This is a genomic window from Paenibacillus sp. MZ03-122A (assembly GCF_024213325.1).
Taxonomy (GTDB): Bacteria; Bacillota; Bacilli; order Paenibacillales; family Paenibacillaceae; genus Paenibacillus; species Paenibacillus polymyxa_B.
In genome coordinates, this window is sequence record NZ_JANAVI010000003.1 from 57,672 (window position 1) to 115,342 (window position 57,671).

At 44.4% G+C, this 57,671-nt stretch carries 49 protein-coding genes and 4 pseudogenes (2 of these 53 cut by a window edge); 38 read left to right on the plus strand and 15 right to left on the minus strand.

Going from position 1 to position 57,671, the window contains the following annotated elements:
- From NLX74_RS07365 to NLX74_RS07380, 4 genes are all read left to right on the plus strand, one after another.
- Nucleotides 1–1,005, plus strand: the 3' portion of a protein-coding gene (locus NLX74_RS07365) for a DAK2 domain-containing protein (RefSeq protein WP_254328365.1). Its footprint begins 780 nt before the window's first position; the window shows 1,005 of its 1,785 coding nt (coding positions 781–1,785); the start codon falls outside the window, past its left edge; it ends in the stop codon at nucleotides 1,003–1,005.
- 49 nt (nucleotides 1,006–1,054) lie between these two features.
- Nucleotides 1,055–1,924: a DegV family protein gene (locus tag NLX74_RS07370; protein WP_235309509.1), complete on the plus strand. Its 870-nt coding sequence runs from the start codon at nucleotides 1,055–1,057 to the stop codon at nucleotides 1,922–1,924.
- A gap of 1 nt (nucleotide 1,925) precedes the next feature.
- Entirely contained in the window at nucleotides 1,926–3,974 is a 2,049-nt protein-coding gene (recG, locus tag NLX74_RS07375; protein ID WP_235309510.1) for an ATP-dependent DNA helicase RecG, read from the plus strand.
- Nucleotides 3,975–4,085: 111 nt separating this feature from the next.
- Nucleotides 4,086–4,373 carry a stage VI sporulation protein F gene (locus NLX74_RS07380; RefSeq protein WP_061829033.1) on the plus strand — a complete coding sequence of 96 codons (288 nt, stop codon included), beginning with the start codon at nucleotides 4,086–4,088 and terminating at the stop codon, nucleotides 4,371–4,373.
- Between the two features lie 154 nt (nucleotides 4,374–4,527).
- On the opposite strand, the gene NLX74_RS07385 is transcribed toward NLX74_RS07380, so the two are convergent.
- The gene (locus tag NLX74_RS07385) at nucleotides 4,528–5,796 is read right to left on the minus strand and encodes a DNA polymerase IV (protein WP_235309511.1); all 1,269 of its coding nucleotides are present in this window, start codon (nucleotides 5,794–5,796) and stop codon (nucleotides 4,528–4,530) included.
- A gap of 216 nt (nucleotides 5,797–6,012) precedes the next feature.
- Here NLX74_RS07385 and NLX74_RS07390 point away from each other — a divergent pair, with 216 nt between their 5' ends.
- Entirely contained in the window at nucleotides 6,013–8,538 is a 2,526-nt protein-coding gene (locus NLX74_RS07390; RefSeq protein WP_254328366.1) for a transglycosylase domain-containing protein, read from the plus strand.
- 14 nt (nucleotides 8,539–8,552) lie between these two features.
- Here the strand turns inward: NLX74_RS07390 and NLX74_RS07395 are convergent, their stop codons facing one another.
- From NLX74_RS07395 to NLX74_RS07425, 5 genes and pseudogenes are all read right to left on the minus strand, one after another.
- Nucleotides 8,553–9,674 carry a Ger(x)C family spore germination protein gene (locus NLX74_RS07395; RefSeq protein WP_254328367.1) on the minus strand — a complete coding sequence of 374 codons (1,122 nt, stop codon included), beginning with the start codon at nucleotides 9,672–9,674 and terminating at the stop codon, nucleotides 8,553–8,555.
- Nucleotides 9,671–10,299 (minus strand): annotated as a pseudogene (locus tag NLX74_RS07400) (GerAB/ArcD/ProY family transporter). Before NLX74_RS07400 ends, NLX74_RS07395 begins: the two are co-directional and overlap by 4 nt.
- Nucleotides 10,300–10,319: 20 nt before the next feature.
- A pseudogene (locus NLX74_RS07410) lies at nucleotides 10,320–10,708 on the minus strand (spore germination protein).
- Between the two features lie 11 nt (nucleotides 10,709–10,719).
- Nucleotides 10,720–11,361: a spore germination protein gene (locus NLX74_RS07420; RefSeq protein WP_367997023.1), complete on the minus strand. Its 642-nt coding sequence runs from the start codon at nucleotides 11,359–11,361 to the stop codon at nucleotides 10,720–10,722.
- A gap of 106 nt (nucleotides 11,362–11,467) precedes the next feature.
- Nucleotides 11,468–11,860 (minus strand): YhjD family protein, encoded by a 393-nt coding sequence (locus NLX74_RS07425; RefSeq protein WP_235309514.1) that lies wholly within the window; start codon nucleotides 11,858–11,860, stop codon nucleotides 11,468–11,470.
- 302 nt (nucleotides 11,861–12,162) lie between these two features.
- On the opposite strand from NLX74_RS07425, the gene NLX74_RS07430 reads away from it, so the two are divergent.
- Nucleotides 12,163–13,053, plus strand: a complete 891-nt coding sequence (locus tag NLX74_RS07430; RefSeq protein WP_235309515.1) for a DMT family transporter — start codon at nucleotides 12,163–12,165, stop codon at nucleotides 13,051–13,053.
- 473 nt (nucleotides 13,054–13,526) lie between these two features.
- A complete protein-coding gene (locus tag NLX74_RS07435) occupies nucleotides 13,527–14,231 on the plus strand; it encodes a YitT family protein (protein WP_235309516.1) in 705 nt (234 codons plus the stop codon).
- 66 nt (nucleotides 14,232–14,297) lie between these two features.
- On the opposite strand, the gene NLX74_RS07440 is transcribed toward NLX74_RS07435, so the two are convergent.
- Nucleotides 14,298–14,588, minus strand: coding sequence for a DUF2188 domain-containing protein (locus NLX74_RS07440; RefSeq protein ID WP_235309517.1), 291 nt, complete (start codon nucleotides 14,586–14,588; stop codon nucleotides 14,298–14,300).
- A gap of 151 nt (nucleotides 14,589–14,739) precedes the next feature.
- On the opposite strand from NLX74_RS07440, the gene NLX74_RS07445 reads away from it, so the two are divergent.
- Entirely contained in the window at nucleotides 14,740–15,543 is an 804-nt protein-coding gene (locus NLX74_RS07445) for a lipid II flippase Amj family protein (RefSeq protein ID WP_268820095.1), read from the plus strand.
- Between the two features lie 104 nt (nucleotides 15,544–15,647).
- Here NLX74_RS07445 and msrA read toward each other — a convergent pair whose 3' ends face one another.
- Together msrA and NLX74_RS07455 are read right to left on the minus strand one after the other, a co-directional pair.
- Nucleotides 15,648–16,619, minus strand: a complete 972-nt coding sequence (msrA, locus tag NLX74_RS07450) for a peptide-methionine (S)-S-oxide reductase MsrA (RefSeq protein WP_254328370.1) — start codon at nucleotides 16,617–16,619, stop codon at nucleotides 15,648–15,650.
- Between the two features lie 177 nt (nucleotides 16,620–16,796).
- Complete coding sequence (locus NLX74_RS07455; protein ID WP_254328371.1) at nucleotides 16,797–17,414, minus strand: TVP38/TMEM64 family protein; 618 nt, start codon at nucleotides 17,412–17,414, stop codon at nucleotides 16,797–16,799.
- 352 nt (nucleotides 17,415–17,766) lie between these two features.
- Here NLX74_RS07455 and NLX74_RS07460 point away from each other — a divergent pair, with 352 nt between their 5' ends.
- The 5 genes from NLX74_RS07460 (at nucleotide 17,767) to NLX74_RS07480 (ending at nucleotide 22,137) form a co-directional block, all read left to right on the plus strand.
- Nucleotides 17,767–18,456 carry a TerC family protein gene (locus tag NLX74_RS07460; protein ID WP_023989285.1) on the plus strand — a complete coding sequence of 230 codons (690 nt, stop codon included), beginning with the start codon at nucleotides 17,767–17,769 and terminating at the stop codon, nucleotides 18,454–18,456.
- A 163-nt stretch (nucleotides 18,457–18,619) separates the two neighbouring features.
- The gene (locus NLX74_RS07465; RefSeq protein ID WP_254328372.1) at nucleotides 18,620–19,564 is read left to right on the plus strand and encodes a Gfo/Idh/MocA family protein; all 945 of its coding nucleotides are present in this window, start codon (nucleotides 18,620–18,622) and stop codon (nucleotides 19,562–19,564) included.
- Nucleotides 19,565–19,636: 72 nt separating this feature from the next.
- On the plus strand, nucleotides 19,637–19,957 hold the full coding sequence (locus NLX74_RS07470) for a hypothetical protein (RefSeq protein ID WP_235309522.1): 321 nt from the start codon (nucleotides 19,637–19,639) through the stop codon (nucleotides 19,955–19,957).
- A 97-nt stretch (nucleotides 19,958–20,054) separates the two neighbouring features.
- A complete protein-coding gene (locus NLX74_RS07475; protein WP_254328373.1) occupies nucleotides 20,055–20,333 on the plus strand; it encodes a DUF6171 family protein in 279 nt (92 codons plus the stop codon).
- Between the two features lie 319 nt (nucleotides 20,334–20,652).
- Nucleotides 20,653–22,137, plus strand: coding sequence for an alpha-N-arabinofuranosidase (locus NLX74_RS07480; RefSeq protein ID WP_235309524.1), 1,485 nt, complete (start codon nucleotides 20,653–20,655; stop codon nucleotides 22,135–22,137).
- 83 nt (nucleotides 22,138–22,220) lie between these two features.
- On the opposite strand, the gene NLX74_RS07485 is transcribed toward NLX74_RS07480, so the two are convergent.
- Entirely contained in the window at nucleotides 22,221–23,039 is an 819-nt protein-coding gene (locus tag NLX74_RS07485; protein ID WP_061829048.1) for an AraC family transcriptional regulator, read from the minus strand.
- A 166-nt stretch (nucleotides 23,040–23,205) separates the two neighbouring features.
- Between NLX74_RS07485 and NLX74_RS07490 the strand changes: the two are divergent.
- The 8 genes and pseudogenes from NLX74_RS07490 to NLX74_RS07525 all read left to right on the plus strand — a co-directional run.
- Nucleotides 23,206–23,499, plus strand: a pseudogene (locus tag NLX74_RS07490) (Gfo/Idh/MocA family protein); the annotation flags it as partial.
- A gap of 2 nt (nucleotides 23,500–23,501) precedes the next feature.
- On the plus strand, nucleotides 23,502–23,672 hold the full coding sequence (locus NLX74_RS07495; RefSeq protein ID WP_235309527.1) for a hypothetical protein: 171 nt from the start codon (nucleotides 23,502–23,504) through the stop codon (nucleotides 23,670–23,672).
- Nucleotides 23,673–23,690: 18 nt separating this feature from the next.
- A complete protein-coding gene (locus NLX74_RS07500; RefSeq protein ID WP_235309528.1) occupies nucleotides 23,691–24,458 on the plus strand; it encodes a sugar phosphate isomerase/epimerase family protein in 768 nt (255 codons plus the stop codon).
- Nucleotides 24,451–25,533, plus strand: coding sequence for a Gfo/Idh/MocA family protein (locus NLX74_RS07505; RefSeq protein ID WP_235309529.1), 1,083 nt, complete (start codon nucleotides 24,451–24,453; stop codon nucleotides 25,531–25,533). The genes NLX74_RS07500 and NLX74_RS07505 overlap by 8 nt, the downstream gene beginning before the upstream one ends.
- Before the next feature lie 77 nt (nucleotides 25,534–25,610).
- Complete coding sequence (locus NLX74_RS07510) at nucleotides 25,611–26,579, plus strand: sugar phosphate isomerase/epimerase family protein (RefSeq protein ID WP_061829051.1); 969 nt, start codon at nucleotides 25,611–25,613, stop codon at nucleotides 26,577–26,579.
- Nucleotides 26,580–26,599: 20 nt separating this feature from the next.
- Nucleotides 26,600–27,331, plus strand: coding sequence for a ThuA domain-containing protein (locus NLX74_RS07515; protein ID WP_235309530.1), 732 nt, complete (start codon nucleotides 26,600–26,602; stop codon nucleotides 27,329–27,331).
- 246 nt (nucleotides 27,332–27,577) lie between these two features.
- A complete protein-coding gene (locus tag NLX74_RS07520; protein ID WP_071641521.1) occupies nucleotides 27,578–27,922 on the plus strand; it encodes a winged helix-turn-helix transcriptional regulator in 345 nt (114 codons plus the stop codon).
- Nucleotides 27,923–28,663: 741 nt separating this feature from the next.
- Nucleotides 28,664–29,432: pseudogene (locus NLX74_RS07525) on the plus strand (DODA-type extradiol aromatic ring-opening family dioxygenase).
- 139 nt (nucleotides 29,433–29,571) lie between these two features.
- On the opposite strand, the gene NLX74_RS07530 reads toward NLX74_RS07525, so the two are convergent.
- Nucleotides 29,572–30,288, minus strand: a complete 717-nt coding sequence (locus tag NLX74_RS07530) for a Crp/Fnr family transcriptional regulator (RefSeq protein ID WP_013310849.1) — start codon at nucleotides 30,286–30,288, stop codon at nucleotides 29,572–29,574.
- Nucleotides 30,289–30,546: 258 nt separating this feature from the next.
- Between NLX74_RS07530 and adhE the strand changes: the two genes are divergently transcribed.
- The 9 genes from adhE to NLX74_RS07575 all read left to right on the plus strand — a co-directional run bounded on the left by adhE (nucleotide 30,547) and on the right by NLX74_RS07575 (nucleotide 44,923).
- Nucleotides 30,547–33,159 carry a bifunctional acetaldehyde-CoA/alcohol dehydrogenase gene (adhE, locus tag NLX74_RS07535; RefSeq protein ID WP_061829054.1) on the plus strand — a complete coding sequence of 871 codons (2,613 nt, stop codon included), beginning with the start codon at nucleotides 30,547–30,549 and terminating at the stop codon, nucleotides 33,157–33,159.
- Nucleotides 33,160–33,487: 328 nt separating this feature from the next.
- Nucleotides 33,488–35,749 carry a formate C-acetyltransferase gene (pflB, locus tag NLX74_RS07540; protein WP_061829055.1) on the plus strand — a complete coding sequence of 754 codons (2,262 nt, stop codon included), beginning with the start codon at nucleotides 33,488–33,490 and terminating at the stop codon, nucleotides 35,747–35,749.
- A 51-nt stretch (nucleotides 35,750–35,800) separates the two neighbouring features.
- The gene (gene pflA, locus NLX74_RS07545) at nucleotides 35,801–36,559 is read left to right on the plus strand and encodes a pyruvate formate-lyase-activating protein (protein ID WP_254328374.1); all 759 of its coding nucleotides are present in this window, start codon (nucleotides 35,801–35,803) and stop codon (nucleotides 36,557–36,559) included.
- Between the two features lie 721 nt (nucleotides 36,560–37,280).
- Entirely contained in the window at nucleotides 37,281–37,703 is a 423-nt protein-coding gene (locus NLX74_RS07550) for a T9SS type A sorting domain-containing protein (protein WP_235309534.1), read from the plus strand.
- Nucleotides 37,704–38,349: 646 nt separating this feature from the next.
- Nucleotides 38,350–40,572, plus strand: a complete 2,223-nt coding sequence (locus NLX74_RS07555) for a copper amine oxidase N-terminal domain-containing protein (RefSeq protein ID WP_235309535.1) — start codon at nucleotides 38,350–38,352, stop codon at nucleotides 40,570–40,572.
- A 253-nt stretch (nucleotides 40,573–40,825) separates the two neighbouring features.
- Nucleotides 40,826–41,317: a Fur family transcriptional regulator gene (locus NLX74_RS07560; RefSeq protein WP_013310843.1), complete on the plus strand. Its 492-nt coding sequence runs from the start codon at nucleotides 40,826–40,828 to the stop codon at nucleotides 41,315–41,317.
- Between the two features lies 1 nt (nucleotide 41,318).
- Nucleotides 41,319–41,609, plus strand: a complete 291-nt coding sequence (yidD, locus tag NLX74_RS07565) for a membrane protein insertion efficiency factor YidD (protein WP_061829057.1) — start codon at nucleotides 41,319–41,321, stop codon at nucleotides 41,607–41,609.
- 413 nt (nucleotides 41,610–42,022) lie between these two features.
- On the plus strand, nucleotides 42,023–44,041 hold the full coding sequence (gene metG / locus NLX74_RS07570) for a methionine--tRNA ligase (RefSeq protein WP_254328375.1): 2,019 nt from the start codon (nucleotides 42,023–42,025) through the stop codon (nucleotides 44,039–44,041).
- A gap of 165 nt (nucleotides 44,042–44,206) precedes the next feature.
- Complete coding sequence (locus tag NLX74_RS07575) at nucleotides 44,207–44,923, plus strand: cytochrome c biogenesis CcdA family protein (protein WP_254328376.1); 717 nt, start codon at nucleotides 44,207–44,209, stop codon at nucleotides 44,921–44,923.
- Here NLX74_RS07575 and splB read toward each other — a convergent pair.
- Complete coding sequence (splB, locus tag NLX74_RS07580; protein ID WP_254328377.1) at nucleotides 44,916–45,980, minus strand: spore photoproduct lyase; 1,065 nt, start codon at nucleotides 45,978–45,980, stop codon at nucleotides 44,916–44,918. The two genes, NLX74_RS07575 and splB, sit on opposite strands and share 8 nt — an antisense overlap.
- Before the next feature lie 251 nt (nucleotides 45,981–46,231).
- Between splB and mntR the strand changes: the two genes are divergently transcribed.
- From mntR to NLX74_RS07595, 3 genes are all read left to right on the plus strand, one after another.
- Nucleotides 46,232–46,657 carry a transcriptional regulator MntR gene (mntR, locus tag NLX74_RS07585; protein ID WP_007430946.1) on the plus strand — a complete coding sequence of 142 codons (426 nt, stop codon included), beginning with the start codon at nucleotides 46,232–46,234 and terminating at the stop codon, nucleotides 46,655–46,657.
- 136 nt (nucleotides 46,658–46,793) lie between these two features.
- Nucleotides 46,794–48,536: a family 10 glycosylhydrolase gene (locus NLX74_RS07590; RefSeq protein WP_254328378.1), complete on the plus strand. Its 1,743-nt coding sequence runs from the start codon at nucleotides 46,794–46,796 to the stop codon at nucleotides 48,534–48,536.
- Between the two features lie 95 nt (nucleotides 48,537–48,631).
- Nucleotides 48,632–49,621 carry a patatin-like phospholipase family protein gene (locus NLX74_RS07595; RefSeq protein ID WP_039270925.1) on the plus strand — a complete coding sequence of 330 codons (990 nt, stop codon included), beginning with the start codon at nucleotides 48,632–48,634 and terminating at the stop codon, nucleotides 49,619–49,621.
- Nucleotides 49,622–49,740: 119 nt separating this feature from the next.
- On the opposite strand, the gene NLX74_RS07600 is transcribed toward NLX74_RS07595, so the two are convergent.
- The 3 genes from NLX74_RS07600 to NLX74_RS07610 all read right to left on the minus strand — a co-directional run bounded on the left by NLX74_RS07600 (nucleotide 49,741) and on the right by NLX74_RS07610 (nucleotide 52,238).
- Nucleotides 49,741–50,061 carry a hypothetical protein gene (locus tag NLX74_RS07600; RefSeq protein ID WP_235309541.1) on the minus strand — a complete coding sequence of 107 codons (321 nt, stop codon included), beginning with the start codon at nucleotides 50,059–50,061 and terminating at the stop codon, nucleotides 49,741–49,743.
- Nucleotides 50,062–50,068: 7 nt separating this feature from the next.
- Nucleotides 50,069–51,061, minus strand: coding sequence for a DUF1385 domain-containing protein (locus NLX74_RS07605; RefSeq protein ID WP_235309542.1), 993 nt, complete (start codon nucleotides 51,059–51,061; stop codon nucleotides 50,069–50,071).
- A gap of 175 nt (nucleotides 51,062–51,236) precedes the next feature.
- Complete coding sequence (locus NLX74_RS07610) at nucleotides 51,237–52,238, minus strand: ABC transporter substrate-binding protein (protein ID WP_235309543.1); 1,002 nt, start codon at nucleotides 52,236–52,238, stop codon at nucleotides 51,237–51,239.
- Between the two features lie 287 nt (nucleotides 52,239–52,525).
- Here NLX74_RS07610 and NLX74_RS07615 point away from each other — a divergent pair, with 287 nt between their 5' ends.
- The 5 genes from NLX74_RS07615 to spoIIIAA all read left to right on the plus strand — a co-directional run.
- Entirely contained in the window at nucleotides 52,526–53,107 is a 582-nt protein-coding gene (locus NLX74_RS07615) for a YqhR family membrane protein (protein WP_235309544.1), read from the plus strand.
- An 81-nt stretch (nucleotides 53,108–53,188) separates the two neighbouring features.
- Complete coding sequence (locus NLX74_RS07620) at nucleotides 53,189–54,262, plus strand: M24 family metallopeptidase (RefSeq protein ID WP_061829060.1); 1,074 nt, start codon at nucleotides 53,189–53,191, stop codon at nucleotides 54,260–54,262.
- Nucleotides 54,263–54,295: 33 nt separating this feature from the next.
- A complete protein-coding gene (efp, locus tag NLX74_RS07625) occupies nucleotides 54,296–54,853 on the plus strand; it encodes an elongation factor P (protein WP_029517249.1) in 558 nt (185 codons plus the stop codon).
- A 196-nt stretch (nucleotides 54,854–55,049) separates the two neighbouring features.
- Nucleotides 55,050–56,303 (plus strand): aspartate kinase, encoded by a 1,254-nt coding sequence (locus tag NLX74_RS07630; protein ID WP_028540593.1) that lies wholly within the window; start codon nucleotides 55,050–55,052, stop codon nucleotides 56,301–56,303.
- 411 nt (nucleotides 56,304–56,714) lie between these two features.
- Nucleotides 56,715–57,671: the 5' portion of a stage III sporulation protein AA gene (gene spoIIIAA / locus NLX74_RS07635; protein WP_254328379.1), read on the plus strand. 39 nt of this gene lie beyond the right edge of the window; 957 of the gene's 996 nt are visible here — the first part of the coding sequence; its start codon is at nucleotides 56,715–56,717; its stop codon lies beyond the right edge, outside the window.

Below are 57,671 nucleotides of genomic sequence, written 5' to 3' on the forward strand. Positions count from 1 at the left end.
GAGTTTTTTATTAATCGACAATTGGGCGAAGCGCAAGGTACCGATTTTGATGAAGAAGCCTTCCGGAAAGCGTTATCCGTAGATGGTGATTCTATTATCGTAATTTCAGACGATGATGTTATCAAGGTTCACGTGCATTCTAAGGCTCCTGGTGAAGTGCTGAATTTGGCACTGCGTTACGGAGAAATTACACAGATTCGTATTTTAAATATGCGCGAGCAGCATCGTGATTTGTTGTCTGCGGGTATGGATGTTGCTCCTGAGCCTGAGTGGTTTGCTGAAATACCAACAGAGCCTGCACGTGAGGAAGAGCCGTCTGAGCCCCCCGCTCATGAACTGGCATCCTTTGGTTTTATAGCTGTGGCTTCCGGTGAAGGAATTGCTGATATTTTCAGAAGTTTAGGCGTCGATGTTGTCCTTTCTGGCGGCCAGACAATGAATCCGAGCACAGAGGACTTCGTTAATGCGGCGCGCTCGATTGCGGCTCAACATATTTTTATTCTTCCGAATAATTCCAATATTATTTTGGCGGCAGAACAAGCGCGTGAACTGCTAGAGATGGAACGTATGGTGTCGGTTATTCCGAGCAAAACAATTCCTCAGGGCATTGCAGCAGCATTTGCCTTCCAGGAGGAGGAGGCTTTTGAGGTAAATCAGGACAATATGCGTGACGCAGTCACCCGGGTGAAGTCTGGCCAAGTGACCTACGCGGTACGGGATACGACGCTTGATGACCTGCATATTACAGCCGGGCACTACATCGGTATTCAGGATTCCAAGATTGTAGCGACCGAGGAACACTTAATGGCAACGTCCCGTCTTTTGCTAGCGAAAATGCTGGTGAATGGCGATGAAATTGTTACGATTCTCACAGGTTCAGACGCAAATCAAGAAGACACAGATCAGCTTGTTGCATGGCTTGAAGAAAATTATGCAGATGCTGAAGTGGAAGTTCATGAAGGTGGTCAGCCGATTTATCCTTATTTGTTCTCAGTGGAAACCTGATGTGCTTTAGCACGCCCATGGAAGTCCACAACAAAAGGAGGTCTGACTGATGAGCAGTACCATCATTTTGACGGATAGCACGGCTGATATTCCACAAGAATTAGCAGACCGTCTCGGTATAGTTGTTGTACCCTTGACAGTGATGTTCGGCAGCACAGCTTACCTGGACGGCATTGAGATGTCAGCGTCGCAGTTTTACAGCGAACTAGTACGGGCTGATGAGCTGCCTACGACGTCACAGCCTTCACCAGCCCGTTTTTTGGAGACATACACGACGCTGTTAGAGCAATACCCCGAGAGCCAGGTTATCTCTATCCATTTATCCTCGGGTGTGAGCGGAACGTATCAGTCTGCTCTGCTGGGCAAATCCATGCTGGAGAAGCATGAACATAGAGTGACTGTGGTGGATTCCAAATCAGCTTCATACGGATACGGCATGCTAGTGGTTTATGCGGCAGAACTGGCGGCTGCCGGACACTCCCCGACTGATATTGTTCGGGCTGTGGAACGTCGTGGGGAGCGCCGTTGTTTATATTTCCTGGTGGATACCCTGGAATACTTACAAAAAGGCGGACGTATTGGCAAGGCAGCGGCAATGGTTGGTACGTTGCTTAACATTAAGCCGATTCTTTCGATTGACAAAGAAGGTATTATTTATTCGGTTGATAAGGCGAGAGGGCATAAAAAAGCGACAGCACGAATTATTGAACTACTGGAGCGGGATTTAAAAGGCCAAAAAATTAATATTGCTGTGGGTCATACGGCAGATCGCTCAGCGGCAGAAGCGTTCGTGGCTCAGCTGGCAGAGCATTTTGAGCTGGGGGATCGAATATATACTGAACTTGGCGCTGTGATTGGGACCCATGTAGGGCCAGGAACGATTGGCATTTTTGTATGGCCGGCCGGAGATGAGAGGTAATATGCTGCAATTGGATCAAATACCTTTAAAACAAATACATGGCGTGAGTGCTCTCAAAGAAGGAGAGCTTCACGCTTTTGGCATTTCTAACATACAGGACATGCTGGAATATTATCCGTTTCGGTATGAAGATTACCGACTGCGCTCGCTAAGCGAAGTGAAGGACGGAGATAAGATTACGGTACAGGCCAAAATTATGGGCATTCCGGTGCTTCAGCGTTACGGGCGCAAATCAAGGTTGACTTGTAAATTGATGGCCGAGGATTGGATGTTTACCGCGACATGGTTTAATCGGCATTTCATGAAGGAGCAGCTAACCTCTGGTCGTGAAATTGTGGTGACTGGTAAATGGGACCTCAAACGTATGCAGATGACTGTTGCAGATTCTGAGTTTCCTGATAAAGGAGTAGCCCGCTCGGGGACGCTTCAACCGGTGTACTCTATAGGCGGCAAGATTACGCAAAGCTGGATGCGAAAAACGATGAATCAGACGCTCCAGCAGTTTGGTGAAATGATCCCCGAAATATTGCCTGAGTTGCTTGTACGCAAATATAGTATGATGCCGCGCAAGCAGGCTATTACGGGTATACACCAGCCTCAGGACAACCGTGAGGGGCAAGAGGCTCGTCGGCGGATGGTGTATGAGGAGCTATTTTTATTTCAGCTGAAAATGCAGGCATTCCGGGCGCTAAATCGTGGTCGAGCGGACGGGGTGGTACATACGGTGGATAACGCCACGATTCGTGAATTTGTAAGGGCTTTGCCTTTTGAATTAACGGATGCACAGAAGAAGGTAGAGCTTGAAATACTGCACGATCTACGCTCACCTTATTGTATGAACCGTCTGCTTCAGGGAGATGTTGGGTCAGGTAAAACAGTTGTTGCTGCCATCGGTTTATTTGCCACAGTACGTTCTGGTTTTCAGGGAGCGCTGATGGTGCCAACCGAAATATTGGCCGAGCAGCATATGCGGTCGCTTCACAAGCTGTTTGAGCCCTTTGGAATCAGTGTGGGCCTACTGACTGGGAGTACAACCGGGAAGAAGCGTAAGGAGCTGCTAGCTGCTCTCCAAATGGGTCTGCTGGACATTGTAGTAGGCACCCATGCTCTCATTCAGGAAGATGTATATTTTCGCCAGCTTGGGCTTGTTGTAACGGATGAGCAGCATAGATTCGGAGTGAACCAGCGTAGTGTACTGCGTCGCAAAGGCTATAATCCCGATGTGCTGACGATGACGGCCACACCGATCCCTCGTACGCTGGCCATCACTGCGTTTGGCGATATGGATGTTTCTACGTTGTCAGAGCGGCCGAAGGGGCGTATTCCAATTTCCACCTATTGGGTGAAGCACGAACTGATGGATCGGGTACTTGGTTTTATTTCCCGCGAGGTAGATCAGGGACGGCAGGCTTATCTGATTTGCCCGTTGATTGAAGAGTCGGAGAAGTTGGACGTACAGAATGCCATTGATTTGCATATTCAAATGCAACAGGCTTTTCCACATTACCGCGTTGGGCTATTACATGGACGAATGACTCCCGCAGAAAAGGAAGAAGTTATGCGTTCTTTCTATGCGAATGAGGTTCAGTTGCTCGTTTCAACGACGGTTGTGGAGGTGGGGGTAGACGTCCCCAATGCGACGCTAATGATCATTATGGATGCGGATCGTTTTGGGCTGTCCCAGTTACATCAATTACGTGGACGTGTCGGACGGGGAGCACATGCCTCGTATTGTGTACTGATCGCTGATCCTAAGTCGGAGGTTGGTCAGGAGCGGATGAAGGTTATGACCGATACGGACGATGGTTTTGAGGTGGCTAGACGCGATCTGGATTTGAGAGGGCCAGGTGACTTTTTTGGCACCAAGCAGAGTGGGCTACCCGAGTTTCGTTTAGCAGATATGGTAGCGGATTTTGAGGTGCTGGAAAAGGCGCGTGAGGATGCAACTGATCTGATCAAGGATGCGTCCTTTTGGACATCTCCGCAGTATGAAGCACTGCGCGGTTATTTGCAAAAAGAGCAGATTTTCCAGGGGGATCTCATCGACTAATCCACCATGAATCATGAGGTTGTTCTAAACGTTTTAAACAGATAGGCACAATGGACAGGCTGGCCGTCATATATTTGGGAATGACCGAATGATATGGGAGGTGTGGCAACATTGAGCTATCAGCAATATGGAATCAGTCCGCAACTGGTGGAGCGGATTAAGTTGAAAATGAAAAATCGTGCGCTCAAGGATCGGGTTAAGCAGCAGATCGAAGGTGTGACTAAAGCGGACCTGCAAAATAAAGCTAAGGTGCGTCATCTTGTGAAGACCACTTCTGCTATTTTAAACGAGCGTTTGACGGCTGCGCAGGAGGAGCAATTGACCGCCTTCGTATTGGCACAAAAAATTGATCCGTCCAATACATTCCATCTAATCAAGCTGTGGGGAATGTTCCGTTGATTGCTATTTGAAGAGGTGCTTCGAAGCGCTCTCCATGTTTTTTTGTGAAGCACAGATAAAAAAAGGATTGCCTGATATCAGGCGATCCTTTTTGGTTTGTTTTAGTTAGTTCATTCCCCGGGCAATAGCTAGTGTGAGCTTATCATGAGATTTTTTATTTGTAATGACCGCCAATTTTGATAGACCGTTCCATGGCCTGCCCGGCATCTGTTAAGGACGATGCGCGCATGATGATGGACTGACCGTACCGATCCTTTAAAGTGTCCGTCACCTTTTCCAAAGCACGGGATCGCTCCTGATCCTCAAAAAAATCCAGTTGATACAGTTGATCATCCACCAATCCGCTTAAAGTAACTCCTGCGCGCTTCACAGGCATATGATTCCAAAAAGTATAAAAGATTTTTTTAACGGTTTCATATACCTTTTGGGTATGGTTTGTAGGATCGGGTATCTTCATTTGTCGGGAGAATCCGGTTGGTGCCTCGTAGGGACTGCATATACAATGAACAGTCACAACCGAGCCCATATATCCTTTGCGGCGGGCGTCCCGACACACCTCCTCTGTTAGTTCAAGCAGGATGGTTTCCACTTCCGCAGGCTGGAGATAGTCTCGAGGAAGAGTCATCATATGACCGATGGATTTGGGAGGTGTATTAAATGTTTCCGGCTTGACCGGGCTGTGATCGATCCCGTTAGCAGTTCGCCATATTACCTCTGCCTGAATATCGGACTGCTTACCGAAATGAGACCGGAATTTGTCCTGTAGCCGAGGTAAGGAAGTACGTGCGATATCTCCAATGGTGTGTAGTCCAAGCTTCTCCAAATGCCGTTCCATTCGTGAACCGATGCCGAACATAAGACGTACTGGCTGGGGCCATAGCAACGCTGCAATATCGGATGCAGGCAACAAGAAAATGCCACTGTCATTTTTTTTAGCCCATATATCTGTTGCGGTTTTAGCCAGCATTTTGTTGGAGCCGATACCAATTCGAATCCATACTCCTGTTTGTGCCAGTACCTTTTGCTGAATTTCACTTGCAATACTCACCGGATCCCCGAACAGGGAGAGGCTTCCGCTCATATCCAGAAACTGTTCATCAATGCTGAAAACCTCAACCAAATCCGTATATTCGTTATAAATTTCTGTTATTTTTAATGAGACATCGATATAATGCTGCATACGCGGACGTACAATGATAAGGTCAGGACATTTTTTCACCGCTTCTCCCAGACGTTCTGCTGTAGATATACCGTATTTTTTGGCCAGCGGACACGCAGCTAAAATAATGCCTGAACGAAGTGCAGGGTCACCGGCCACAACGAGTGGCTTATGTTGGTATTTGGGATCATCTGCTTTTTCGATGCTAGTATAAAAACTTTGGCAGTCCGATAAGAATATGGTTCTATTTCTGCGTTCCTCCAAAAATACGACCTCCTTTCCTGATATGTGTGGATCATCCTTCCAAAATATTCTTGAATGTATACTCTTATAGTAGTATTATATACAGAACAAGTGTTCCTAATACAAATGTATTTTTTGGAACGTTACAGTTTACGGAAAACCTAACATGGCGTATCATAATATCTTGAGCAAAAACAAGTGGAAATGAATGAATATTGAGGGGAGAAAACCATTTTTATGAACCCAAAACGTCGACCATCATCTCAAAAACGCAGTAGGTGGCGTATTTTTGGCAGAGTTTTGCTGATTAATATCAAGTGGTTCTCGTTTGCGGGTGTACTTGGAGTGCTATTTGCTGGAGGTCTTATATCCGGTTATGTAGCGGCACTGGTTCATGATGAACCTGTACGCTCACGTCAGTTGATATATGAAAAGGTAAATGAGAACGCTCTGACCAGCTTTGTATTTTTTAATGATCAGGTAACTCCGGTTGGAAGAATGCGCATGGAGGAGGATCGACAGCTCGTTGATCTGAAGGATGTCCCTCAGTCTATTGTGGACGCCCTCATTTCAACGGAAGACAGCCAATTTTATGAGCATCGTGGTGTGGATTTAAAGGGAACAGCTCGTGCTGTTAAGCAGAAGCTTTTGAATGAAAACCGCCAAACAGGCGGCAGCACACTGACGCAGCAGGTAGCCCGAAGGGTTTTTCTCAGTCTGGATAAGACGGACAGCCGCAAGGTGAAGGAAATGCTGCTGGCACTGCGTATGGAGCGTTTTATGGGTAAGGATAAAATATTAACGGCTTACTTAAACAAAATGCCCTTTGGTAATGGTTCCGCTGGTTACAATTTATATGGAATTAAGTCTGCTTCGTTAGGGATTTTCAATGTAAGTGATCTACATAAGCTTCATATTGCTCAGGCGGCTTATTTGGCAGGTCTTCCCCAACTGCCATCTGTTTATTCCGCTTTTGATGGTAAAGGGAACTTTGATGAAGAAGGCTTCAATAAAGCGATGGAGCGCCAGCGTGTCGTGTTGGGAAGAATGCTGGCAACAGGTAAACTTACGCTATCCGAATATAACGAGGCGCTTCAATTTGATGTGAAAGCCACTCTTGCGCCACATCGCGAAAAAAGCTATAACACATTCCCTTATTTGATGCTGGAGACAGAGCGGGAAGCCGCCCAATTGTTAGCGCTCCAACAAAATCCCGATATCACAGCAGCCGAGATTTCCAAGCCTGAGTATGCCGAGCTTCTTCAAAATACGCGAGAAGAGTTGCAACGGTCCGGATATCGAATTTATACAACGATAAATAAGAAAATTTATAACAATATGCGGCAGATTGCAGCCAATCCACAAAACTTTTCTCCATACAGTAAGAAGAAGGGATTAGAGCAGATTGCAGCAATCATGATTGATCATAAAACAGGGGCTATACTCGGTATGATCGAGGGCAGGGATTTTAATACCGAGCAAATGAACTATGCAACTCAAATGACACGTCAGCCCGGTTCTGCCATGAAGCCTATTGCTGCTTATTTACCTGCTTTGGAAAAGGGCTACACTCAGCCAGCCGGTCTTATTGATGATTCACAAATCATATTGAAAGACGGGCGTAAAGGTTATCATATTCCTAAAAATTATAACAGACGGTACGAGGGGCTTATGACAGCCCGTGAAGCACTCAATCGGTCAATCAATATCCCTGCACTGAGGCTGTTCTTATATGAAGTTAAAATTCCAAACGCTTGGAATTTTGTGCGTTCTCTTGGAATTACGACGATTCAGCCGCAGGATGAACATGCTCAGACAGGGGTTCTAGGTGGACTAAGCAAAGGGGTATCCGTCGAGGAACTGACTGCAGCATATGGAACGATTCCCAATATGGGTGTATATAATGCACCTCATCTGATTAGCAAAATTACGGATGCCAACGGGAAGATCATATATGAATTTAAACCGCAGACGAAGCGTGTATATTCGCAGCAAACCGCATTTTTGATGACGGATATGCTTAAAACTGTTATATCAGATCCGAGGGGAACTGGTAAACGCCTGCAAAATGCTTTTAAAAGCTACGGTGCCATTGATATCGCCGGTAAAACCGGTACAACACAAAACTTTGGTGATGTGTGGTTTATGGGGTACACACCTGACGTTACACTAGGCGTCTGGGCTGGTTACCGCCAACAGGTTAATACATTATCTCAAGAAGGCCATTCCAGAGCACAGTCAGTGTGGGCACTGATCATGAATGAGGCGGTCAAGGACCAGCCTGAACTTTTTAAGAATAAGCACTTTATACGGCCGGAAGGTGTTGTAAGAGTTACGGTTTCTAGCCTTACAGGTAAGCTGCCAGGGCGTTATTCCCGTCAATCGGGTCAACTTGTGACTGACTGGTTTAATCAAAAGTATGTGCCTACTGAAGTTGGAAGAGAACGGCTTCCGCGTTCTGCTAGACCAGTGGTCCCGTCCAAACCAGATATCAAGGAAAAAGAAGTCCCAGAGGTTGAGGTACCTGCAATAGATCAAGAGAAAATTCCACCAGAGGAAACGGATCCTGCTGTTCCTGACGCAGACACAGAGATAGAAATGCCTGATGAGAATAACGATGTGCCATCAACAGATACTTCGCAACCTTCTGTTGAAAACGAACAGGGGACTCCTTCTGAATCGGAAAGCCAGAGTGAGACTCCAAAAACCCAATCTGATGAAGTTATTTATCCAGAAATAATATCTGATCAACCCAAAAACTAAACGACAGGAACGGCTTAGTTTAAAATGCCGTTCCCGACAATGTCTACAGTGACCTGCGGATGAAAACGGACATTGGGATATTCTTTATTCCAATCTACACTTTTCCATACTGCTGGATGATGAGCGATCAACTGTCTGCCTACGCCAAAGGCATCACATCCATTTTCCTGAAGTGTACGGATAATTTGTTCCGTATCCTGGGTCATGATTTCGGAAAGTTGACGGTTTAGACGCCGTACGTTAGCTTTATCTTGAAGATGATTTCGTGCATATCCAACAATATCGACAGGCAATTTCAGGTTAAGCTCCACATCAATTTGTCCATCATGCTGAACTTTCACTTTAAGGCTACGTTTGACATTCTGAATGTTAGCCTGATACGTAATAAAGTTTTGCACATCACCGACAGATCCTGGATGTATCCTTTTTACAAAGCGAGCTGTATTTTTCCACTTTCCAGTCATCAGGACATATAAAACACCTTGCTCATTATTTAGGCTTCCTGTGAATTTTTGTCCGTGAAATAAGGCAATTCCACGTGCTGTAATATCTTCTCCTTCTTTGGAAAGATAGGGAAGCACAAAATCTTGACCCGGATCAAGCATTGGGGGGAGCACTGTCTCCAGTGTCATTTCCGGGAACATAAACATTTCCTCAAGGCTTCTGATTTTTTTGGTTATAAATTCGCCAATTAAGAGGTTGCCTATGCCTTTTTGATCTATTATTTCTCCAGCTAATCCATCTACAATAGCTACCTTGACATGGGAAGTCGGATGGTCAGGCTCACGATACAACACATCCAGATAGGGATATAGATCTTTTCGGGCCGAGCTTGTACCATACAGAATAACTCCGTATTTGAAAAAGCGGATATCCCCGGTTACTTTGGCTCGGATTTTGTCTGTACTTTGCCGAACGGAATGGCCGGTGCCTGAGTGAATTTCATTGGTGCTTTTATCTTGATTGCTTTGAGAATCGTCTACAACCTCTAGCGTTTGCAACAACATACCTTCAGGAGTGAGATCATAAGCCGATGCATTTGCCAATCGGGCATCCTTCAAATTGTCCTGATCCCAGCAGCCTGTTATAAAAATGAGTAGAGTTAGCATTCCAAGCGCTCTGCTCTTTTTTTTCATGTTTCAGGTCCCTCCTTTTTTTTGAAGAGATAGGATAGGATCAGCAGCAGAAAAGGGAATACAATTAGGAAAAGATAAGCAGAATTATTGGCTATGGAACCAATAAGCTCGAAATCTTCTCTTCGTTGAGGCAAATAGGCAATACAACATGAGGCGAGCACAACAAAGGGAACCGCCTTTTTGTGACTCTTTTGCTTGAATAGATAGCTTATTCCGTAAGACGCCGCATAATAATAACCACTTATAGCACCAAAGATCGAAATGAGCCAAATCGGCAGAAAAATAAAATCGACTCGATCCATCGTTCCCAGTGGAATGGATCTGAGCAAATAAATGACTGGCTCCGGCATTAATTCAAGCTGTTGGGGGCTGAATACGGTTGTACAGGTAAATACAGTAAAACAATACATAGTACCACGATCGCGTTAGCTGCCAAAATTGACTTGAGCTTGCCTATACTTTTGCCCTCAGTCATGGGAAAGACGATAAGAATGAACTCAAAACCAAACATCGCCAGGAGCGTTTCTTTTGAACCGACAATAATACGGGGCCATCCCGCCTCAGTTAGAGGTAGCAGATAAAGCGGGTTGGACTGCTTTATACCATAGCTAATTAACAGCATCATGGGAAAAATCAGAAATGAAATTAAAACAAGCACTCGAGACCACCAACGATTCCAATAGTTTGGCCAACCCGACTGGGTAGACGAACCCCGGCTTCTCGTAGCACCTCAAAGATCAATTCAAGCAGCATAGCCTCCACAATCGCTGGGAATGGAACATTTTCCAGTGATTTTTTAATGGTATGCGCCAACTCTAGTGGCAAAATAGCTGGATGAAAAGCAATCGTCGCAATGTAAATAGCAGGCAGCGTAAAAGCGATCAAAAAGCTCATCATTCGAATCGTTCTTAGAAATGAACTAATAATCCAACGGCCGTGATAATCATCTGGACTTTGGTAAAATGCAAAAAAAGAGACGGGAGCTATAGAGCAGTAGGGCTACCTTCAGCCAAAATCGCTATCCGTCCCTCCATTAGATTGGCGGTCACACGATCCGGTCGTTCCGTGCTGAGCTGTTGAGGGAAGAGGGAAAAAGGGTTGTCCTTAATAAACTCTTGAATAAAATAAAACCGAGGGAGAGCACCATGTCGGAGGAGATCGCTTTAATTCTCGTTTTCACTGCTTCCACTAGCTCAGGATTAGCCAAGTCTTGAACATAGACAATAGCGATTTTAGTCCGGGTTTTAGATCCCACATAAAAGTAGCGTACAACCAGCGACGGTGTGACAATTTGTTTGCGAATCAGATTCAGATTGATGGATAACTGCTCAATGAATCCATTGTGCGGTCCGCGAATAACCCCTTCGTTTTCTGGTTCGTCTGTACTGCGAGCATACGTCTTTTCGGAAGAAAGGATAAAAAATTCTTCCGCCCCAATTATCATAAAAATGCAATATCCCTGAATAAGTGAATCAGCAGCATTTTGAAGGTCGGTGTCTTTTTGACTGCTTAAGGTGGTGAACATTTGATGAGAGACTGCATCGATTTTCTCATATAAGGCGCTCAGGATATGAGTTTGAATCATCTCCTGATCTACGAGCGAATCAACATAGAGCAGTATACCTTCTTTGCCGTCAACGGAAATTGCCTGTTTTTTTAAATCATCCGTATAAAAAGGCTTGCTCAATAAAGGAAACATTTCTGTTTAATTCAACGGAAGCTGCGTCATGTCCAGCCAAGAAAGCCCTCCTTTTTGGATGAGATAGGCATAATGTGTGCCATATGGACTGAGTTTATGGATCAATTCCTAGATAGTGTCCCAGTTTCCGCCGGACCTCGCTGTGGGCAAAGGATGAAAGCATGAAAAATCGTCTTTGATAGCCGCGGCATATATACAAAACCTCTACGCCTTCACGATTTCGGATTTCGCTGTATATTTTAACCCCTAGTGTTTTCATTCGCGCCTTTGTCTCTGCTAATTGAACAGCCACACGCTGTTGTACTCCAGTCAGGCTACGAACATACAAATCAGGCATTTTTAGAGGGGAAGTATGTATAATACGAATGTCTCGTTCCAGCACATCCAGCACAAGAGTTAGAAGTACACAGATCTTGACTAGCCCTGCGTCTTCTTCAGAAGGCAAAGGAGCTTTATTCTTGTGGTTCAGTGTCTTTTGGCTTGGCATAAAAATCTCCTTTACTCCGAGTAAGAATACAATATATAATCATTATATAGAACGTGTGTTCTGTTTATACCTCATCATAGGTATTTTTCCAAGGCTAAAGCAATCCTCAATTATTGGAAAAGTGGTAGAGAGCGATACCCATGTGCCATTGTGTAAAGAATTCTTGAGTTTATCGCCAATGACAGTCAAACAGAGTTTATGTTAAGCTAATGGATAAAAACTTACATAAAAGAGGAGATCGTTCTGACTGCGGTCAGCCTCTACTATTTAACTTAAGAAAGTGGAGAAAGAAGGTATACATATTGTCACGTTCGTTATATGCAGCTTTATTATTGTTGAGCCTCATTTGGGGCGGTTCGTTTATGTTTATCAAGGTGTTGTTGCTACATCAAGTAGGACCGTGGACTATTGTATTTCTTAGATCCAGCTTTGGACTTATTTTTATCGTCTTATTAATGCTACTTATGCGCAGGCCGTTTAAAATTAAAAGCATTCCGTGGAAATCGGTTACTCTGGTAGCTTTGGTCAACATGGTTTTGCCATGGACATTGATCGGTTTTAGCGAGACCAAAATAGCTAGCAGTATGGCTTCTGTATTGAATGCCACCACGCCAATATGGACCATGTTGGTGGGGCTTGTTTTTTTCGGGGCTATTTTTCATCGGATGCAGTGGTTAGGAATGGGGCTCGCTTTTGTAGGAATTATTATTTTATTGGGTATTAATCCTGCATCTATTATTTCTGTTGATCCTGTAGGTTTTGGGTGTATGCTGCTTGCGACTCTCTGCTATGGATTTGGAACACAGCTCTCCAAACGTTTTCTCTCCAATCTTTCCATGTATCAGGCTACCTTTGCAACACTGTTTGGTGCGGCGGTAGGGGGTGGCATTATGATGACAATTGTGGAGAGACCTAATTTGTCGATTGTTTCTGATCCAGGTGTATTGGGTTCCCTTATAGGGCTGGGAGTTTTGGGATCAGGAGTAGCATATATTTTGTTCAATTACATGATTTTGCGGGGGAGCGCGGAATTTGCTTCTTCGGTGACGTATTTTGTGCCAGTAAGTGCCATCGTATGGGGCTTTTTGCTCCTGAATGAACATATCGGCTGGAATGTTCTTACAGGACTTGTCCTTATACTTGGAGGGGTGTTTATGGCCAACCAGCGTAGAACCGCCAAATTAAGTGGATAATAATCTAAACAGAAATAAAATACGCTTTGGGCTATATTAAATGTTATATTAAATGTACATTCGCCAAACCTTCGGTATAATACGTTAATTCGCACATACAATAAAGCATGCTCACACATAAAATAAAATATGGTGCAGCAAAAAAAGCAAGCTGTTTAGCAGGTGACAAGGTGTGGTATAATAAATTATAGAATTATATGTACCACAGAAATGTCGGAGTTTTATTCCACAAAAGAAAGGATCAGGATACCATGTGTCCCCGAAGGATACTTCCCCAAAGGACGATTTGGAAACGATTTGATCTGTCTTATACTTAGCTTTTCCGCGGAGTAACGTCAAGTTGCGAAAGCCAACTCTGCGGAAGAGGGGATTGTACATGCGAAGGACCAAGTCCTCCAGGCACATCTTATCCGGTAGCTTCCGTAAGAGTGGGTTCATCCACATCAAACTTACGAGAAACCGAGGGAGCCTGTATGAGGAAAACTTACGAATCTATCGTGAACAATGGAGCATTGAGACAGATTGCTGTCATGTTGCTCGGAACATGCATTTTAGCTTTTACGTACTATCATATTAATGCTCAGAATCATTTGTCAGAAGGCGGATTTGCAGGCTTGGCCCTGCTGGGACATTACGCATTTGGCATATCTCCAGCATGGAGTATGTTGCTGCTTGATATTCCCGTCATATTGCTGGCATGGGTACTGAAGGGCAGAAGATTTATGCTGCTTGCGTTAATCGGAGCCGTCGCTTTTTCACTGTTTTATGCAGGATTTGAGAAGTATTCGACTCTGGTTATAGATCTACATGGAAATCTGCTGATAGCTGCTCTACTTTGTGGGGTGCTTACAGGTTTGGGAGCCGGAATCGTATTGCGATTCGGTGGAGCAACCGGGGGCGATGATATCTTATCTCTGCTGATCAGTGAGTGGCGCGGGTGGAAAATCGGCAACGTGTTTATTGTCAGTGACATCATCGTATTGGGATTATCACTGTTGTATCTGCCTATGAAGGAAACAATGTTTACAATACTGGCTGTGTGGCTTGCCGGAAAAATAATTACATGGACGACCACGTTCCAACTGCACCGACCTGTGAAAAAGGTACTGCCAGCGGCTATTCCCGCTAAAAAGGTAGTTACCAAAACAGTGCCGGTCGTCCACAGCCTTCGTCAATAAGGAAAGGGTGTTACGTCAGGAGAGAAATCTTCTTTCGTAACACCCTTTCGCTGTATTCAGCTTCTATCAGGAAGGCTTTAAAGTAGAATGGATGCGTCCATTCTGATCGGAAGAAGCGGAATGATGGTCGTGTACATTTTCGCTTGAATGCTGTTTTTCATGTTTTTTAGGTTTCTCATCTTGCTCGGCTGGATGATTATCGTTCCATTCCTCGGCTTGGGAAGTGGCAATCGCAATCGTGCGTCCTTCTTCATAGCCGTCACGGAGTAGAGCGTTAGCAATATCAACGGCTTTTTCTCGCACCCGAGGTCCCAGGTTTTTCATGGATGGAGGGTAATCATGTTTGTTCCAAGGCATAGTTGCACACTCCTTATAGCGGATGATGTATTATGTATTACCCGTTGTCGGCTTAAACAAACGGAAATCAAAGAAATGAATATATTGTAAAATGTACCTTGAAAAAAAGCGTATAATGGTGTGCAGAATACGAGGAAAAGGAGTGAAGCATTTGCTTGCCTGGGGTTTTGTTTTTTTGCTGACTATCATCATTCATACTACAGATAGCTTGTCCTATGCTCTCCGGCTTGGTGGTTTGCGAGCGCGTCGGATTGGATTGGCGTTAACCGTTGCGGGAATGCTGCTGTTGGTTTCACGCACCTCTAACATGGCGCAGGGGCCTTTACTCGGAGGGATGGTCGATCAGGCTAAAGCTGCAGCACAAGGGGGCGGTACGGATATTAGACTGGAGCTATATATGCATGGGGTACTGCTGGCAGCAACCGTTGGAACCATGCTTGCTATATTACTGTATCCAACAGTGGTACGCATGTCAGCCAGATGGATTGTGCATTTGGAGCATACCGGATCTATTCCGGCCTTGATGCGTCATTTATTGCTGCGAAGTCGCTGGAAGCATGCAGGCTACTACATAAAGCGCCCTACCTGGTCCATGCTAACCTCACTGATTGGCGGAGCGATACCCAAGCGTCTAATTATTCTGAATATAACCGTTACTGCCATTTATACAACTGGAGTAGTATCTGCTTTATATGCATCATTCCTCTGGCCTGCTCAAGGTACAGCCATGTCAATGTCGTCAGGTCTAATCAATGGCGTCGCAACGGTATTACTGACCTTGTTAATTGATCCAAGATTGGCGGTTCTGTCGGAGAAAACGCTACGAGGGGAGCTACCCTTAACTCGGATGAACAGCATGTACGGGTGGATGATCATCTCGCGTTTGGCAGGTACTTTATTAGCTCAGCTATTACTAGTACCGCTAGCCATTTGGCTTGGATGGGTAATGAGTTAAATTGCTAGCTTACGTAATGATGTGCGGCCATATCCCAAAAAGGCTGGCCCGTGATCATCTATTAAAGATGGATCGCGGGTCAGCCCCAATGATTCTATGGCTACTTACTTTTCAAATAATGACTTATATGCTCCGTATCCTTCACGCTCCAAATCTTCTTGAGGCACAAAGCGGAGCGCGGCAGAATTGATGCAATAACGCAAACCATCTGGACCTGGGCCATCATCGAATACATGCCCTAAATGGGAGTCGGCTTCACGACTTCGCACCTCGGTACGGATCATAAAATGGCTGAGATCGGTTTTTTCTTTGACATTGTAGCTGCGCAGCGGACGGGTAAAGCTGGGCCAACCGCAACCTGCATCATATTTGTCCAATGAACTGAACAAGGGCTCTCCTGATACGATATCCACGTAAATACCTTCACCCTCATGATCCCAAAACTCATTTTGAAAAGGGCGCTCGGTCGCGTTTTTTTGTGTTACTTCGTATTGAATAGGCGTCAGCCGATCTTTAAGATCGGATTTATCAATCTTGCCGGACCAATTTTGCTCGATAAAATCTTCACGTCCCGATCCTTTGCGGTAGCGTTTGTAATGAGCGGGGTTCTTCTTATGATAGTCTTGATGATATTCTTCTGCTTCATAAAAAGTGACTGCAGGCAGAATCGGTGTAGCAATCGGCTTGTCGAAGCGGCCACTTTGAGTCAAAGCTTCTTTAGAAGCTTCTGCCTTGATTCGCTGCTCTTCATTATGATAGAAAATAGCCGTTTGGTAGGATGAACCTCTATCGTGAAACTGTCCACCTTCATCCGTCGGATCAATCTGCTGCCAGAAGAGCTCCAACAGTTTTTCATACGGGAATACTTGTGGGTCAAATGTAATCTGTACGGCTTCCACATGTCCCGTTGTTTCAGAACACACCTCTTCATAGGTAGGATTTTCGGTATGTCCCCCTGTGTATCCAGATCTAACCTTCAAAATACCGGGTAATTCCTCAAAAGGGGAAACCATGCACCAGAAGCAGCCACCTGCAAAAGTTGCTTTTTCTACCGTGTGTGGATTGTTGGTGCTCATATTTGTCACTCCAATCTGAGAATGTTTAATTAGTTGTTATTTAAATAGCTTACAATTAAATTATATACGAGATTTTTGCAAAATCCAACGAAACGTCAGAAACCAAGCGTAGTGTAAATGGCTATGTCCTAAAAAACGCAATGAAACATCCTACAGAGACGGTGGCAAACTATCGCTTTATATTCTATTGGCGCGTTGAAGCCTTTTTCGGTAGAGTATAAAGGCGCCGCCAACCAGTGCAGTATATAGCACTAAAATGAGCAAACCGGTGATTGGGTGTTCTGCAAAGGTGCCGCCAGCATAAGCATACACCGCAATTGCGGGAAGCTTGCCCATAGCTGTACCTAGGATAAAGCTCCAGAACGGAAACCCTGCTACTCCAGCGTATACATTTACCGCTGCTTGGGGGATGACTGGAATCAGGCGAGCCAGCAGAACAGCAGCAAAAGGTTCCCTCTCCATGACTCGATTGAAGCGCTCCAATGCGGGAACCCGCTTCAAATAGGTACGTCCTTTGTCACGGAACAGGGTACGTACTGCAGTGAAAACGACCAACGCAGCCAATGTAGTGCCAAGCCAGCAGATCAGAGCACCTTGCCAGGGGCCTGCGGCATAAGCAATGGAGGCGATAATCAGCTTGTAAGGCACAAACGGAATTAGCGCGAATAAAAATGCGAGTAGTAGCAGAACTGGAAAGGAGGTCTGCTTGTCCGCCCAGGCGAGCCAATCATATCTGTAGATAAACGCGATGCAAAGCAGCGAAACATAAGCCGTGACGAGTAGCCATTTTTTCATTTACATACCTCTTTCAATATCCCTGTTCGGCTTATCGCTTATACAGAAAAAAATAGGGTTCACATTCCCAATAATGTGTGCTATACTGCCACTAACAGAATAGTTCCCAAAGGGGAGTAGCTCAACGAGTAAAGTCGTCATTACGGGATTTTTAATCCCCGGCTTTATTGGCAACGTAATGTTGTAAGCGAGACCTTTGCCAGGATTTTAGGAATCCGGGTAAATGGTCTTTTTTTGATGCCGAATTTGGGTCAAGCGCCGTTTCCGGATTCCGTGAAATGGCGCTTTTTTAGTATAAAGCGCTGAACTATGTACAGTATAACAAATAAATAAAAAAAGGTGGGAGAAACGTATGGATTTTTTGTCAATTGAGTTTTTAACCGCATTAGTATCCATCATTATCATTGATCTGGTGCTAGCTGGTGACAATGCGATCGTAATCGGTTTGGCGGCTCGCAATGTTGATAAGGCCAATCAAAAGAAGGTCATTATTTGGGGGACGGTCGGAGCGGTCATCATTCGGGTGATTGCTACAGTGCTGGTCACGTATTTATTGCAAATTTATGGATTGCGTTTGATTGGGGGACTCGCACTTATCTATATTGCCTATAAGCTGCTGGTCGAAGAGAAAAAACATGAAATTTCAGCTACGAATCAAATGTGGGCAGCGATCCGCACGATTATTATCGCGGATACGATGATGGGCCTCGACAATGTACTTGCTGTTGCGGGAGCAGCTCATGGAAACATGCTGCTTGTTATACTGGGTCTGGCAATCTCCGTTCCAATCATGGTGTGGGGAAGTACGATTATCTTGAAGCTGACTGAACGTTACCCAGTAGTTATTACGATCGGGGCTGCTGTACTGGCTTATACTGCTGCCAAAATGGTGGTGGCGGAACCGCTGATTGCGCACTGGTTTATGAACGGGGTCATTAAATACGGCTTTGAGGTTCTGGTTGTGGTTCTGGTTGTAGCCATTGGGATGCGTGTTAAAAAAATTAAAAGTGAAAAAACAAGAAAGCAAGCACAGCACGCCTAAGCTAACTTACATTAAGTAAACTTAGCTGAAGCTGAACGTTCATGCCATAGAGGCTGTTCCGTTAGGTCCAACTGGACCGGGAGCAGTCTCTTTTCTTTACTTGTCAGCAGACTTCCATGTAAACTAGACAACAGATGAATGAGTGATTAGAGGTGGGAACGATATGGACAAGCAAACGAAGACAAGAGTAGCTATTGCAGGACTGGGTGGTATTGCTCGAAAAGTATACTTACCGTTACTGGCAGCACACCAAGGTGTAGATATTGTAGGTGTCATGAACCGTTCACAGGAGCCGGTGAGTTCCATTATGGAGCAATATAGGTTGCCAAGAGGAACGACAGATGTGAAGGAGCTGCTAGCATGGGAACCGGAAGCTGTATTTATACATGCCGCGACCGAAGCTCATTTTGATCTGGTTATGGCGTGTATTGAAAAAGGAATTTCCGTGTATGTCGATAAACCGTTGTCCTATGATGTTCGTCAGAATCTGGAAATGACCGCTTTTGCGGAAGCGCAGGCCGTGCTGCTGGCGGTGGGCTTTAATCGACGTTTTGCCCCGCATTATGTAGCTGCTAAAGCATGGTTAGAGGAAGCAGGTGGATTTAGTCAATGTGCGGCCATTAAACACCGTACTGGATATGACCGAAGACCGGCGGCACAGACGGTTTATGATGATTTAATTCACATGCTTGATTTGCTTTTGTGGCTGGGTGGCGATGATTATGAGCTGCTGCATAGTAGTCTGAATACGACGAGTGAAGGATATATGGAAGCTGCGTTCGGGACCGTACGTCTGGGGAATGCTACCGGAAGCTACAGTATGAGTAGACAGGCAGGAGCTGACATAGAGAAGCTGGAGCTTCACGGGGCAGGACGGTCTGTTGAAGTAACAAATATGGAACAGGCTGTTTTTATGCAAAAAAATCATTCACCACTAACGCAAGCTTTTGGAAGCTGGGATACGATTTTGGAAAGACGGGGATTCACCGGAGTCGTAAATCATTTTCTGGAGCATATTCATCGTCCAGAGAAGTGTGCTGTACGGGCTGGAAAAGTATTGGATAGCCATATGCTGGCTGACGAGCTGATCAGCCGTTTGAGTAATTAATATGGAACATCCGAACGTGATCTTAACAGTCCAGACAGACATCAAGAATTAGGTTGAAGGAGAAATGAATGAATGGAAGAAGATAACCGTGGTAAACAGCTAGAAGAAGCCATCATTGAAAATTATAAGCAAGAAGAAGATATGATGATCCTTGTGTTTGCGCAATGGTGTATCAATCACGGGTTGGAGCCAGAGGAACTATATAGTGAAGCATATCCGCATCAGGATAGCAACGAGCGTCTGCTACGAGTACGCAAGTTGACTGTATCGCGTGAAGAAGCGGGTGATATTCCGCTGGATACGGTATTAGGGGTACTGTCCATGTTCGGAAATGAGGACTTGGCGATGGTCGTATCTGAGGCGGCTGCGGGCCTTCCGTCTGAACGGAAATAGGGCTAGCCAGAATAGAGAATATACTGTTATCATTTATGGCATCATGGACTTAACTATATTTACTTAAGACATTGTTGATGGGGAGGATAAGCTTACGATGGAAGATATACCTGTGCCAAGTACTTGTAAAGGCTGTGAAAGAGATATCTCGATATCGGAAGAGCAAATTACCAGAATTCTAACCAACATGAGACCCAAAATGGAATGTGTAAATGATGAAGTGTACGAAGCCAGACTGTTGGTCTGCTCACAATGTGAAGAGTTAATGTCCGGGCATACATGTGGTATCAGCGGAAGCATTGTTCGTGTACGTGCTTTGGCGGCAGCTCAAAATTGTCCAAGTTACCATGGTTCACGCTGGATAGGTACAGCCTAAAAGATACAATGCTCAGGCTCGGCTGAACCTAGATTACGGGTTAAAATAGTCATACCTTGGTCTGCCTTAATGGCAGGCTTTTTGGTTTGATTGGACTTATCTTAACGATTGACAAAAAGTAGACAATAAAATATATTAAACACGTGAAATGTTTTTGTTTAATTATTAATATTTATATTAATGTTTACTAAAAGTAATGATGCGTAAAAATTATGATCGAAAGAAAATCGGTGGTATGAGTGATATTTAGGCCAAAATGAAAGCGCAAACATTTGTGCGGGTGTTCCAACAATCTTAATATTTTTGGGGAGGGTTTGTTGTGAAGGGTTCTGTTGTTGTTAATACCGATTGGAAACAAGGCATTATTAATAAAAACATTTATGGACAATTTGCTGAGCATCTTGGACGTTGCATTTATGAAGGCATATGGGTTGGAGAGGACTCACCGATTCCGAACACAAACGGAATTCGTAATGATGTAGTGGAAGCCCTGAAAAAGCTGAACATTCCTGTGCTGCGCTGGCCGGGAGGCTGTTTTGCCGATGAATATCATTGGAAAGATGGTATCGGGCCAAAAGAAAACCGTAAGAGAATGGTAAATACGCATTGGGGCGGTGTGGTTGAAAATAATCATTTTGGCACACATGAGTTTTTTCAATTGTGCGAACTGTTAGATGCAGAGCCTTATATTTGTGGAAATGTCGGCAGTGGTACAGTTCAGGAAATGTCGGAGTGGGTAGAGTACATGACCTTCGATGGAGAGTCCCCTATGGCTGCATGGCGTCAGGAAAACGGTCGTGAGAAACCATGGAAGCTCAAATATTTTGGAGTGGGTAACGAAAACTGGGGTTGTGGCGGTAACATGCGTCCAGAATATTATGCCGACCTGTATCGCCGCTATCAGACATATGTCCGTAACTATGGCGAGAACCGCATTTATCGGATTGCAGGTGGGGCGAATGTGGATGATTATCGTTGGACAGAAGTGTTGATGCGTGAAGCTGGGCATCTTATGGACGGTTTGAGCCTGCATAACTATACGATCCCGGGAAACTGGGAAGGGAAACGGCAAGCAGTCGGTTTTGATGAAGCGGAATGGTTCGAGACGATGAAAAAATCATTGCATATGGATGAATTGATTACTCGTCATTCAGCCATTATGGACCAATATGATCCTGACAAAAGGGTCGGACTGATCGTCGATGAATGGGGAACCTGGTTCCTGACTGAACCGGGGACCAATCCAGGCTTCCTGTATCAGCAAAATACGATGCGCGATGCACTGGTAGCTGGGCTGCACCTACACATTTTCCATAATCACCATGACCGAATACAGATGACGAATATTGCTCAAATGGTTAATGTATTGCAAGCCATGGTTCTGACTGAAGGCCCTGCTATGCTGTTGACGCCGACATACCATGTATTTGAAATGTTTAAGGTGCATCAGGATGCGCAAGCACTGGCTGTTCATGTAAAGGTAGGCGATTATGAATATGACGGAGATTCCATCCCACAAGTTAGCGTGTCCGCCTCCAAGGCGCAGGACGACAATATTCATATTAGCTTTTGCAACGTCCATCCGGGCGAGTCGGGAAACTTGAATTTGGAGCTAAGAGGACTGGAAGAAATTAAAAAGATCAGCGGTGTTGTCCTTGCCAGCGACGATATGCAGGCACATAATACGTTTGATCAGCCAGAGCGTGTGAAAAAGGAAGCTTTCACATCCTATCAGCTGCAAGGTCAGCATTTGGATGTTACACTGCCACCAATGTCGGTAGTGATGCTGACAATTGCTCCGTAAAAAAAACGGTCGTGGTATGTAAGCAGTATTCACTATTATTGGTTATGAACAAAGAGAGCGTTCAGGTGAACGCTCTCTTTGTCCTACAATTGCTCACGGTGAATCACCCTGAATTCTTTGGGCGACATACCGAAGCGGGAACGAAATACACGGTGAAAATACGTGTAATTTGCAAATCCTGACGATTCGGCGGCTTGTTCCAGTGACATGGGACTGAAAATGATTCGTTCTCTCGCCATGTTAAGCCTGATGTCCAGCGTGTACTGCATAATGCTCGTATCGAATGTTTCCTTAAACAGATGTACTGCTCGGGATACGCTGATACCGACGTGTGAAGACACGTCATCCAGTTTGAAGTTAGAGGATGCGTTTTCTTCAATATAATTTTTAATCTGATACGCAAGATAGTTATGATGAGTAGCGATAGGATGATCGGATAGCATACGGTCAAACTCCAAACATAAAATGCGTATGTAATAACTTGATATTTCCGGGTAAGGATTAGAAATACGTCGTTGCTCCATCACAAGCTGACGAAATAGGCCAAGCAGGGCTTCTGTGAGCTGAACCTTAATTCTGTTGGGTCGTTTATGATGGTTCCACCACTCATCTACCCAGGAACCACCGAAAAAAATGTGATAATCTCCACTTTCCACGACCTGCTCTCCCATGGGGTTCAACTCACTATGAATATCCAGTTCATAAGGCTCGGTAGGATTGAATAGCAGTAGGTCACCCGCCTCAATCCGTGTCATTTCCCCGTTAATGCGGGCCTGGCAGCGTCCATCTGTTTGCAAACGGAATAAATAATTTTTGATCCCATCAGGCTGGTTCGAATAAAAGGGCTTTCGATGGAAAGAATAGCCTGCGGTAAGAACCTGACAAGGCTCGACGATAGACATGATGATGACTCCTTTGGGCATATGGCTGTTTCAAATATTGACCAGATTGTTCATGTTTTAATCATATTATTCATTTTAAACGAAACAGAAATAGAATACTATGTGAACTGTAAAGCTTACATGTTAGATGAGAAAGTACATGTTGGAGGCCAAGGAGTGTGACGACGTGGAACGAATGAAGGCCGGGATTATCGGATGCGGTACTATTAGCTCGGTATATCTTGAAAATCTCCAAAAGAGCCCACTTATTGAAGTGGTGGCCGTCGCTGATTTACAGGATGAGAGGGCCAAGGAGAGGGCCGATGAATTCAACATTGTAAACGTATACAAAGTGGATGAATTGCTTCGTCAGCCTGAGATTGAGCTTGTATTTAATCTGACCGTGCCTGGCAGCCATGCACGGACAGATGTGGCGAAACTAGAGGCAGGCAAGCATGTGTACAGTGAAAAGCCTTTGGCGCATTGAAATTCACGGACCATCGTGCCAATGCTGAACTGGCCTACCATGTGTTAGAAGCCATGCATGCTTTTCAGCGCTCACCATTGGATGGCAATCACATTACGATGGAAAGTACGTTCAAACCGGACGAGGATTTGTATTATGGAACAGATATAATGGAAAATCCATCCTAATTAAAGAGGTGAAGGGGAATGGCTAAAGTAGGATTGCAATTGTACACAGTAAGGGAAGAGCTTGAACAGGATTTTGAAGGTACATTGCGCAAGGTAGCTGAGCTTGGCTATAAAGGGGTAGAATTTCATACCTTTTTCGGACGCAATGCCAAGGATGTCAGAGCGCTTTTGGATGAGCTGAATCTGGAAGTTGTCGGAACTCATATACAATATTCTCGTTTGCTGGATCATTTGGATGAGGAGATTGCATACCACAAAGAATTAGGAAATAAATACCTAATCGTTCCTTATTTAACCGAAGAACAGCGACAGTGGGATGAACTTTTTGCTAATTTGGATCGTATTGGTGAAAAAGTGAAAGAACAGGGCTTGATACTGGCTTATCATAATCATGATTTTGAATTGACAGAAAAAATCAATGATCGCCCGGTATTCGATGCTTTATATGATGCGGTTTCCGATGATTTGTTACAGGTCGAAATGGATACTTGTTGGGTATACTATGGGGGCTATGATCCAGTGGAATACATCGGACGTTATAATGGACGCCTGCCTATCATTCACTTAAAGGATATGGCACGTGACGAGCAACAAAAAGCAGTGACTGTAGAGCTTGGCAAAGGTGAAGTGCAGCTTCAGGCCATTACAGACGCCGCTATTCAGGCAGGTGTGGATTGGATCGTCGTAGAACAGGATTTCTGCTCAAACCCTCCAATCGAAAGCATTGAAACCAGTATTAAGTGGCTCCAACAATACGCAGCTCAGGGAGGAAATATTCATGTCTAAAACACTCAAAATCGGGATTATTGGTTGTGGAGGAATTGCCAACGGCAAACACTTGCCGAGTCTTGCCAAGCAGAAACGTGCAGAAATCGTCGCATTCTGTGACATCATTCAGGAGCGCGCTGAAGAGGCAGCAGAAAAGTTTGGAGTTGAAGACTCGCAAGTTTATAGCGATTACCGTAAGCTGTTAGAAAATAAAGACATTGAAGTCGTACATGTATGTACACCCAACGACTCGCACTCGGAAATTACCGTAGCGGCGCTTGAGGCAGGTAAGCATGTGCTGTGTGAAAAACCGATGGCTAAAACTGCAGAGCAGGCACGGGAAATGCTCGATGCGGCCAACCGTACAGGTAAGAAGCTGTCTATTGCGTATCAAAACCGTTATCGTGATGATAGTTTGTATCTGAAGCAATTGGTCGAACAAGGAGAGCTTGGAGACATTTATCTGGGCAAAGCCATTGCTCTACGCCGTCGCGCGGTTCCGACTTGGGGAGTATTCTTGGATGAAGAGAAGCAGGGCGGTGGCCCCCTTATTGATATTGGCACGCATGCACTCGACCTGACACTCTGGCTGATGGATAATTACAAGCCTAAAAGCGTACTAGGTTCAACCTTCCATAAGCTAGGGGATCGTAAAGATGCAGCAAATGCCTTTGGACCTTGGAATCCTGAGGAATTTAAGGTAGAGGACTCAGCTTTTGGTTTTATTACGATGCAAAATGGAGCTACGATTGTACTAGAGTCCAGCTGGGCATTGAACGTTGTAGAATTTGGCGAAGCGAAGACGCTGTTATGCGGTACCGAAGGCGGAGCCGATATGCAGGATGGATTGCGCATTAACGGGGAAAAGAACAGCCGCTTGTTTGATACGAAAATAGATCTGGATGCAGGCGGTGTTGCCTTTTACTCTGGAGAAACGGAAAATGAAGCAGACCGCGAAGCCCGTTTGTGGATCGAATCTATTCTGGACGACAAAGAACCTCTTGTGAAGCCGGAACAGGCACTGGTTGTTACTGAAATTTTGGAAGCTATCTATGAATCGGCTCGTACGGGGAAAGCTGTCTATTTTGACTAAGCCCGTAATTATCCCGAATAGACCATCATTATAATGAAAGCAGCTTTATTCACATATGATACAGGGAGGGATTTCTTTTGAAACTTGGAGTATTTATGGTGTTGTTTGGCGGACGTTCGCTGGAGGAGGCGCTGGATTATGTGGCTTCTCAAGGATTGGATGCTGTAGAAATCGGTACAGGCGGCAACCCTGGGGATAAGCATTGTAAGCCGGATGAGTTGCTGGAGAATGATACAGCGCTCAAAAATTTCAAAAAGGCAGTAGAGTCCCGCGGACTAACGATTAGTGCGCTTAGCTGTCACGGCAATCCTCTCCATCCGCAAAAGCATTTGGCCCAGGCTGATCATGATACGTTTCTTAAAACCGTTCGATTGGCAGAAAAGCTGGAAGTTCCAGTTGTGAACACTTTCTCTGGCTGTCCGGGTGATCACGAGGATGCGAAATATCCAAACTGGCCTGTGGCTCCGTGGCCTAATGATTTTCAGGAAGTGTTGAAGTGGCAATGGGAGAATAAAATTATTCCTTACTGGACCGAGACGGGGAAATTTGCAGCAGATCATCATGTTAAAATTGGGCTGGAGCTACACGGGGGCTTCTCCGTTCATACACCAGCGACCTTGCTTCGTTTGCGTGAAGCTGCGGGAGAGGTTATTGGTGCTAATCTGGATCCGAGCCATATGTGGTGGCAGGGAATTGACCCAGTGCAGGCGGTTCAAATTTTGGGCCGAGAGGGAGCCATTCACCATTTTCATGCCAAGGATACGACGATTGATCCGATCAATGTAAATAAATATGGACTTACCGATATGCAGGAATATACGAAAATGCTAGATCGTGCTTGGCAGTTCCGAACTGTGGGCTATGGGCATGATGTAAAAACCTGGGCAGATATTATCAGTGCCCTGCGTCTGGTGGGATACGATTATGTAGTGAGTATTGAGCATGAAGATGGTCTGATGTCCGTGGAGGAAGGCTTTACTAAGGCTGTCCACAATCTTCGCCAGGTACTAATTGAAGAACCGCTGAGCGAGATGTGGTGGGTCTAACCTAATAGGGGGAAATGTTGATGATTAACGTCACCATTTGGAATGAATTTTTGAACGAAAAGTTGAATGATGAAGCCAAACAGATATATCCTGACGGGATACACAAAGCGTTGGCTGACGGCCTGGCAGGAGAGGGATTTGCCATTCGAACAGCTACTCTGCGTGATGATGCCGAGCATGGTTTGGGAGAAGATATTCTGAATTCCACAGATGTGCTGCTGTGGTGGGGGCATAAAGCCCACGATCAGGTGAGCGATGAAGTTACGGCGCGTGTTGTCAAGCGAGTGCAGGAAGGAATGGGGTTGATCGTGCTGCACTCAGGCCATTTTTCCAAGCCATTCAAAGCCCTAATGGGCACTAGCTGTGACCTGAAATGGAGGGTGGCAGGTGAACAGGAGATTATTTGGTCGGTGAATCCGTCACATCCCATTGCAGAAGGCATAGATGCCAAAATTTTGTTGAAGCAGGAAGAGATGTATGGCGAGTTCTTTGATATTCCTACGCCTGATGAACTGGTATTTGTTAGTAACTTTGAAGGCGGCGAAGTATTTAGAACCGGATGTACCTTCCGCCGAGGTAGCGGTAAGATATTCTATTTCCGCCCAGGTCATGAGACCTATCCGACTTATTACCAGCCTGATATTTTGAAAGTTATCGCCAACAGCATTCGTTGGACTTCTTCGACAAGTATTAACAAACCAATATATGGTAGAAGTGAACCTGTAAGGCCTCTCGGTGGAGTGTTGGTATAATGACAATCATCACATATAGATGAGCTGTATAATGAACAGATTGATAGGCGGAACCTCCTGGGATTCCGCCTTTTTGTATTTAATGATTTAGACATATACCTGCTGTGTTGGTTTGTTGTATAATCAGTTTTGGTCATGGCAACTTTATCGGCGCAGGTATTTAATTTAAGAAGAAAGTGTTTTCTTTCGGGATAAAGTATGCTAAAATGATATATACTAACAAAAGGAAAGCTTTATCAAACCGAAATGCAAAAGAAGGTGAAAAATTTGGAGAGTCAACCGCAATGTGCAAAAATGTGTCCGCGTTTTGAAACCGCCTTTTCATGTTTGGGCAAGCGTTGGAATGGATTAATTATTCAATCCATGATGAGCGGTCCTAAGCGGTTTAAGGATATTTCCAATCTGATTCCCACAATGAGTGACAAAATGTTATCAGAGCGGATGAAAGATTTGGAAAATGAAGGAATTCTTACACGTCATGTATATCCGGAAACTCCTGTCCGCATTGAATACGAGCTAACAACCAAAGGCCGTGCACTTCAGCCGGTTATGGAACAGATTCAATTTTGGGCTGAGGAATGGATTAGATGAGCACCAAACTAAATAAGCGTTTCTCATAGCAAAACAGCCTTTTCCTAGGAAAAAGGCTGTTTTTTTATTTTGTGTATAGGACTACTTATCCATATCACAGAAATGATGTGCATAGGTAGCACGGCTTAATAGCCTTTGACTCGCCCTGCAACTGAGAATAATGCTGCTGTTGCACGGCGGGGCACACGGGTTTGAATATCCAGCGCGGCCGAACGGAATGTACCCAGACAGGAATGGCAAAGTCTCCCTGCATAAATAGGGGAACGGCAGGACTCACAAGGATAATCAAGCTGACTGTATGTGGAGGGAAACTTGCCTGCTCTTACCCAGTCTATGAGTAATTCTATAGGTGTGCCGGTTACATCACTGAGCTGGCAGGTATGAGTAGAAGGATGCTTCCATAGATAGTTAGAACAGCGGTCTAAGAATATATTTTCTTCCTGAATACAAGTACTACACAGGTTTCTAAGGTTCTGACGAAAAACGGAACCACATTTTGGGCAATTAGAAGTATGTATCTCCATAGAAACCAGTCCTTTGTATCGAAGTGTAGTGAAATTTCAAAATTTATTAGTTACATATTACTATGACCTTATACCTATATCAATCTTTATTTATGGAATCACTGATCTAAGTGTATGTTGAAGTCTGTGTTGACATAACTCTGTTACTTATGTACTATTACTTACATAAAGTTACTTAATGAATAAAATAAATTATTGATGACAAGGGGATATTTATATGATGCCATCTTTATTTTTAGCCCACGGCTCACCGATGCTTGCTATTGAACAGACGGGCTATACTTCATTTTTAGAGCAACTGGGGAAAAGCATTCGTCCTAAAGCGGTTGTTATCTTTACTGCTCATTGGGAAGCGCAAACGTTGACGATCAGTTCGATGGATGACGTGTACGGATACCATTTATGATTTTGGTGGTTTCCCACCGGAACTGTACGCGGTGAAATATCCAGCACATGGCTCTGTCGAACTGGCCAATAAGCTGAAAAAATTATATGAACAAAAGGGTATTGACGTACAAACTGATCGGGTGAGGGGACTGGATCATGGATCCTGGACATTGTTGCATCGTATGTATCCTGAGGCAGACATTCCGGTAGTTCAGATCTCTGTAAATCCATATCTCTCGCCCAAAGAACAATATGTCATTGGTGAAGTGCTGCGTGGACTGGGAGAACAGGATATTCTGGTCATTGGCAGTGGCGTGACTGTTCATAATCTGCGTATCGTCAAATGGGGGGAAACGAAAACAGAATCTTGGGCTATAGATTTTGATGATTGGATTATTGAAAAAGTGCAAAATAGAGATATAGAGGCTTTGGATCACTATGAAAGTGAAGCACCGTATGCTCGTCAGGCCGTACCAAGAGCAGAGCACTTTGTACCGTTGTTTATTGCGATGGGGAGTGGAAATCCTGCAAACAAAGCCAAGGTCATCCATAGAAGCTATGAGATGGGGAATTTAAGTTATCTATGCTTACAGTTTTAGAAAGTTTGTTGCCAGAAGAAGGACTATTGTTAAAATGCTTCGCTACTGCTCCTGTATAAGTAGGGGAGTGGAAATAAATTAGGGAGTGTTATAAGCTATAATGGCTTATAACACTCCCTTTTACATAAATAACGATTCATTATATCCGGCAAATCTCACGAGGGCACAATTCACAATGACACACGCCTTGCAGCATTTCCAAATCCTTGACAACAATCATGCCGTTATCGTATTCTACTGCATTTTTCTTACGTAGATCACTAAGCATCCGGTTTACGCTTTCCCGAGTCGCACCGATCATATTAGATAAGTCAGTATGAGTAATTTTCTTATGAATCAGGATATGTTCGCCGTGAGGCTCACCATAGGTATTGCATAGACGGATGAGTGTTGAACATAAAGCACCTGGCTTGCCGTACATCATCAAATCGCGGAACTTAGTCTGAGTAATACGGTGATGCGAACCCATCCATTTCATAAAGTCAATCGCAAAATCACAATGCTGGCAAATAAGCAGTTCCAAATCTGTATGATCGATTACGCCAATATCACTATCTTCCAGAACCTCAGCAGAAAAGGAATGCTTAGTACCGAAAAATGGATCAGCTTGACCAACAAGATCGCCGCTTTGATACATATATAGAATAAGTTCCTTACCTTCATCCGTTGTTTTGGTTACTTTCACGCGTCCGCGCTTAATATAAAACAGCTTATCCGCTGTATCTCCTTCCCAGAACAGATGCGAGCTTTCAGGCATAACTCGATCTTTCATCATCACTTGCAACCGGTTGAAGCTGGCCTCCGAGAAGCAACAGGTGTTGCCGCGGGCTTCCATTACATTTGTAGGGTTTCTCATCGTCCATTTCCCCTTTGTATCCTATGTTTTTTATCTGCAACTTGATCAATTCAAATTCATTATATACCTGCGCAATGCGTTTTTGGGGCAAGAAGAGGGGGTAAAAGTGGCAGAATTCCAAACTTTGTGATTTAATTCACTTCATAAAATAAAATTTTAAATAGATTGTGAAAAAAATCACAATATATCTTGAAAAGCTGTGTTACGATCAGTGCGTGAACAAGAGATAGTACACGAGATAACAGGAGGATGAGGGAAATGGCTGTTAAAAACGAGGTTATCCAAAAAGAGCAAAGCGCAGAGCAGTATATTCAAACGCTGATTGACCGGGGGAACCGGGCACAGCAAGCTTTCATGAGTATGAATCAGGAACAGATTGACGAAATCGTACAAGCTATGGCACTCGCAGGGATGGATAAACACATGTACCTAGCGAAGATGGCTGTTGAAGAAACAGGACGCGGTGTGTACGAGGACAAAATCACCAAAAACATGTTTGCAACAGAATATGTCTATCATAGTATCAAAAATGAAAAAACCGTCGGTGTCATTGAGGACAATGATTTTGACAGTTTTCAAAAGATAGCAGAGCCAGTCGGCATTATCATGGGGATCACTCCAGTGACAAACCCGACTTCGACTACGATGTTCAAAGCGCTGATTGCCATTAAAACACGTAACCCAATCATTTTCGGTTTCCATCCATCTGCTCAATCGTGTAGTGCGGAAGCAGCCCGCGTCTTGCTCGAAGCAGCTGTTAAACATGGTGCTCCAGCTGATTGTATTCAATGGATTGAAGCACCTTCGATGGATAAGACCAATGTACTGATGAACCACCCTGATGTGGCGCTGATTTTGGCAACTGGTGGATCAGGCATGGTTAAGGCGGCATATAGCTGCGGTAAACCTGCTCTGGGTGTAGGCCCAGGTAACGTGCCTTGCTTTATTGAAAAAACAGCAGACATCAAGCAGGCTGTGAACGATCTCATCCTCTCTAAATCTTTCGACAACGGTATGATTTGTGCTTCCGAGCAAGCGGTTATTATCGAAGAGCCAATCTTCGAACAAGTGAAAAAATTGATGATCGCTAACGGCTGCTATTTTGTAAATAAAGAAGAAGCAGCTAAGCTCACTCAAGGAGCTATGAATGTCGAGAAATGTGCAGTGAACCCAGCAATCGTGGGGCAGTCTGCTGTGAAAATTGCTGAAATGAGTGGTATCACAGTACCAGCAGGAACTAAAATTTTGGTCGCTGAGATTGAAGGGGTAGGAACAAAATTCCCATTGTCTGCGGAAAAATTGAGTCCTGTATTGGCTTGCTATAAAGTAAAAAATGCGGAACAAGGTATTCAACGTGCTGCTGAAGTCGTGGAATTCGGGGGCATGGGCCACTCGTCCGCTATTCATTCGAACGATGAGGACGTTATCGCTCGCTTCGCAAACCGTCTGCAAACAGGACGTATCATTGTAAATGCACCTTCCACACATGGTGCGATTGGCGACATTTACAACACCAACCTTCCTTCGTTGACACTCGGTTGCGGTTCGTATGGTCGTAACTCGACTTCGTCGAACGTATCGGCAGTCAATTTGATTAATGTGAAAAGGGTGGCGAAACGGACGGTGAATATGCAATGGTTCAAAGTACCTTCCAAAATCTATTTTGAGAAAAACTCGACACAGTATCTTGCTAAAATGCCTGATATCACACGTGTAGCCATTATCACAGACCCTATGATGGTACAACTGGGATATGTAGATCGTGTTATTCATTATCTGCATCAACGCCAAACACCAGTAGCTATCGAAGTGTTCTCTGAAGTAGAGCCAGATCCATCGACAGTTACGGTAGAACGTGGTACTGAAATGATGAGACGTTTCCAACCGGATTGCATCATCGCACTGGGTGGCGGTTCCCCAATGGATGCTGCTAAAGGCATGTGGATGTTCTATGAATATCCAGATACTGATTTCAATAATTTAAAACAAAAATTCATGGATATCCGTAAACGGATTTACAAGTACCCACGTCTGGGCCAAAAAGCACAATTTGTAGCTATCCCTACAACCTCGGGTACAGGTTCCGAAGTTACATCGTTCGCAGTAATTACAGACAAAAACCTGGGCGACACGAAGTACCCACTGGCTGACTATGAGTTGACTCCTGATGTGGCAATTATTGACCCAGTGTTTGTATATTCGCTACCTAAAACAGCTGTAGCGGACACAGGTATGGATGTTCTGACACATGCTATCGAGGCTTACGTGTCCGTAATGGCTAATGACTACACAGATGGTCTGGCAATTAAAGCCATTCAATTGGTATTCCAATACCTAGAACAATCGGCTCTGACTGGTGATAAGCTGGCTCGTGAAAAAATGCATAATGCTTCTACACTTGCTGGTATGGCATTTGCTAATGCATTCTTGGGCATTAACCACAGTCTTGCACATAAATGGGGTGGACAATACCATACAGCGCATGGCCGCACGAATGCCATTTTATTGCCGCACGTCATTCGCTATAATGCGAAAAAACCGACAAAATTTGCTTCGTTCCCTAAATATTCGCACTTTGTTGCGGATGAGCGTTATGCAGAAATCGCGCGCATACTGGGACTGCCTGCACGCACCACCGAAGAAGGGGTTAACAGCTTGATCGAAGCGATCCGTAAAATGAATAAAACACTTGGTATCGAGGAATCGTTCCAACAAATCGGTTTCGATGCAAAGGATTTCGAATCACGTGTAGACTATCTGGCTGACCGCGCATTTGAAGATCAATGTACAACTGCGAATCCGAAGTTGCCGCTGGTTACTGAGTTGGCTGATGTCTATCGCAATGCCTTCTACGGACGTTTTGACCAATAATATAATAGGTACGAAGAGGCTTGTGAAAAAGCATTTTCTCGTTCAATACCGATGCAGGCTCTCTATATAGAGGGCCTGTTGGTTTGGGAAGGGAGGTGAACGGCAAGGCTAAGGATATAGGCGTGAAGCTAGGGAAAATAAAGTGACAAAAATCACTCATATTGTGATTTTTGTCACATACTACACTCTATCATTATTCTACAATAAGGGTGTAAGAAAGGTCCCGACACTGAGCGTAAGGCATCGGTGAAAAGGCCGGGCTCAAGAAATAGCTTTATCGTGAAAAAAATCACAAGTCCGGAAGACCAAACAATTTGGAGGGATTTACATGTCGGTGATTGAGAGAGAATTACAAGAGCAACAATCTGGCTGGAGAGGTTTTAAAAAAGGCAAATGGACTAAAGAAGTCAACGTCAACGATTTTATTGAAACTAATATCTTACCTTATGTTGGCAATGAAGAATTTTTGGTTGGTCCTACCGCCAACACAACTGCATTGTGGGATATTGTATCCGATCTTACTAAAAAAGAGTTGGCAAACGGCGGCGTGCTTGATGTAGACGTGAATACGCCATCCACTATTATTTCACATAAACCGGGTTATCTAGACCGGGATAAAGAGCAAATTGTCGGTGTACAAACAGATGCTCCATTCAAACGCTCTTTGCAGCCGTTTGGTGGAATTCGGATGATGATCGACGCTTGTAAAGCCTATGGTTTTGAAGTACCAGAAAGTATCATTGATATCTTCACTCATATTCGTAAAACTCACAACCAAGGTGTATTTGACGCTTATACAGATGAAATGAGAGCAGCCCGTAAAGCTGGTATCATTACTGGTCTGCCAGATGCATACGGTCGTGGTCGTATTATCGGTGACTATCGTCGTGTAGCTTTGTATGGTGTAGCCTTCTTGATCCAAGATAAAAAGCTGCAACTGAAAAGCCTTGAAGTTGATTCCATGGAAGAAGACGTAATTCGTCTTCGTGAGGAAATTTCCGAACAAATTCGTGCTTTGAATGAACTGAAACAAATGGCTGCTGAGCACGGTTTTGATATTTCCAAACCTGCTAACAATGCGAAAGAAGCTTTCCAATGGGTATATTTTGGATATCTTGCAGCAATCAAAGAACAAAATGGTGCAGCAATGTCCTTAGGACGTGTATCTTCCTTCCTTGATATTTACTCTCAACGTGATATGGAAGAGGGTACAATGACAGAAGAACAAGCTCAAGAACTAGTCGATCATTTTGTTATGAAATTGCGTATTGTTAAGTTCTTGCGCACACCTGACTATAATGAACTATTCAGTGGAGATCCAACTTGGGTTACTGAGTCCATTGGTGGTATGTCCGTAACTGGAGAAACTCGGGTAACTAAAAACAGCTTCCGTTTCCTGCACACCCTCTACAATCTGGGACCTGCACCGGAGCCGAACCTGACTGTACTGTGGTCGGAAAAATTGCCTGAAGGCTTCAAAAAGTATTGTGCGAAAGTTTCTATTGAAACTAGCTCCATTCAGTACGAAAATGACGATCTGATGCGTCCAATTTATGGAGACGATTATGGTATTGCTTGTTGTGTATCGGCAATGAAAATCGGTAAGCAAATGCAATTCTTTGGTGCTCGTGCCAACTTGGCTAAAGCTCTGCTGTATGCAATTAACGGTGGTAAAGATGAAAAATCTGGCGTTCAAGTAGGGCCTGAATTCCCAGCCATTACAGGTGAAGTTCTGGATTATGAAGAAGTGTTGAGCCGCTTCAAACCTATGATGGAATGGTTGGCAAAACTGTACATGAACACTTTGAATGTTATTCACTACATGCATGATAAATATAGTTACGAACGCATTGAAATGGCGTTGCATGATCGTGATATTCTCCGTACCATGGCTTGTGGTATTGCGGGTCTGTCAGTTGCTACCGACTCCTTGAGTGCCATTAAATTTGCAAAAGTTAAACCAATCCGTAACGAAAAAGGGATTGCCGTTGACTTTGAAATCGAAGGCGAATATCCTTGCTATGGTAACAACGATGACCGTGTAGATAACATCGCTGTGGAACTGGTAGAAAGCTTCATGAGTATGATTCGCAAGCATAAAGCTTATCGTAATGCGGTTCCTACTCAATCTGTACTGACTATTACTTCAAACGTGGTGTACGGTAAGAAAACAGGTACAACACCAGATGGACGTAAAGCAGGCGAACCGTTTGCACCAGGGGCAAACCCAATGCACGGTCGTGATAAAAAAGGTGCTTTGGCATCTCTGAGTTCCGTAGCCAAATTGCCTTATGAACACAGTCTGGATGGTATCTCGAACACCTTCTCCATCGTGCCTAAAGCACTGGGTAAAGAAGAAGAAACACGCAAAACAAACCTTGTTTCGATGATGGATGGCTACTTTGGAAGCCACGCACATCATCTGAATGTCAATGTGTTTGCTCGCGAACAACTGTTGGATGCAATGGAGCACCCAGAAAACTATCCACAGCTTACGATTCGTGTTTCCGGCTATGCCGTTAACTTTATCAAGCTGACTCGTGAACAACAATTGGATGTTATTAACCGTACTTTCCACGGTACAATGTAAATAAGTATTACAATGACGCACGCATAGCGGATGCGGGAAGGATGATGCAACATGTTGAAAGGTCACATACACTCATTGGAAACCTTCGGGACCGTCGATGGTCCCGGCATCCGCTTCGTGCTCTTTATGCAAGGATGCTTGTTGAAATGTCAATATTGCCATAACCCGGACACTTGGGCCTTGAATGAAGGTAATCCGATGACGTTGGAGGAGGTATTGGCTGAGATTGAGCCGTATTTAGCCTATTACCGTTCTTCCGGAGGCGGATTGACCGTATCCGGTGGAGAACCGACGCTGCAAGCTCATTTTGTCGAAGAGCTGTTTAAAGAAGTAAAACGTCGGTGGAATTTGCACACGACACTGGACAGTAACGGATTTAATGACGCGGGCCGTATCCATGAACTGCTGGACGTAACAGACTTGGTGCTACTGGATATTAAGCATATTGACAATGACAAGCATATTAAGCTTACAGGCAAGTCTAACGACCGTATGCTAAGTACGGCTCGCTGGTTGTCTGAGCAAGGGCGCAAAATGTGGATTAGACACGTATTTGTACCGGGTATTCATGATGACGAGCAAGATTTATTGAATTTGGGACGGTTTATCGGAACGTTGAACGGAGTCGAGAAATTCGAAATTTTACCTTACCATCAAATGGGTGTTTACAAATGGGAAATGCTTGGTAAGGAGTATCCGTTGGAGGGAGTTCCATCTCCTACAGATGAAGAAGTTCAACGTGCTTACCGACTCATTGAAGAGGGTCGTCTGGAGACTGCTGGAAAGAATGCTGTCTGTCGTCCGTTATAATATTGGGGTAGTTTGTATTAGAGATATTAAAAAGGTTAAATGTTCGTATTTTTTAATTAGGAAAAATAAAGAAGACTAAATAATCAGCTTGTACCAATATTGAAATGGTGCAAGCTGTTTTATTTTTTTGAAATATTTAATGTTTTTAAAATAGAAATGCCTTTGGCTATCCACTTTTTCTTACTTTGGTAAAAGGGTATAAATTCTTAGCATTAAGATACGTAAAAGAAAATTTTAAGTGAGGATCCAATTGCTTCTTTTAGGGTAGTTCTTTTGAGGTTAAATGCTCTAATAGTAGGTTGTATTTTCAGACGTATACTTTGAGTTTTGACTAGTAGGAGCATTGATTTTATACAATTTTGTATTGTATTTGGTAGAAGTTAAAGCGATATGATTAAATGAAGGAAATCTCAATCGAGATAAAGGTTATTTCTATGAACATTTAGCCGTATAAATATACTACACTGCATTTGGGTGGGATAGTGAAAACACGAATACCATATAAGGTTTAGCTTCTAGAGATTGCTCTATATTTTTTTGAAAGTCATTCAACCCAAAATTTGTTTGTAATTGTTTTATAATCTTTGAATAATAACTATATTTCAGGAATTATTAAAATAAAAACTCAAACATATTATAATAAGGAAAAAAATGTTTACTTTTTCGCCTAACTGTTATAGTATTAATTTGTAGAAACTAAAAAATAAAGGAGACAAGAAACATGGAAAAATCTAAGTTGTTAGGTTTAACTGCTCTCTCAGCTCTCACTTTAACTTTAAGTTTATTACCTACTCAACAAACCTATGCTGAAGAAAGTGGAGTTAGCTTAAACTCAAGTTCGCAATCATCTATTGTACAATCTGAGAGTGTAGTTACACCTCAAGGATCAAGATCATATCAACTTGGTCAAACCTCCGCCTCTATTTATTTGAACGGCTCTCTAGATGTTCAGATTTATACGAGTCTAAGCAGTTCAGATTTATATAGTATTGATATTTATGATAGTAACGGTAGACATGTCTACCAGCGAGATAGAAATCCAAGTGAAGGAACTAGTTTTCATGTGAGTGGTTTATATGGCTATCATACAGTTCGCGTCCAATCCTATAATAATAACGGAACTTTTACTCTAACTTGGCCTTGATAGATAGATTATTTATTGGGTGTCTAAAGTCAATTTATGACTTGGGACACCCTTTTTTAATAGATCTATATTTTTACTGGTAAGCAACCCTTATTTTGTTTTCCGCTTTTTTGTACATATCTTTATTCTATGCATTTTGGAATTATATATTTTGCTTATATATAAAACATGAAAAAGACTTTATTTAAATTAAGAAATTTTTTTGAGATTAGATAAATAAGTGGAAGAGAAACCCGTCTTGTTATTGCTATTGCTTGTTTAATAGATTTTCAGTGTATTAAGTCCAATGAATAGAATATCTAAACGATATTCTCAGGCTGTCGAGAAACCCCCTGTTTTTTTGCAGGGGGTTTAAAACTGTCTTAGTGGTCTAAAAACTAGGGTCCTCAGATCGTTTTAAATCGATTTTTGTTTTAAAAGATGCGTCTCCCCATATAAAAATAGAAGTGTCGAAAAGTCCTCTAGACTTTCTCGACACTCTGAGAATATCTAAACGATATTCTATTTATTTCTTTGCAGTCACAGGAGAAAGTTCCCTTTTTTTCATGATAAGCAAAATCTCCAGAAACTTTTTAACAACTGACGCGTCTAATAGTATGACTTTTTACGGGAATGATAATAATTTGGTGATAGAAGGAGACAGACAATGAATTTCAAGAAATGGACCATGCTCACCGCTTTGGCAGTAGCTCAGGTGGCCGCAGTAGCGCCTGTAGGAGCAGAAGCAGCATCAACAACCGTTCAATCCACCGATTCGGTTAGCGCACAGCAGGCTCAGGCCAATGCTGCTGATTCAGGCGTTCAGAATAGCATCGGAGATCAAGATGGAACTAGCACACAAAATGACACGGTGGCACCTAATAACACAGGCGTATCCAATGATCCATTGACTGGCCTACCTACGGATACAACCAACGGATCGAACGTATCCAATGATGTATACGTTGGAGACGGAACGATCACCAATCCTGGTGGAGCTCCAACATCCATGGGTGCTAATCAATTGATTTTGTACTTAAACAGCGCGAAAATGGAACAAAACGGACAGGTGTACACAGCAACTCAGCCGATGACCGTGAAGGACGGAGTTTCCTATGTAGCTATCCGTTCACTTGTCAGCCGTGTCGGATTGCAGTTTAGTTATGACACTGCCACCAAAGAAACCGTAATCACACAAGGAACAAATGTCATGCGCTTCAAAACAGACAGCAAGGTTTATACGGTTAACGGTGAAGCCAGACAAATGAAGGGACCGGCTTTTCAGCAAAAGAACGTATTTATGGTGCCATTGACCTCGATTACACAGGCCTTAAATATTCCTTATACTGTGAATAATACGACTAAACAAGTTATCATGGATTTGAATCAGAAACCTAAAGCTTCCTTCACGGTTCAACAAAAAGATATCTATGCGGGCGAAACCCAAGTTACGTATTTGACGAAGGAATCTTCTCCTACAGGTCTTCCGATTGTGAACCAACGTTGGGAAGGTAAGCAGGACGTATTTCAGGAGCCGGGTACATATGTAGTTACCTATTCTGTTCTTGACTCTGCTGGGAACTGGAGTGATCCTTACTCAGTTACAATTACAGTAAGACCACCAAATCAGCCGCCAGTGGCTCTGTTTACAACTGATAAAAAAGAGTACAAAATGGGTGAGAAAATCACGATTACCGACCTGAGTACAGATGATGAGAATTCTATCACTAAGCGTGATTGGGAGAATAAGAAACTTGCCTTCTTCCAACCAGGTGATGTAACAATCACACTCACTGTGACTGATAAGCACGGCGCAACAGGTACCAAAAGTGAAACAATTAAAATTACGAATGAATTGCTGTACAACGAAGATGATTTCAATAAAATCTTCACACCATATGGTGATAAATATACAGTAGACGGCAGTCAGGTGCCTACCATGGCTACCATTCCTTTGACTAGTACATCTTCTCCGCGTCTTTTGATCCGTGCTAACAGCCCGGAACGTGTATTTCAGGACGGAATTGTGTATCAGGAAACCGGATCAGGCAGCACGCGCATACTCGTCCATCATGTGAATGAAACGGGTCGAGATGTGAAAATGTACGTGATTGCGACAAACAACAATATTACTGCTACCAACCTGAATGTCGAAAATTCCGGTTTTGCTGGACCATCTGAATTTGCGACGGCAGCGGGTAAAGTTTCAATTCAAAAATATTTTCAATCTATGATAGATGGAAGCAAACGTTCTAGTACGGTTCTGAATCCGGGTGAAAGCCGTATTATTTTGCAGGATTTGAACGAGAAAAAAATGAAGCAAAAGCAGGTCATTTCTCTATTGTCCGATCTATACACGGATCAACCAATCCAATATACGGTCATTATGGTGGATGCGAATGCAGATCCTATGACCGTACTGCCTACTCTGGCAAAACTTCCGAAAGACGGAATTCACAACCGTGGAACGTACGCTAATGCTGATATCTCGCTCAATTATACCGAAGAGGTTGGTAAAACAGCTCAACGTATCGTTCTTGGTGATAATAAGGTAGATCCGAACCTGATTGGTACGGACGGTCTGGACGGCTCTTCTGCTTCCAATGCCGGTAATTTTGGTGTTGTATATAAAGTTAAATTGGATCATGTAGCGCCGTATTCACTGATTACGTTCAACCCGCGTGGAGGCGAATATTCCGGCTATGCGATGGTAAACAATCAGGTTGTGGGTATCCCGACGAACGGCGCAGTATGGGCTCCAAATGAGATGAGTGTGCTGTATCGCACAGGGCATATCGAGGAAAGTGTAGAGATGTATTTCACTGCTGCTGCAGGAAGTAACTTGCCGGTTTCCGTAGTAGTTATGCCTTTGCCAGCTATTAAAAATTAATATGAAATAACCGGTGCTGTTTACCGGCTTAGACCTTGGGTCTCGTCATTCACCGTTTAAAAGTCGATGTCACTTGCAGAATATAGGCGTTCTCCTGCTGCGAATTTAATCGTAGCGCCGGAGAGCGTCTTTTTCTTATGTATAGATACGAATATCTCTTATAATATTGACTTTAATCGTGGTATAATAAATAGATGCAAGCCTAAGCCTGCATCAGAAAACCTGAAACTACAGACAGGGGAGGGTGAAACGCATGCTGACAAAGGATGAGATTATTGCAACAATGTCCGCTCAGGGGCTGCGTATTACAGATCAGCGCAAGACGTTGGCCACGTTATTTTCCGAGAATGAAGGGTATCTGTCCCCCAAAGACGTTTATGAATATATGGGTAAGAAGTACAGTGGACTTAGCTTTGATACGGTTTATCGTAATCTGCGTGTAATGCAGGAATTGGGTGTGTTGGAACAGGTATCTTTTGAGGATGGAATGAAGTTTAAGGTGAGCTGTAATGAGCATCATCACCATCACCATATGATTTGCTTGAGCTGTCAGAAAACATTACCGATTTCTTTTTGCCCAATGCAAATGACAGATACAACGGATCAATTCCAAATCGTCGAGCACAAGTTTGAAATTTTTGGTTATTGCAAAGATTGTCAACAGAAGAATGGGCATACTGACAGTAATTCGGATGGGGGATTCAGACAGACGAGCAGTCACACTCACAGCCACGGGGGCTACTGAAATGAAAATCACCACACGCAGAGTGGTACAGGCTCCGATTAAGTTTTATCGTTCCTATATTTCACCGTTAAAGCCGGCTACCTGCCGGTTCTATCCAACGTGTTCGGCGTACGCGTTGGAGGCGGTAGAAGTGCATGGTGCGCTCAAAGGTTCATGGCTTGCTGCTAAGCGTATAGCCAAGTGCCATCCCTTTCATCCGGGTGGCGTAGATTTGGTTCCTCCTGCAAAAAAGGGAACAGATAGGTCTAGCGAAGATCGTTTGGCTACCCACTCCAAGAAGGGTCTGACTTGACAGCGCTATGCGGATTTGGTTATATTTTGGTTAATATTGTTTTCCTGCGAAGGGATGAGTAGGGTAAACCGTCCAGTACAGAGAGCCGGGGTAGCTGCAAACCGGTCTGGAGCGAAGCCTGAATATGGTCCTGGAGGAACCTTTTTCGAGCGTATTTGCCACAGTTATTAGTGCTTGGGAGGCAAGCGTAAGGGGGAGGCGTGTTCCAGCGTTAATGGGCGGTCAGATGTGACCGGTGAAGCCTGTAGTCTGCGAGGATACAGGAAAATTGGGTGGTAACGCGTGAGGTGACTCTCGTCCCATAGGGGCGGGGGTCTTTTTTGTGCCCAATTTGTGCCAAATTCATGAATTGGAGTACCATCATGTCAGCAGATCTTATCGAGCTGCCGTGAACAAAACAGGAGGCAACACACATGTCCAATGAGAACACATTTTACATTACGACACCGATCTATTATCCGAGCGACAAGCTACATATAGGTCATGCTTACACGACGGTTGCGGGAGATGCAATGGCCCGTTACAAGCGGCTACGTGGTTATGAAGTGCGCTATTTGACAGGAACGGATGAGCATGGTCAGAAGATTGAGCAGAAAGCGAGTGCAGCAGGCAAAACGCCGCAACGTTTCGTAGATGATATTGTGGCAGGTATTCAAGAACTGTGGCGGAAGCTCGACATTTCCAATGACGATTTTATCCGTACTACGGAGGAACGTCATAAGGCTGTCGTACAGGAAATTTTTGATCGTTTGCTGAAGCAAGGCGATATTTACAAGGGAGAATACGAAGGCTGGTACAGCATCCCTGACGAGACGTACTACACAGAAACTCAGCTGGTTGACGTGGTGAAGGACGCCGAAGGCAATGTGGCTGGAGGAAAAAGCCCGGATAGTGGACACCCTGTAGAACTGGTCAAGGAAGAGTGTTACTTTTTCCGTATGAGCAAGTATGCTGATCGGTTGCTGCAATTTTATGAAGAGAACCCACAGTTTATCCAGCCGGAATCACGTAAAAAAGAGATGATCAATAACTTCATCAAGCCGGGTCTGGAGGATTTGGCTGTTTCACGTACTACCTTCGATTGGGGCATTAAGGTGAAGGGGGATCCGAAGCATGTCGTGTATGTTTGGATTGACGCACTTTCCAACTATATCACAGCCTTGGGTTATGGCTCTTCCAATACCGAGTTGTATGATAAATTCTGGCCTGCAAATGTGCATATCGTAGGTAAAGAGATTGTAAGGTTCCACACGATATATTGGCCGATCATGCTGATGGCGCTGGATCTTCCGTTGCCTAAAAAAGTATTTGCACATGGTTGGCTGCTCATGAAAGACGGTAAAATGTCGAAATCTAAAGGCAATGTTGTAGACCCGGTGACGTTGATTGACCGTTATGGTCTGGACCAACTTCGTTACTACTTACTGCGCGAGGTGCCTTTTGGGGCAGACGGAACATTTACACCAGAAAGTTTTGTAGATCGAGTTAATTCGGATTTGGCAAATGATCTGGGCAACTTATTGAATCGTACCGTGGCGATGGTAGATAAATATCTTGATGGCAAGGTTCCGGCTTATGAAGCGAATGTAACAGCATTCGACGGAGCTTTGGAAGACATGGCAACATCGACTTATAGCAAAGTAGAAGAAGCCATGGAAAACATGGAGTTTTCCGTGGCATTAACGGCGATTAGCCAATTTATTAGCCGCAGCAACAAGTATATTGACGAGACGCAACCATGGAACTTGGCTAAGGATGAGGGAAAACGTCGCGAATTGTCATCTGTTATGTTGCATTTGGTAGAAAGCTTGCGCATCGCTTCCATCTTACTCCAGCCATTCTTAACCCGTGCTCCTCATAAAATTTGGGAACAGCTCGGTATTAGCCAAGGTGAGCTGACTACATGGGATAGCGGCAAGCAGTTTGGTCGTATTCCGGAAGGAACGCAGCTGGTCAAAGGTAATCCGATCTTTCCGCGTCTGGATTCAGAGCAAGAGGTTGCTTTTATCGTGGAAGCAATGACCGGGGGGAAGAAACCGGAAGAAGCTACAGCACAAGTTCAACCGCAGAATGCATCTGAGGCGAGCCAGGAAGCGCCGGAGGCAAAGGAAGAGATTGGCATTGAGGATTTTGCCAAGGTAGAACTGCGCGTTGCTCAGGTCGTCGCCTGCGAGCCTGTGAAGAAGGCCGATAAACTGTTGAAGCTCCAACTTGATCTTGGTTATGAGCAGCGGCAAGTAGTATCAGGGATTGCGAAGTTTTATACGCCTGAAGATATCATTGGACGCAAGGTGATCTGTGTGACCAATCTTAAGCCAGTAAAACTTCGGGGAGAGCTGTCGCAAGGTATGATTTTGGCAGCATCACATGGAGATCAGCTTATGCTGGCCACCGTACCGGAAGGTATGCCGAATGGTGCAGTTGTAAAGTAGTACGCTATGTAAAAATAAAAGAACGTAATGAGCGTATGTCCGGGAATCATTCTTCCTGGGCATGCGCTTTTTGGCTTGCATCATATTTTGCTCCCGCTATACGTATGTTTTAGTAGGCAGGGCTTGTTTGTTCGTGTTCACTTAAGACAGGTGGGAGGGGATATGATGACAAATATCAACGCCGGGTTGGCGATCGTAGCCGGACTGGTTTCTTTTTTTTCACCGTGTTGTTTACCGCTGTATCCATCTTATTTATCGTATATGACAGGGATGTCTGCGCGTGAACTGGCTGAAGGACGGCACAAGGCCGAGATTCGTTATCGTACGATGGGACATACACTTGCTTTTGTACTGGGCTTTTCGGTCGTTTTCTATTCACTGGGTGCAAGTGTCGGGTTGCTTGGAGAATGGTTTGCCAATTATGGGGATACGCTAAGAGTGGTAGCAGGGTTACTTATTTTACTAATGGGACTGGTATCTCTTGGTGTGGTGCGTCCTTTGATTCTAATGAGGGAGCATAAGCTTCGCTGGACATGGAAGCCTGCCGGGTATGCCGGTTCCTTTGTGATCGGAATTGGGTTTGCGGCAGGCTGGTCGCCCTGTATCGGTCCCATGCTAACAGCTATTATCGCTTTGGCGGCAGTAGAGCATCACATTTGGTTCAAGCTGATTACAGGCTATGCGCTTGGCTTTGCGATTCCATTTTTTGTATTAGCTTTGCTGGCAGGCTCTGTTCGACTATCCTCTCGCTATACCTCCATCCTAATCAAAACAGGTGGCATACTACTTGTTATCACTGGCATTTTACTGGTAACGGATCATATGACTGATGTAACGCTATTTTTACAACGGATTACCCCAGATTGGATGCTAGTTATGTGAAATATTCAATACGACTTAAAGGGAAATGTTCAAAAATGCGCTCTGTGATAAACTCTCGTAGTGCATTTTGCTGTTCATCGGGATAAACATATTTGTTTTGTCCCCAGCGGCCCCATTTTTTCTTGCGTTTCTCTATGTCCATCTCCAGCTTGGTTTTCGGATAACGTTTCTCGATGACAGCTTTGGATGTTTTGGTGAAGCGATGCTGAATTAATTCGAACGTCAAATCTTTTGTAGCATGCTCGGGTAAGGTTTCTCCCAATTTGCGCAGCAACTCGCCGTAGCCTTCTTCCCAGCCGTCATACCAGATGATGGGTGCAATGATGAACCCCAGTGGATAACCGGCTCGTGCGATTTTGCCCGCGGCTTCAATACGTTCCTCGAAGCGTGAAGTTGCAGGTTCAAACTGTTTAATTACATAATCGGAATTAATGCTAAAGCGGATGCGAGTATGACCATTATGTTTAATATCCAGCAATGGATCAACATGATGATATTTAGTAACAAAACGCAGACGACCAAATTCCTCATCTGCCATGAAACGAATCAAGTCTCCAAGCGTTCCGGTGATATGCTCCAAACCAACCGGATCGGAGGTACAAGCTGCTTCAAAACGGGTAATTTCAGGCGCTCGCTCCTCGATATAAGCTTTAGCTGCTGATAAGATATCGTCAGTGTTGACATATACACGAATATACGGTTTTGCTCCCAAGGTTGTTTGTAAATAACAGTAGTGACAGTGCCCCATGCAACCAGTCGAAATGGGGATAGCGTATTCGGCAGAGGGCTTGGATTGGTCAAAAGTCAACGTTTTACGGATACCGACTACCAAAGTTTTTTTTGCCATTCGGTACTTTTCAACTTCAGTTTCACCTGGTAAATTGGTAATTCGGTTGTGAGAGGTAGTCATCCGATACGGAATATCCTTGGCTTTAACCCAATCCATAATACGCTGGCCCTTGGGATAATTCAGTGCGTCTGGCTCAAAAAACACCAGATCAGGCATAAATGGCTTGGTTCCTCTGGTTTGGACAGGAGTACGCTCAAGCGTAGACATGGCTAACGCTCCTTTCGAAATAAATCCACAGTGCTCTGGTGTCCAACTTTAACATTTTGCCGCAGAAATAAACGATACAGGACGACGATATTAGTGTGCCCGGCTTAAATTGAACAAATCGTGGCAATAGCTGTGAGTGAAGGGATGAGACTTGCCAATGGGCAATGATAACATGTATCATTACATAGTAGGTTTAACGCAGGAAATGAAGGCGGTAAGCGCCCGTTCAATAACAGAAAAGAGGGAAACAAGTGCCAACGCCAAGCATGGAAGATTATTTGGAACGCATTTACCAACTGATTGATGAGAAGGGCTATGCTCGTGTCTCGGATATCGCAGAGGGGTTAGAGGTGCATCCTTCGTCTGTCACCAAAATGATTCAGAAGTTGGATAAGGACGATTATCTTGTATATGAGAAGTATCGGGGACTGATTTTGACACCGAAAGGGAAAAAGGTCGGAAAACGGTTGGTTGATCGCCATCAGTTATTAGAGCAATTTCTGGATATGATTGGGGTTGACAAGGACCTGATATATAAAGATGTGGAAGGTATTGAGCATCATCTGAGCTGGGATTCCATCACCCGTATCGAAACATTGGTCGAATATTTTCGCCGGGATGAAGATCGCTTGCGCCAGCTTCATGACATACACAAGGAATTGAGTGGAGATTCCTAAAAGCATCTGTCCTTACGGACGATGCTTTTTTATTTGTTCCGACCGCAACAAATATCCGGTTATCAGCGTCTATCCATTATATAGCAGGACAAGATAGGGGTTAAAATTAACAGGGTTAGCGGAGGATTGTAATAAAATGAATCGAAAGAAAATAGTGGCGTTGGCTGCAGGTCTACTCTTAGCAGTGCAGACTGCCATCGTTCCTGGTGTTCAAGCAGCTCCAACTGGTGATATTCAAATTATATTGGACGGACAGTCCCTGCAAAGTGACGCGTCACCGTATATTGTACAGGGATCCAATGTTACGATGGTTCCTTTGCGAGTGATTAGTGAGGGATTGGGCGCTCAGGTCAACTGGTCGGGATCGTCCGGTACGGTAACGATTACAGCACAGAACAAAAATATATCTATGGAGAACGGTGCACAAAGCGCTACGGTGAATGGCAAGTCAGTTCGACTGGATGCATCTGCCCGTATGACAAGCGGGAGAGTTATGGTGCCACTGCGTTTTGTTGGGGAAGAGTTGGGATTAAAAGTGGATTGGCAAGCTTCAGAGCGAGTCATTACGTTAAGCAGTGGTAAGGAAGGTGTCTCTACTGGCGGGAACACTTCTGCGGGAAGCAGCGGCTCCATATCAGATACGTCTGCATCTAGCAATCAGGACAGGGTAAGTACAGATCAGGGAGCTATCGATGATGAGCAGGCGGTTGTCACTTCACCGTCAACGTCTACTAGTGAGGAGGGTTCAAGTTCTTCGCAGGCAAATGTTGTTCAGGTAAAGGCTTCAACTTCCATGCGTGGAGCATGGATTTCTACCATTAATGGAGATTGGCCTTCTTCCGCTGCCCGAAGCAGCTCCGATAAGCAAAAGCAGGAGTTTACTAAAATGCTCGATGATTTGCAGGGGATGGGCATCAATGCGGTATTTGTTCAGGTTCGTGCCAGCGGTGATGCGCTCTATCCGTCGAGTCTCGTACCGTGGAGCAAGTATTTGACCAACACCCAAGGTAAAAATCCAGGCTATGATCCCTTGAAATTTATGATTAGCGAATCGCATAAGCGAGGGATGGAATTTCATGCTTGGTTTAATCCATTCCGTGCGAATTCTACAGGAACAACCAGCGGTTTGGCTGCAAACCATGTGGCTAATCAACACCCGGACTGGATTGTTAAGAATGGTAGCCAATTGTACATCAATCCAGGAATTCCGGCTGCACGTCAGCATGTCATTGCGGCGATTATGGAGGTCGTGAACGGATATGATATTGACGGCGTCCATTTGGACGATTATTTTTATCCTTACAGCGGGACTTTTGATGATGATGCAACCTTCAGAGCATATAATGCCAACAAAATCTCTAACAAGGGCGACTGGCGGAGAGATAATGTGAACAGTTTTGTCCGCGATTTGGGCAAAAGTATTCATGGCAGCAAGTCTAAAGTTCAATTTGGAATTAGTCCTTTTGGGGTATGGCGTAACAAATCTCAGGATTTAACGGGTTCAGACACGAAGGCAGGCGTTACAGCGTACGATACGACGTTTGCGGATGTAAGAACCTGGATTAACAAAGAATGGATTGATTATGTAGCTCCACAAATTTACTGGAGTATCGGTTTCCCGGCGGCGGGATATGACAAGCTTGTCGCATGGTGGTCCAATGAGGTCAAAAACACAGATGTTAAGCTGTATATCGGTCATTCTCCGTATAAGATCGGCACCCCTGAAAAGGGTTGGCAAACGGCTCAAGAGCTAATTAAGCAGCTTGAACTGAACGAAAATTATAAACAGGTCAGAGGTGATATTTACTTTAGTGCACAGCATTTGCGTAAAAATCCATACGGACTCATTCAGCTTCTTCAAAATTATTATCAAATGTGATATAAATTGGATCATATAGGTTCTATTTGGGCCTCCGTTCTCATACATAAGCAGTAGAACTGCTTACTCCCAAGAGAACGGAGGTTTTTTGATCTATGCTGATCAATGCTGTGTTCCAGGGTGGAGGGGTTAAGGGAATTTCGCTGGCGGGTGCAGTTAAGGCTGCGGAGGAGCATGGAATTGTATTCAATCGTTTGGCAGGTACATCATCAGGTTCTATTGTAGCTGCTTTATTGGCGGCGGGATACTCTGCGGATGAAATGAAAGCCGTAATTGAGAAAACCCCCTTGGTCAAGTTGTTACGACGTTCTCCAGTGTTCAATATTAAGTGGGTTGGACCAGCAGCTCGTATCTTTCTTAAAAAAGGGCTCTACTCAGGGGAGGCACTGGAGCACTGGGTACGTGAGCTGTTACGAGCTAAGGGAGTGCGTACGTTCGCGGATTTACCTCCTGGTAAATTGCGCATTATTGCATCAGATATTACGAATGGACGCATTCTAGTGCTTCCTGAGGATATCAAACGTTTTGGTATCAATCCCTCTTCACTGGAGGTAGCTAAAGCCATTCGGATGAGCACAAGCATCCCTTATTTTTTTGATCCTGTTATGTTAAGGCTTGATTCTGCACTTGCCAAGGGAAAGACTTTTTCTCAGCAATTTGTATTTGTAGTTGATGGGGCTTTACTAAGCAATTTGCCTTTGTGGCTTTTTGATGAGCCTGTAAATGAACGTGAGGCCAAAACGATTCCAACGGTAGGGTTTCAAATGGTGGGCAAAACGGGTACGGAGACCAAAGTTTCTTATATACGGGGTCCATTGACCATGCTGCAGGCTATTTTTGATACCATGCTATCAGCACACGATGAACGATATATTGAGCAGGAGAATCGGTATCGGACGATTAAAATTCCAACATTGGGTATCCGCACTGCACAATTTAATATTTCTACAGAGCAAAGTGATTTGTTGTATGCTTCCGGTGTGCAGGCAGGGGATGCTTTTTTCCACAAATGGAGCATCACTTCTTACCAGCAGCAGTATAGCAAGTATCAATTGATGAAGGATACCATGTACGCTATGAAATAAACACTAACTCGCAGTTAAAGTTAATTTAAAAGGGTGTAAAAAAGGAGCCTCTTCCCGGTCATATTTGAATACGCGGGTGATGGCTCCTTTGTGCTACATTTTAAAGGATGTGATTATCATTAATGATATTTAGGTTGTTCTTCTTCATTCTTTCCCTTAGAACCTTCAATCACATGAAAAGGATAAGCTTTGCGCTTGCCTGTAGTCTGCTGCTTACGTGCGTTGGTTGTTTTGGCCATGGTACGCACAGAGGGTTTAATTTTGGGAGTACGATTACGTTGTCCTGGCAGGTATTTGTATAGCAGAAATATAACTGCAAAAACAAGGACGGGAATTAGTAAACTCATGAGAAAGCCCCAGCTTCCTCTCCATAGCATATCCACAATCCCATATGCACCCAAAGCAAGGGTAAGCCAGAAAATAACGGCATGTCTGTTCATTATTCACTCATCCTTTCACAGGATCAAGGACCGGACTGTTGAAGGTCTCCTTTACAGGTACATTTTCCAACTCAGCATCCAATTCAAGCATACGCTTAAATGAGGCAATAGATACCTCCACTTGATCATCAGTCGGTTCTTTGGTGGTAAGTAGTTGCAACCACAGACCAGGGTAACCTAAATAACGAAGTAGCGGAATTTCACGAAGGGCATTGGTTAGCTTGAGGAATTCAAAAGAAAGCCCCAGTACGATCGGAAGTAGTAAAAGCCGTTGTCCCATACGTTCCCACAGACTATCGTAGGTAAATAAGGAATAGACAAGCACCCCGATGATCACAGTCAGCATAATAAAGCTACTACCACAGCGGTAATGTAGACGACTGTATTTCTGTACATTGGCCGGAGTTAGTTCTTCCCCAGCTTCGAATGCAGTAATTACTTTATGCTCTGCACCATGATATTGAAACAATCGTTTAATTAACGGAGTTTGGGAAATACCCCACAAATAAGCCAGTAACAGAATCAGCTTAATAGCTCCTTCTGCGAGGTTATGCAAAATTTGGCTGTGAAACAAGCTACCGAACAGGAAATTCTCTACAATAACCGGAACGAGAGTCAATACAATTTTGCCAAACAGGAATGACAAAATACCGACCGCCGCCACACCGATCATCATACTCAGACTCCAGCGAGATTCTTCTTTTTTCTTTTGCTCAGCGCGTTCTTCCGGATCTACTTCATCATCAGCATACGCATCGGCTGAATAGTTTAAATGCTTGGTACCTTTGGCGCTGGAGTCGATGATGCTTACAATCCCCCGCAATAAAGGAATTCTGCGGAATTTGGATACCCAGGATTGCTCCTTGCGTGGTACTTCCAAATATGTGATTTCGCCAGTCTTGCGGCGAACTGCCGTGACATTGACACGCTTGCCGCCGAACATGACACCTTCAATGACTGCCTGACCGCCGTAGCTCACAGGCTTGGATGCTTGTGACAACCGTCTCACCTCTCTTAATACATGCTTTTTTGTATATTGTATCGAATTTGGAAGGGAATATCTAGTTAGTTGAAACTGGTGTAACCACAGGCTTATAAAAAAAGCATTTATGGAGCGTCAGACTGCTCACATAAATGCTAATCATTATAAAACCGAATGAATATTTGGAAACAACTTATTTTGTAATCGCCCCGACTACCTGGTCAACCAGCCCTTTTGATGAGAGAGGACCGCCAAATGTCCATGTCGTACCGCTCAGTGAATAGGTACGTTTTTCTTTAACGAAATTCAGACCGTTCCAGACTGAATTATTTTTCATGGGTGCGCCGAAAACATTATCGTCCGGCTGCACAATATAGATAAAGTTGCTATCCTGAACGGCAGACAGAGCTTCAATGCCTACAGTTGAAAAGCCATACTGTTCAACTTTGCTCGGTTTCCAATCATTAATCATACCGATCTTCGCCAGTGTTGCCACGACGACTGAATTATCCGAAAACATACGGAGGCTGGCCGCATTTTGCGAAGTGAAAGCCTGTGTCAGTATATAATGATAATCCGACTTGCCAGCAGCGGCGAGCTTTTCTTTGGCTTCAGCATAATGCTGATCCAGTTCGGCAAGCACCTGCTTAGCTTTGTCTTCTTTTCCAAGAGCGACTGCGATGCTATTAAAAATTTCTACCATTTTATCATGATCGTAGCCGTTACCATCGTTTAGATTATATTCGATCGTTGGAGCGATGGCCTTGAGTTGATCATAGATAGCTTCATTCCCATCAACATTGGAAATGATTAGATCCGGCTTCAATGCAGCAATCGCCTCCAGGTTCGGCTCGTTACGCGTACCGACATCGACCACGCTGCTGTCCAGAGCCGCCTCCGGTGTCACATACACCTTGTAGTTGGCATTGTCAGCATTACCAACCGGCTGAACGCCCAATGCAATCAAATCCTCTGTAAATGTCCATTCCAGTACTACGACACGCTGTGCGGGCTTGTTGAGCGTGATCTCACCACGATTATGCTTTACCGTCACAGGACCGGTCGCTGTGTCAGTCGGTTTGCTACCCGACGTGGGTGCCTGATCTTTATCCGATGCTTTGTCGGCTGCTCCGCAACCTGCCAAAGTGAGCGTAAAAACCATTAATAATAAAATGCCAATGAGTCCCTTTTTCATAGAAGCATTCTCCCGTATATATGTTTTTTAGAAAATGATAATGATTATCATCTTCATCATTATATTATGTATAGAGGATTGAAATTTTGTCAATGCAAAAAACGGGTCCGAACGCTTGACTGGTAAGCTGCTATTATTCTGCATTCCGGTTCATTGTTAAACGATCCTCCTTTTGAGCATACTACCTAGCAAAATGGGAATGCAGAATCCGATGGAAGTACATGCATCTTCATTGCAATAGTCTTTACCATGAAAAAAGTTTGCATCTTGAAAGGGGATTAAACAACATGAGTGAAACCTACTCTATACCCAAGATAGGCCATGAACAGGAGCAGTCTCGCGAATCTCAGGATCAACGTAATCATAACGACAGTGGTGGAGGCAGGCAGCAGTCAGGCAAAATACATACGCCTCTCATTCCTTTTGCACTTGAGTTGGGTTTTTTTGCGGGTGTGCTCTGGGGATTGCTGCGCTGGCTGTTTTATAAGTTGCACTTTACGGTAGTAGCGCCTGGCTTTCTCGCAGAGCCATTTTTCAAGCATTCGTTTATGAACACCATGGCGGGGCACCTGGTAGGGCTACTGTTTTTTATTGCATTATCCGTCGTAGCTTCACTGGTGTACACTCTGTTGCTACGCAGATTTAAGGGTCCTTTACCCGGAATTGTATATGGCCTGATTTGGTGGGTTGTTTTATTTGTATTAACAGGTCCTAAGCTAGGGATGATGAATGCTCCTAATCGGTTAACATGGAACTCCTTATATACGGAAATTTGTGTGTTTATGCTGTGGGGACTATTTATCGGATATACTGTTGCTGTCGAGTATACGGATGAAAGAAAGCGCGAGCCTGAGAAAGCTGAGGGCTGAACGTAACAAAAACTTCTCAAGCGCCTATTCCCTGTGTTAAAATAGCATTTGGTTATTTGACAGAGGGGAGCGGAATGAAAGATGAAGAATGACCGGGTGTTAAAGCTGCGGCAGGCGCTGGGCGAGCATAATCTGCGGGCTATGCTAATTACTAGCCCTGTCAATCGTCGATATTTGACAGGCTTCACAGGTTCGGCGGGTTATGTGCTGATTACGGAATCCCATAGCTATTTGCTGACTGACTTTCGCTATATGACGCAAGCGACCGAACAAGCCGAAGGCTTCACGGTGGTGCAGCACGCTGCACAGGTCATGGAAACGGTGAAAGAATTGCTGTCTTCCCATCAGATCAGCGAAACAGGCTTCGAGCAAGATGCTGTAACTGTTGCGACGCATAAAGCTTATAGCGAAGATTTGTCACCTATTTCACTGGTTCCGGTGTCGGGCATTGTGGAGAAGTTAAGAGTGTACAAAGATGCAGAAGAGCTGGAAGTGATGCAGCGGGCAGCGGATTTGGCAGATGCTACATTTGCACACATTTTACCTTACATCAAGCCAGGTGTCAGCGAGCGTGAGCTGGATCTGGAAATGGAATTCTTCATGCGCAAGCAGGGAGCTACATCCTCTTCATTTGACACAATTGTGGCTTCCGGGGTTCGTTCGGCATTGCCCCATGGCGTAGCCAGTGCTAAGTTAGTACAAGCAGGCGAGCTGATTACGTTTGATTTTGGTGCGTTGCTGGATGGCTATTGCTCTGATTTGACACGTACAGTGGCTACACAAGGGGATTTGGCGCCCCAGTTGCGCGAAATCTACGATATTGTACTTAAGGCGCAGCTTCACGCACTCGAACATATTAAGCCGGGCATGACAGGCCGTGAAGCGGATGCACTGACCCGGGATATTATTGCGAGCCATGGCTATGGAGACAATTTCGGGCACAGTACAGGTCATGGTCTGGGTCTTGAAGTACATGAATCTACACGTCTGTCGAAGGCGAGTGACGATATTCTGGAGCCGGGTATGGTGGTAACGGTCGAGCCAGGTATCTATGTCCCTGGATTGGGCGGTGTACGGATCGAGGATGATATCGTTATTACAGATAGCGGCATCAAAGTATTAACACATTCGAGCAAAGAATTTACAGTCGTTTAATAACGATAACAGTCCTGTAGGAGGGGTATTTTAGTGATTAACGTTAATGATTTTAAAACAGGTTTGACCGTCGAGGTAGACGGAGATATTTTTACGGTGCTGGATTTCCAACACGTAAAACCGGGTAAAGGTGCAGCATTCGTACGCTCCAAGTTGAAAAACTTGCGTAACGGTAACACCGTTGAACGTACATTCCGTGCGGGTGAAACGATCGGTCGGGCACAAATCGAAAATCGTGGTGTATCTTATCTGTACGCTAGTGCAGACGACCATACATTCATGGATAATGAAACATATGATCAATTCACATTGTCCAGCGATCAACTGAAATGGGAGCTTAACTTCCTGAAAGAAAACATGAATGTAAATATCGTCAGCTATAACGGCGAAATTCTGGGTATTAACCTGCCTACAAGCGTGGAACTGAAAGTAATCGAAACAGAGCCAGGCATTAAAGGTAATACGGCTACAGGTGCTACCAAAAATGCCAAACTGGAAACGGGTTTGAATGTTCAAGTTCCTTTGTTCATTAACCAAGATGACGTATTGTTGATTGATACACGTGATGGCAAATACATGTCTCGCGCATAAAATTTGCAACTTTTAGATTTCCTCTGTCCTTGTTAAGGACAGGGGATATTTTTATAAGCACTAATATTAAAAAACATTGGCTCCACACAGCACTTTCGTATTATACTGAACTAAAGTTATGCCGCAGGATGTCACGTTCAGTCGTTTGGTGCCATCTCAAGGTTACATACTGTTGAGTCTGAGGGAGTGAATATCGTTGTCTTTGTATGTCATGAAATTCGGAGGCAGTTCCGTCGGTGACACGGAGCGCATGAAGCGCGTGGCAAAACGCGTTGTTGAGAAACAGAGTGAAGGGCATCAATGTGTAGTGGTTGTTTCCGCAATGGGAGACACGACAGACGAACTGATTGACCAGGCCAAATTGTTGAATGAGCAGTTGCCTGCACGTGAGTTGGATATGTTGATGACGACAGGTGAGCAAATTTCAATCGCCTTATTGTCGATGGCTATTCAGCAGTTGGGTCATGAAGCGGTATCGTTTACGGGATGGCAGGCTGGTTTCCGTACTGAATCTGACTTTGGTCGAGCACGGATTACGGACATTCAACCTCAGCGTGTGCTGGATGCACTGAGCAGCAACAAGATCGTTGTTGTAGCTGGTTTCCAAGGGATGTCTGCAGAGGGAGACATTACGACGCTGGGACGTGGTGGCTCTGATACGACGGCCGTTGCGCTGGCGGCGGCGATTCAAGCGGATGCCTGCGAAATTTACACGGATGTGGACGGTATATATTCAACAGATCCACGGATCGTGAAAGTTGCTCGTAAGCTAAAAGAAATTTCTTATGATGAAATGCTGGAATTAGCCAATCTGGGTGCAGCTGTATTGCATCCTCGAGCGGTAGAATATGCCAAACATAACCGGGTACCGCTGATTGTGCGATCCAGTTTTAACCATAATGAAGGAACGGTCGTAAAGGAGGATGCAGTAATGGAACAGGGCGTTGTAGTCAGTGGGATTGCATATGATAAAAATGTAGCAAGAATCAGTATTTTGGGCGTCGCCGATATCCCCGGTGTACTGGCGAAAGTATTCGGAACACTGGCGGCAGCTAAAATTGATGTAGACATTATTGTACAGAGCGGGGTCGAAGCTGGTAAAGCAGATTTCTCCTTTACAGTAGCTCTGACGGATCGTGAAGCAGCACTGAAGACGCTGGAAGGTATTCGTGGAGAGCTTCCGTACCGTGAAGTAACGTCTGAGGAAAACCTGGTGAAGGTATCCATTGTAGGTGCAGGAATGGTTAGCCATCCAGGTGTTGCTGCGCAAATGTTTGCCGTACTGGCAGAGCAAGGCGTTAGCATTAAAATGGTAAGCACATCTGAAATCAAAGTATCGTGTGTAATTGAAGCGGGTAAGCTTCATGAGGTTATTCAGGCGTTGCATACAGCTTATAACCTGGACACCGAGGAGCAAGCGTTTGTGGGTGGACCGCAAGACCGTCGTTAATAACTGCAACGTGATCTAGACATGAATATGTCTAATGTGAACGATGCTATGAGAGGTAAAGGTTGATACATTATAAATCCTCTATTTATAGTTTGATAAATCATAGAATACAGCAGTAGGTTAAGAGGTTGTTCCATCAGTGAGAGTTAAACTGAGGGGCAGCCTCTTTTTTGCTGAATCTATCTTTTCTACCCAAGGGTATCCCTTAGCCGACAAGGCTTTGAGAGGCCCTTTTTTATTTGTGCGAATTAGAGAATGGTGCTTTAACAAGCGGGGGAAAGGTCTGTTGAGCGTTGATAGGAGTTAGCAAAAGTTTGCCTAGGTTTTCAATATATTTTCGGCATAAAAAGCGAGAGTCAACCATAGACTTGTCTTAAAGAAAAAGGACAACTGTGAGGGGGCGGCATCGGTATGGAATGGCTGGAGTTATTTCCCGAACCGTTGCACGGTATACTCGGAAGGCTTCCGGAAACGGTATTTAAGCAACTGGAAGAAATACGGGTCAGGGAAGGAAGGCCGTTGGAAATTAATGCAAATGGTGATCATCATTTTGTAACGTCTGCGGGTCGGCTGACTTTGAACCATGTGGAAGCTTATAAGCCTGACCGTGAGGATGCCCACCGACTGCTGGATTTTATCAGCAATCATTCCCTGTATACCATGGAAGAGGAGCTTCGTAAAGGGTTTATTACGATCCCTGGCGGTCATCGTATTGGCTTGGCAGGGAGAACCGTGCTCAACCGAGGACGAGTGGAACATTTGAGGGATATAAGCAGCTTTAATGTAAGAATTGCTCGTGCAATTCCCGGCATAGCTGATCGGATATTGCCTTATGTAGCAGATCGAATGTCCGGGAAAATCCGGCACACCCTCATTTTGTCCCCTCCTCAGCATGGCAAAACGACACTGCTTAGGGACTTGGCTCGGCAACTCAGTTACGGAGGGATGGAAAGCAATGGGGGGCGACGGAATGGACTCAAGGTAGGCATTATAGACGAACGCTCTGAGATCGCTGGCAGTCACAAAGGTATCCCCGGTTTTGATGTCGGACCTCGCACCGATGTATTGGACGGATGTCCGAAAGCAGAAGGCATGATGATGATGATCCGCTCGATGTCACCGGATGTCCTCATTGTTGATGAAATCGGACGACCGGAAGATGCGGAGGCGGTGCGCGAAGCGCTTCATGCAGGCATTGCAGTCATTGCTTCCGCACATGGTCGCGATGTGGCTGAAATGGCGACCCGGCCTGCTTTTGCTGGATTAACTACAGGGCAAGAGCTGTTTCAACTCTACGTCATGCTGGAGCGGACGAGCCGGGGCGTCTCATTCCGGTTGGCAGATGCCAAACAACGCAGGATTACACTG

What these genes read in the sequence shown, in the direction of transcription:
- NLX74_RS07370 (WP_235309509.1), top strand. Translation starts at nt 1,055, where the DNA reads ATGAGCAGTACCATCATTTTGACGGATAGCACGGCTGATATTCCACAA.
- recG (WP_235309510.1), top strand. Translation starts at nt 1,926, where the DNA reads ATGCTGCAATTGGATCAAATACCTTTAAAACAAATACATGGCGTGAGT.
- NLX74_RS07390 (WP_254328366.1), top strand. Translation starts at nt 6,013, where the DNA reads ATGAACCCAAAACGTCGACCATCATCTCAAAAACGCAGTAGGTGGCGT.
- NLX74_RS07395 (WP_254328367.1), bottom strand. Translation starts at nt 9,674, where the DNA reads ATGAAAAAAAAGAGCAGAGCGCTTGGAATGCTAACTCTACTCATTTTT.
- NLX74_RS07425 (WP_235309514.1), bottom strand. Translation starts at nt 11,860, where the DNA reads ATGCCAAGCCAAAAGACACTGAACCACAAGAATAAAGCTCCTTTGCCT.
- NLX74_RS07435 (WP_235309516.1), top strand. Translation starts at nt 13,527, where the DNA reads ATGAGGAAAACTTACGAATCTATCGTGAACAATGGAGCATTGAGACAG.
- NLX74_RS07440 (WP_235309517.1), bottom strand. Translation starts at nt 14,588, where the DNA reads ATGCCTTGGAACAAACATGATTACCCTCCATCCATGAAAAACCTGGGA.
- msrA (WP_254328370.1), bottom strand. Translation starts at nt 16,619, where the DNA reads ATGAGCACCAACAATCCACACACGGTAGAAAAAGCAACTTTTGCAGGT.
- NLX74_RS07455 (WP_254328371.1), bottom strand. Translation starts at nt 17,414, where the DNA reads ATGAAAAAATGGCTACTCGTCACGGCTTATGTTTCGCTGCTTTGCATC.
- NLX74_RS07460 (WP_023989285.1), top strand. Translation starts at nt 17,767, where the DNA reads ATGGATTTTTTGTCAATTGAGTTTTTAACCGCATTAGTATCCATCATT.
- NLX74_RS07465 (WP_254328372.1), top strand. Translation starts at nt 18,620, where the DNA reads ATGGACAAGCAAACGAAGACAAGAGTAGCTATTGCAGGACTGGGTGGT.
- NLX74_RS07470 (WP_235309522.1), top strand. Translation starts at nt 19,637, where the DNA reads ATGGAAGAAGATAACCGTGGTAAACAGCTAGAAGAAGCCATCATTGAA.
- NLX74_RS07475 (WP_254328373.1), top strand. Translation starts at nt 20,055, where the DNA reads ATGGAAGATATACCTGTGCCAAGTACTTGTAAAGGCTGTGAAAGAGAT.
- NLX74_RS07485 (WP_061829048.1), bottom strand. Translation starts at nt 23,039, where the DNA reads ATGTCTATCGTCGAGCCTTGTCAGGTTCTTACCGCAGGCTATTCTTTC.
- NLX74_RS07500 (WP_235309528.1), top strand. Translation starts at nt 23,691, where the DNA reads ATGGCTAAAGTAGGATTGCAATTGTACACAGTAAGGGAAGAGCTTGAA.
- NLX74_RS07505 (WP_235309529.1), top strand. Translation starts at nt 24,451, where the DNA reads ATGTCTAAAACACTCAAAATCGGGATTATTGGTTGTGGAGGAATTGCC.
- NLX74_RS07515 (WP_235309530.1), top strand. Translation starts at nt 26,600, where the DNA reads ATGATTAACGTCACCATTTGGAATGAATTTTTGAACGAAAAGTTGAAT.
- NLX74_RS07520 (WP_071641521.1), top strand. Translation starts at nt 27,578, where the DNA reads ATGCAAAAGAAGGTGAAAAATTTGGAGAGTCAACCGCAATGTGCAAAA.
- NLX74_RS07530 (WP_013310849.1), bottom strand. Translation starts at nt 30,288, where the DNA reads ATGAGAAACCCTACAAATGTAATGGAAGCCCGCGGCAACACCTGTTGC.
- adhE (WP_061829054.1), top strand. Translation starts at nt 30,547, where the DNA reads ATGGCTGTTAAAAACGAGGTTATCCAAAAAGAGCAAAGCGCAGAGCAG.
- pflB (WP_061829055.1), top strand. Translation starts at nt 33,488, where the DNA reads ATGTCGGTGATTGAGAGAGAATTACAAGAGCAACAATCTGGCTGGAGA.
- pflA (WP_254328374.1), top strand. Translation starts at nt 35,801, where the DNA reads ATGTTGAAAGGTCACATACACTCATTGGAAACCTTCGGGACCGTCGAT.
- NLX74_RS07550 (WP_235309534.1), top strand. Translation starts at nt 37,281, where the DNA reads ATGGAAAAATCTAAGTTGTTAGGTTTAACTGCTCTCTCAGCTCTCACT.
- NLX74_RS07555 (WP_235309535.1), top strand. Translation starts at nt 38,350, where the DNA reads ATGAATTTCAAGAAATGGACCATGCTCACCGCTTTGGCAGTAGCTCAG.
- NLX74_RS07560 (WP_013310843.1), top strand. Translation starts at nt 40,826, where the DNA reads ATGCTGACAAAGGATGAGATTATTGCAACAATGTCCGCTCAGGGGCTG.
- yidD (WP_061829057.1), top strand. Translation starts at nt 41,319, where the DNA reads ATGAAAATCACCACACGCAGAGTGGTACAGGCTCCGATTAAGTTTTAT.
- metG (WP_254328375.1), top strand. Translation starts at nt 42,023, where the DNA reads ATGTCCAATGAGAACACATTTTACATTACGACACCGATCTATTATCCG.
- NLX74_RS07575 (WP_254328376.1), top strand. Translation starts at nt 44,207, where the DNA reads ATGACAAATATCAACGCCGGGTTGGCGATCGTAGCCGGACTGGTTTCT.
- splB (WP_254328377.1), bottom strand. Translation starts at nt 45,980, where the DNA reads ATGTCTACGCTTGAGCGTACTCCTGTCCAAACCAGAGGAACCAAGCCA.
- NLX74_RS07590 (WP_254328378.1), top strand. Translation starts at nt 46,794, where the DNA reads ATGAATCGAAAGAAAATAGTGGCGTTGGCTGCAGGTCTACTCTTAGCA.
- NLX74_RS07595 (WP_039270925.1), top strand. Translation starts at nt 48,632, where the DNA reads ATGCTGATCAATGCTGTGTTCCAGGGTGGAGGGGTTAAGGGAATTTCG.
- NLX74_RS07600 (WP_235309541.1), bottom strand. Translation starts at nt 50,061, where the DNA reads ATGAACAGACATGCCGTTATTTTCTGGCTTACCCTTGCTTTGGGTGCA.
- NLX74_RS07610 (WP_235309543.1), bottom strand. Translation starts at nt 52,238, where the DNA reads ATGAAAAAGGGACTCATTGGCATTTTATTATTAATGGTTTTTACGCTC.
- NLX74_RS07615 (WP_235309544.1), top strand. Translation starts at nt 52,526, where the DNA reads ATGAGTGAAACCTACTCTATACCCAAGATAGGCCATGAACAGGAGCAG.
- NLX74_RS07620 (WP_061829060.1), top strand. Translation starts at nt 53,189, where the DNA reads ATGAAGAATGACCGGGTGTTAAAGCTGCGGCAGGCGCTGGGCGAGCAT.